59 protein-coding genes and 1 pseudogene (1 of these 60 only partly in view) are annotated in these 54,765 nt (G+C 63.9%); 14 read left to right on the top strand and 46 right to left on the bottom strand.

The genetic code is table 11. The annotated features are described in order from the left end of the window. Positions 1-21 precede the first annotated feature (21 nt). Both SCA01S_RS17300 and SCA01S_RS17305 read right to left on the bottom strand, forming a co-directional pair. Positions 22-705, bottom strand: coding sequence for a Fic family protein (locus SCA01S_RS17300; RefSeq protein ID WP_245652742.1), 684 nt, complete (start codon positions 703-705; stop codon positions 22-24). Beyond that, on the bottom strand, positions 702-1,703 hold the full coding sequence (locus SCA01S_RS17305) for a site-specific integrase (RefSeq protein WP_062787833.1): 1,002 nt from the start codon (positions 1,701-1,703) through the stop codon (positions 702-704). Before SCA01S_RS17305 ends, SCA01S_RS17300 begins: the two co-directional genes overlap by 4 nt. A gap of 156 nt (positions 1,704-1,859) precedes the next feature. Here SCA01S_RS17305 and SCA01S_RS17310 point away from each other — a divergent pair, with 156 nt between their 5' ends. From SCA01S_RS17310 to SCA01S_RS21910, 4 genes and pseudogenes are all read left to right on the top strand, one after another. Continuing rightward, on the top strand, positions 1,860-2,105 hold the full coding sequence (locus SCA01S_RS17310) for an AbrB/MazE/SpoVT family DNA-binding domain-containing protein (RefSeq protein ID WP_062787835.1): 246 nt from the start codon (positions 1,860-1,862) through the stop codon (positions 2,103-2,105). Continuing rightward, positions 2,102-2,491: a type II toxin-antitoxin system VapC family toxin gene (locus tag SCA01S_RS17315; protein ID WP_062787837.1), complete on the top strand. Its 390-nt coding sequence runs from the start codon at positions 2,102-2,104 to the stop codon at positions 2,489-2,491. The genes SCA01S_RS17310 and SCA01S_RS17315 overlap by 4 nt, the downstream gene beginning before the upstream one ends. Then, positions 2,488-3,348, top strand: coding sequence for a restriction endonuclease (locus SCA01S_RS17320; RefSeq protein ID WP_245652744.1), 861 nt, complete (start codon positions 2,488-2,490; stop codon positions 3,346-3,348). Before SCA01S_RS17315 ends, SCA01S_RS17320 begins: the two co-directional genes overlap by 4 nt. 84 nt (positions 3,349-3,432) lie before the next feature. Then, positions 3,433-3,705, top strand: a pseudogene (locus SCA01S_RS21910) (HU family DNA-binding protein); the annotation flags it as partial. A 230-nt stretch (positions 3,706-3,935) separates the two neighbouring features. Here the strand turns inward: SCA01S_RS21910 and SCA01S_RS17325 are convergent. Beyond that, positions 3,936-4,469 carry a hypothetical protein gene (locus SCA01S_RS17325; protein WP_062787839.1) on the bottom strand — a complete coding sequence of 178 codons (534 nt, stop codon included), beginning with the start codon at positions 4,467-4,469 and terminating at the stop codon, positions 3,936-3,938. A gap of 116 nt (positions 4,470-4,585) precedes the next feature. Between SCA01S_RS17325 and SCA01S_RS17330 the strand changes: the two genes are divergently transcribed. After that, on the top strand, positions 4,586-5,683 hold the full coding sequence (locus tag SCA01S_RS17330) for a DUF4238 domain-containing protein (RefSeq protein ID WP_062787841.1): 1,098 nt from the start codon (positions 4,586-4,588) through the stop codon (positions 5,681-5,683). A gap of 46 nt (positions 5,684-5,729) precedes the next feature. Here the strand turns inward: SCA01S_RS17330 and SCA01S_RS17335 are convergent, their stop codons facing one another. Together SCA01S_RS17335 and SCA01S_RS17340 are read right to left on the bottom strand one after the other, a co-directional pair. After that, positions 5,730-7,133 (bottom strand): HEPN domain-containing protein, encoded by a 1,404-nt coding sequence (locus tag SCA01S_RS17335; protein ID WP_062787843.1) that lies wholly within the window; start codon positions 7,131-7,133, stop codon positions 5,730-5,732. Then, a complete protein-coding gene (locus SCA01S_RS17340; protein ID WP_062787845.1) occupies positions 7,130-7,666 on the bottom strand; it encodes a hypothetical protein in 537 nt (178 codons plus the stop codon). Before SCA01S_RS17340 ends, SCA01S_RS17335 begins: the two co-directional genes overlap by 4 nt. 127 nt (positions 7,667-7,793) lie before the next feature. Between SCA01S_RS17340 and SCA01S_RS17345 the strand changes: the two genes are divergently transcribed. Together SCA01S_RS17345 and SCA01S_RS17350 are read left to right on the top strand one after the other, a co-directional pair. Next, positions 7,794-8,708, top strand: coding sequence for a hypothetical protein (locus SCA01S_RS17345; protein ID WP_062787847.1), 915 nt, complete (start codon positions 7,794-7,796; stop codon positions 8,706-8,708). Between the two features lie 52 nt (positions 8,709-8,760). After that, positions 8,761-9,537, top strand: a complete 777-nt coding sequence (locus SCA01S_RS17350; protein ID WP_245652746.1) for a hypothetical protein — start codon at positions 8,761-8,763, stop codon at positions 9,535-9,537. 62 nt (positions 9,538-9,599) lie between these two features. Here SCA01S_RS17350 and SCA01S_RS17355 read toward each other — a convergent pair whose 3' ends face one another. The 8 genes from SCA01S_RS17355 to SCA01S_RS17390 form a co-directional block, all read right to left on the bottom strand. Next, the gene (locus SCA01S_RS17355) at positions 9,600-11,222 is read right to left on the bottom strand and encodes a hypothetical protein (RefSeq protein WP_062787851.1); all 1,623 of its coding nucleotides are present in this window, start codon (positions 11,220-11,222) and stop codon (positions 9,600-9,602) included. A 13-nt stretch (positions 11,223-11,235) separates the two neighbouring features. Next, on the bottom strand, positions 11,236-12,723 hold the full coding sequence (locus SCA01S_RS17360) for a hypothetical protein (protein WP_062787852.1): 1,488 nt from the start codon (positions 12,721-12,723) through the stop codon (positions 11,236-11,238). A 345-nt stretch (positions 12,724-13,068) separates the two neighbouring features. Further along, positions 13,069-13,749, bottom strand: a complete 681-nt coding sequence (locus SCA01S_RS17365; protein WP_157089031.1) for a sigma factor-like helix-turn-helix DNA-binding protein — start codon at positions 13,747-13,749, stop codon at positions 13,069-13,071. Positions 13,750-13,797: 48 nt separating this feature from the next. Beyond that, positions 13,798-14,436, bottom strand: coding sequence for a hypothetical protein (locus SCA01S_RS17370; RefSeq protein ID WP_062787856.1), 639 nt, complete (start codon positions 14,434-14,436; stop codon positions 13,798-13,800). Between the two features lie 45 nt (positions 14,437-14,481). Beyond that, positions 14,482-14,682, bottom strand: coding sequence for a hypothetical protein (locus SCA01S_RS17375; protein ID WP_062787857.1), 201 nt, complete (start codon positions 14,680-14,682; stop codon positions 14,482-14,484). 46 nt (positions 14,683-14,728) lie between these two features. Beyond that, a complete protein-coding gene (mobF, locus tag SCA01S_RS17380) occupies positions 14,729-17,788 on the bottom strand; it encodes a MobF family relaxase (RefSeq protein ID WP_062787859.1) in 3,060 nt (1,019 codons plus the stop codon). 3 nt (positions 17,789-17,791) lie between these two features. Continuing rightward, positions 17,792-20,068 (bottom strand): type IV secretion system DNA-binding domain-containing protein, encoded by a 2,277-nt coding sequence (locus SCA01S_RS17385; protein ID WP_062787861.1) that lies wholly within the window; start codon positions 20,066-20,068, stop codon positions 17,792-17,794. Beyond that, positions 20,058-20,348 carry a hypothetical protein gene (locus SCA01S_RS17390; protein WP_030090597.1) on the bottom strand — a complete coding sequence of 97 codons (291 nt, stop codon included), beginning with the start codon at positions 20,346-20,348 and terminating at the stop codon, positions 20,058-20,060. The genes SCA01S_RS17385 and SCA01S_RS17390 overlap by 11 nt, the downstream gene beginning before the upstream one ends. Positions 20,349-21,006: 658 nt before the next feature. Between SCA01S_RS17390 and SCA01S_RS17395 the strand changes: the two genes are divergently transcribed. Then, positions 21,007-21,225 (top strand): hypothetical protein, encoded by a 219-nt coding sequence (locus SCA01S_RS17395; protein ID WP_030090596.1) that lies wholly within the window; start codon positions 21,007-21,009, stop codon positions 21,223-21,225. A gap of 113 nt (positions 21,226-21,338) precedes the next feature. Here the strand turns inward: SCA01S_RS17395 and SCA01S_RS17400 are convergent, their stop codons facing one another. Next, entirely contained in the window at positions 21,339-21,566 is a 228-nt protein-coding gene (locus SCA01S_RS17400) for a hypothetical protein (RefSeq protein WP_062787863.1), read from the bottom strand. Between the two features lie 731 nt (positions 21,567-22,297). Here SCA01S_RS17400 and SCA01S_RS22345 point away from each other — a divergent pair. Next, positions 22,298-22,462 (top strand): hypothetical protein, encoded by a 165-nt coding sequence (locus SCA01S_RS22345; RefSeq protein WP_157077779.1) that lies wholly within the window; start codon positions 22,298-22,300, stop codon positions 22,460-22,462. A gap of 72 nt (positions 22,463-22,534) precedes the next feature. Here the strand turns inward: SCA01S_RS22345 and SCA01S_RS17405 are convergent, their stop codons facing one another. Both SCA01S_RS17405 and SCA01S_RS17410 read right to left on the bottom strand, forming a co-directional pair. Beyond that, complete coding sequence (locus tag SCA01S_RS17405; RefSeq protein ID WP_030090593.1) at positions 22,535-23,113, bottom strand: hypothetical protein; 579 nt, start codon at positions 23,111-23,113, stop codon at positions 22,535-22,537. Between the two features lie 211 nt (positions 23,114-23,324). Then, positions 23,325-24,299 carry a DUF2493 domain-containing protein gene (locus tag SCA01S_RS17410; RefSeq protein WP_062787865.1) on the bottom strand — a complete coding sequence of 325 codons (975 nt, stop codon included), beginning with the start codon at positions 24,297-24,299 and terminating at the stop codon, positions 23,325-23,327. 512 nt (positions 24,300-24,811) lie between these two features. Between SCA01S_RS17410 and SCA01S_RS17415 the strand changes: the two genes are divergently transcribed. Next, positions 24,812-25,168, top strand: coding sequence for a hypothetical protein (locus SCA01S_RS17415; protein WP_066703409.1), 357 nt, complete (start codon positions 24,812-24,814; stop codon positions 25,166-25,168). Positions 25,169-25,200: 32 nt separating this feature from the next. Here the strand turns inward: SCA01S_RS17415 and SCA01S_RS17420 are convergent, their stop codons facing one another. The 21 genes from SCA01S_RS17420 to SCA01S_RS17515 all read right to left on the bottom strand — a co-directional run bounded on the left by SCA01S_RS17420 (position 25,201) and on the right by SCA01S_RS17515 (position 39,813). After that, on the bottom strand, positions 25,201-25,521 hold the full coding sequence (locus SCA01S_RS17420; RefSeq protein WP_062787869.1) for a single-stranded DNA-binding protein: 321 nt from the start codon (positions 25,519-25,521) through the stop codon (positions 25,201-25,203). A gap of 399 nt (positions 25,522-25,920) precedes the next feature. Beyond that, positions 25,921-26,112, bottom strand: coding sequence for a hypothetical protein (locus SCA01S_RS17425; protein ID WP_062787870.1), 192 nt, complete (start codon positions 26,110-26,112; stop codon positions 25,921-25,923). A gap of 65 nt (positions 26,113-26,177) precedes the next feature. Next, on the bottom strand, positions 26,178-26,615 hold the full coding sequence (locus SCA01S_RS17430; protein ID WP_030090590.1) for a hypothetical protein: 438 nt from the start codon (positions 26,613-26,615) through the stop codon (positions 26,178-26,180). 3 nt (positions 26,616-26,618) lie between these two features. Beyond that, entirely contained in the window at positions 26,619-26,879 is a 261-nt protein-coding gene (locus SCA01S_RS17435; RefSeq protein ID WP_037505398.1) for a type II toxin-antitoxin system Phd/YefM family antitoxin, read from the bottom strand. 190 nt (positions 26,880-27,069) lie between these two features. Continuing rightward, entirely contained in the window at positions 27,070-27,582 is a 513-nt protein-coding gene (locus tag SCA01S_RS17440; RefSeq protein ID WP_062787872.1) for a DUF736 domain-containing protein, read from the bottom strand. Positions 27,583-27,745: 163 nt separating this feature from the next. Next, entirely contained in the window at positions 27,746-28,066 is a 321-nt protein-coding gene (locus SCA01S_RS17445) for a DUF7673 family protein (protein ID WP_030090587.1), read from the bottom strand. A gap of 73 nt (positions 28,067-28,139) precedes the next feature. Next, complete coding sequence (locus SCA01S_RS17450; RefSeq protein ID WP_062787874.1) at positions 28,140-28,469, bottom strand: hypothetical protein; 330 nt, start codon at positions 28,467-28,469, stop codon at positions 28,140-28,142. Further along, the gene (locus SCA01S_RS21915; RefSeq protein WP_083216155.1) at positions 28,466-28,660 is read right to left on the bottom strand and encodes a hypothetical protein; all 195 of its coding nucleotides are present in this window, start codon (positions 28,658-28,660) and stop codon (positions 28,466-28,468) included. Before SCA01S_RS21915 ends, SCA01S_RS17450 begins: the two co-directional genes overlap by 4 nt. A gap of 45 nt (positions 28,661-28,705) precedes the next feature. Then, the gene (locus tag SCA01S_RS17455) at positions 28,706-29,056 is read right to left on the bottom strand and encodes a DUF3768 domain-containing protein (protein WP_030090586.1); all 351 of its coding nucleotides are present in this window, start codon (positions 29,054-29,056) and stop codon (positions 28,706-28,708) included. Continuing rightward, positions 29,053-30,003, bottom strand: coding sequence for an adenine nucleotide alpha hydrolase family protein (locus tag SCA01S_RS17460; protein WP_062787876.1), 951 nt, complete (start codon positions 30,001-30,003; stop codon positions 29,053-29,055). Before SCA01S_RS17460 ends, SCA01S_RS17455 begins: the two co-directional genes overlap by 4 nt. Positions 30,004-30,059: 56 nt before the next feature. After that, positions 30,060-30,896 carry a Mom family adenine methylcarbamoylation protein gene (locus SCA01S_RS17465; protein WP_030090573.1) on the bottom strand — a complete coding sequence of 279 codons (837 nt, stop codon included), beginning with the start codon at positions 30,894-30,896 and terminating at the stop codon, positions 30,060-30,062. Positions 30,897-30,914: 18 nt separating this feature from the next. Beyond that, positions 30,915-32,198 (bottom strand): hypothetical protein, encoded by a 1,284-nt coding sequence (locus SCA01S_RS17470; RefSeq protein ID WP_030090572.1) that lies wholly within the window; start codon positions 32,196-32,198, stop codon positions 30,915-30,917. 20 nt (positions 32,199-32,218) lie between these two features. Further along, on the bottom strand, positions 32,219-32,863 hold the full coding sequence (locus SCA01S_RS17475; RefSeq protein ID WP_030090571.1) for a hypothetical protein: 645 nt from the start codon (positions 32,861-32,863) through the stop codon (positions 32,219-32,221). Between the two features lie 93 nt (positions 32,864-32,956). Further along, positions 32,957-33,715: a PRTRC system ThiF family protein gene (locus tag SCA01S_RS17480; protein WP_030090570.1), complete on the bottom strand. Its 759-nt coding sequence runs from the start codon at positions 33,713-33,715 to the stop codon at positions 32,957-32,959. Further along, entirely contained in the window at positions 33,712-34,365 is a 654-nt protein-coding gene (locus SCA01S_RS17485) for a PRTRC system protein A (RefSeq protein ID WP_062787877.1), read from the bottom strand. Before SCA01S_RS17485 ends, SCA01S_RS17480 begins: the two co-directional genes overlap by 4 nt. Beyond that, the gene (locus SCA01S_RS17490; RefSeq protein ID WP_030090568.1) at positions 34,362-35,192 is read right to left on the bottom strand and encodes a PRTRC system protein B; all 831 of its coding nucleotides are present in this window, start codon (positions 35,190-35,192) and stop codon (positions 34,362-34,364) included. The genes SCA01S_RS17485 and SCA01S_RS17490 overlap by 4 nt, the downstream gene beginning before the upstream one ends. Before the next feature lie 10 nt (positions 35,193-35,202). Continuing rightward, positions 35,203-36,198 carry a hypothetical protein gene (locus SCA01S_RS17495; RefSeq protein WP_228227686.1) on the bottom strand — a complete coding sequence of 332 codons (996 nt, stop codon included), beginning with the start codon at positions 36,196-36,198 and terminating at the stop codon, positions 35,203-35,205. 167 nt (positions 36,199-36,365) lie between these two features. After that, complete coding sequence (locus SCA01S_RS17500) at positions 36,366-36,572, bottom strand: PRTRC system protein C (RefSeq protein ID WP_030090566.1); 207 nt, start codon at positions 36,570-36,572, stop codon at positions 36,366-36,368. Positions 36,573-36,617: 45 nt separating this feature from the next. Beyond that, on the bottom strand, positions 36,618-37,049 hold the full coding sequence (locus SCA01S_RS17505) for a PRTRC system protein E (RefSeq protein ID WP_062787879.1): 432 nt from the start codon (positions 37,047-37,049) through the stop codon (positions 36,618-36,620). A gap of 33 nt (positions 37,050-37,082) precedes the next feature. Next, a complete protein-coding gene (locus SCA01S_RS17510) occupies positions 37,083-38,702 on the bottom strand; it encodes a PRTRC system ParB family protein (RefSeq protein WP_371421310.1) in 1,620 nt (539 codons plus the stop codon). 97 nt (positions 38,703-38,799) lie between these two features. Next, entirely contained in the window at positions 38,800-39,813 is a 1,014-nt protein-coding gene (locus tag SCA01S_RS17515) for a deazapurine DNA modification protein DpdA family protein (RefSeq protein ID WP_062787883.1), read from the bottom strand. An 87-nt stretch (positions 39,814-39,900) separates the two neighbouring features. Here SCA01S_RS17515 and SCA01S_RS17520 point away from each other — a divergent pair, with 87 nt between their 5' ends. Next, positions 39,901-40,389: a hypothetical protein gene (locus SCA01S_RS17520; protein ID WP_030090562.1), complete on the top strand. Its 489-nt coding sequence runs from the start codon at positions 39,901-39,903 to the stop codon at positions 40,387-40,389. A gap of 3 nt (positions 40,390-40,392) precedes the next feature. Here the strand turns inward: SCA01S_RS17520 and SCA01S_RS17525 are convergent, their stop codons facing one another. The 8 genes from SCA01S_RS17525 to SCA01S_RS17560 form a co-directional block, all read right to left on the bottom strand. Then, complete coding sequence (locus SCA01S_RS17525) at positions 40,393-40,893, bottom strand: thermonuclease family protein (RefSeq protein WP_369805560.1); 501 nt, start codon at positions 40,891-40,893, stop codon at positions 40,393-40,395. Then, positions 40,893-41,093, bottom strand: coding sequence for a hypothetical protein (locus tag SCA01S_RS17530; RefSeq protein WP_030090560.1), 201 nt, complete (start codon positions 41,091-41,093; stop codon positions 40,893-40,895). Before SCA01S_RS17530 ends, SCA01S_RS17525 begins: the two co-directional genes overlap by 1 nt. Before the next feature lie 42 nt (positions 41,094-41,135). Continuing rightward, positions 41,136-41,744 carry a DUF6927 domain-containing protein gene (locus SCA01S_RS17535; protein ID WP_062787886.1) on the bottom strand — a complete coding sequence of 203 codons (609 nt, stop codon included), beginning with the start codon at positions 41,742-41,744 and terminating at the stop codon, positions 41,136-41,138. Positions 41,745-41,787: 43 nt separating this feature from the next. Further along, on the bottom strand, positions 41,788-42,729 hold the full coding sequence (locus tag SCA01S_RS17540) for an ArdC family protein (protein WP_030090556.1): 942 nt from the start codon (positions 42,727-42,729) through the stop codon (positions 41,788-41,790). Positions 42,730-42,830: 101 nt separating this feature from the next. Next, entirely contained in the window at positions 42,831-44,936 is a 2,106-nt protein-coding gene (locus SCA01S_RS17545; RefSeq protein WP_062787903.1) for a ParB/RepB/Spo0J family partition protein, read from the bottom strand. A gap of 105 nt (positions 44,937-45,041) precedes the next feature. Next, a complete protein-coding gene (locus SCA01S_RS17550) occupies positions 45,042-49,265 on the bottom strand; it encodes a strawberry notch family protein (RefSeq protein WP_062787888.1) in 4,224 nt (1,407 codons plus the stop codon). A gap of 75 nt (positions 49,266-49,340) precedes the next feature. Beyond that, entirely contained in the window at positions 49,341-50,186 is an 846-nt protein-coding gene (locus tag SCA01S_RS17555) for a DUF7146 domain-containing protein (protein WP_062787889.1), read from the bottom strand. Between the two features lie 164 nt (positions 50,187-50,350). Next, on the bottom strand, positions 50,351-51,655 hold the full coding sequence (locus SCA01S_RS17560; protein ID WP_062787891.1) for a replication protein RepA: 1,305 nt from the start codon (positions 51,653-51,655) through the stop codon (positions 50,351-50,353). On the opposite strand from SCA01S_RS17560, the gene SCA01S_RS22620 reads away from it, so the two are divergent. The 3 genes from SCA01S_RS22620 to SCA01S_RS17570 all read left to right on the top strand — a co-directional run bounded on the left by SCA01S_RS22620 (position 51,638) and on the right by SCA01S_RS17570 (position 54,581). Then, positions 51,638-51,862 carry a hypothetical protein gene (locus SCA01S_RS22620; RefSeq protein ID WP_126000574.1) on the top strand — a complete coding sequence of 75 codons (225 nt, stop codon included), beginning with the start codon at positions 51,638-51,640 and terminating at the stop codon, positions 51,860-51,862. The genes SCA01S_RS17560 and SCA01S_RS22620 overlap by 18 nt on opposite strands. Before the next feature lie 273 nt (positions 51,863-52,135). After that, a complete protein-coding gene (locus SCA01S_RS17565) occupies positions 52,136-53,338 on the top strand; it encodes an AAA family ATPase (RefSeq protein ID WP_062787893.1) in 1,203 nt (400 codons plus the stop codon). 259 nt (positions 53,339-53,597) lie between these two features. Further along, positions 53,598-54,581 (top strand): ParB/RepB/Spo0J family partition protein, encoded by a 984-nt coding sequence (locus tag SCA01S_RS17570; protein ID WP_030092784.1) that lies wholly within the window; start codon positions 53,598-53,600, stop codon positions 54,579-54,581. A gap of 46 nt (positions 54,582-54,627) precedes the next feature. Here the strand turns inward: SCA01S_RS17570 and SCA01S_RS17575 are convergent, their stop codons facing one another. Then, positions 54,628-54,765, bottom strand: the 3' portion of a protein-coding gene (locus SCA01S_RS17575) for a hypothetical protein (RefSeq protein WP_051743944.1). It continues 813 nt past the right edge of the window; the window shows 138 of its 951 coding nt (coding positions 814-951); the start codon falls outside the window, past its right edge — the gene reads right to left on this strand; the stop codon is at positions 54,628-54,630.

Consider the following 54,765-nt stretch of genomic DNA (forward strand, 5'->3'; position numbering starts at 1 on the left):
CTTCGAAGCTGCCCGGGCCGCTTACGGCGCGATGCCGCTCGCAGGCCGGTCAAATGGTCCAGCCAACCAGGAGCTCAGATATTCGGCGACCATCGCGAGAAAATGCTCGCGCTGATCAGGCTTGGCGATCGTGAACCTCTCCAGCGGCCAAGCCAGAAGCCGGTCGAACGGGCGCGGATGGATAGCGAATCGCGAGGCGAGCGGAACTTCCAGCTCGGCCGCCGCCGCGGCGAAGAGGGCGCGCTGGATGTGGCCGTTGCCGTCGAGAAAGGGGTGGATCTTCCCAAACCAGCAGAAGAGGTGGGTCAAGGTCAGGAGCTGGACAAAAGGTGTGGCGGACCGAGCCGGGACCAGCTCGCGCCGAACCTCGGAAAGCATGAAATCGAGCGCGGCAGTGACCTTCTGAGGTTCCTCGAATGCGAAGCTCTTCTTGAGATCGAAAATTTGCGGGGCGCCCATGCGCCGTCCCTCGAGCGAGGTGCCGACCGTGCCCCGATAGGTGCCAGCATATTCGGGGTAACCGGACGGCGTGAACTCGGCAAACAAGGCTCGATGCAGGTCACGCGGGTCGGTCAGAATGGACATCCGATAGGTAGGGTCGGCGAGGATACGCTGCTGAAGCTCGGCGCAGGCCCGCGTCATTGCCGCATCATAGTCCGGCATGGCGTAGGCCTGCCATTCTGGCGCCACGCCGCTCGGCGTCATAAGAACTCCTCGCCGGCATGATCGTCGAAGATCGCCGCATCGCGGACATAGCCCGCGACTGTGTCGAGCGACTTGTGCCGCGAATGGTCCTTCATCTTGAACAGGTTCGCACGCTTGGCGGCCGCCTCGGTCAGGAACCCCGCGCGCAGCGAATGTCCGGAAAACAGGCCCGGGTCGAGCCCAGCCGCCGATGCGCAGGCTTTGACCAGCCTGGCCACGGTCTTGTCGGTGATCGGATCGACTGTGAGCGCGTCACCCCGTGTCAGCCGACGGAACACGGGGCCAGTCCGCGGCTTACTGGTCGAGGGATCCAGACCCTGCAGATCGGCAGCCTGAAGCCAGTCGGTGAGAAGTGCCACGGGCCGGATGTGGCGGCCCTCGGGGATCGCAATCTGCTGGCCTTCGGCCACCTGATCGCCTTTCGAACGCGGGATCCTGATCCGCACGCCGGAGGCCTTGAAGGCGAGATCGGGCAGGAGCATCGCGGCGATCTCCGAACGGCGAAACGCGCCCGCCATGCCGATCGCGAGGATCGCGCGGTCGCGCCTCGCGCGCAGGCCGGTGCCGGCGATCGTCGCGAGCATGGCGCTGAGCACGTCGGCGGCCGCCGGCGCCTTCTGGTCCTTCTTGCGCGCATATTTGCGGCGTACGCCCGCCATCATCTGGGCGATGACGCCGGCGGCGTCGCGCGCGCTCGGCGAGGCGAGACCTGCTTCCTTGTGATGGTGATTGATCGCAGCGACGCGGCGGCCGATCGTGACTGGCGCGATGCCGGCTTCGGCCTCGACATGCGCGAACAGCGCGACGATGTCGGGGTGTGCCGGCAGCGCTTCGACGTTGCGCGCGTCACAAAAATCGCAGAACCGCTCCCAGTCCGAGGCATAGGCCCTCTGGGTCGAACCCGCCTTCGAGGCGGCGAGCGTGTCGCGCGCGCCGTCAATCTCGGCGAGCAGGTCGGCGGGCAGGTTGGTCGAGATCGGAAGCAGGTCGCGCGCCATCGGGAGGAGCCTAGCCGAGCCCCCTCCCGATGCCAATTCTTATGTCCGAGAATCGCATTTATCGGACATAAAAGTCCGATGGAGTGTCTCGTGACATAAAGGTGGCATTATGGCATAGAATGGCTTCTGGTATTCAGCTTTTCTAGTGAAGCTCGGATGACGATACAGGTCAATATCACGCCGAATGGTCGGATGAGTCTGCCAGCCGACCTGCGCAAGCGCTTGGGCCTGTCCGAGGGTGGCGCGGTGTTTCTCGAGGAGACCGAGGATGGCATCGTCTTGAGAACCGCAGCGCAGGCGGTCGCGCACGCGCAAGCGATCGCCCGTCGCTTCACTGAAGGAAATGCGGACGCCACGGTTGATGCTTTCCTGGCCAATCGGGTGGCAGAAAGCGGCGAATGAGCGAGGTCATTCTGGATGCCTCCGCGCTCGTTGCGATGCTGAAGGAAGAGCCGGGCGGCACGAAGGTCGCCGGGTCGATCGCATCTGCGCGGATGAGTATGGTCAACTACGCCGAAGTCGTCAGTCATTTCGTCCATCTCGGCATGCCGGAGCGCGATGTGGATGCCATGCTCGACCCGCTGCCGCTCGAACTGGTCAGCCTTGACAAGGGAACCGCCCAGATCGCCGGGCGTCTGCGCGCGATTACAGCCGATGCCGGCCTGTCCCTTGGTGATCGCTGCTGTCTCGCGCTCGCGGTACGCGACGGCCTACCCGCCTGGACCGCCGACAAGGCTTGGCGGACGATCGCCGATCGAGCCAGCGTCAAGGTCGTGGTGATCCGATGACGAGCGGCGTGCGCCCCATCGACATGATCTTGCTCGACGAGCTCTTCGAGATGGGCGGCGGCTATGTCCTGGACTTCTCCGACCGGACGATGCGTGAATTCTTCGCGCAGGAACTGAACGTCGACATCGACGATCCCTGTTATGCGCGCAACGGAACCTCGAAGGCGAAGCGCCTGCGCACTTTCCTCACCATCGTCGATTCCCCAACGGTTGTCCGAACGCTGCGTGCTCTTTGGGATTACCGTCAGGCCATCAATGCCCGCCGGCGCGCGACCGACAGCGTCGCCAATGGCGAAGGCCGGTTGCTCGAGCTGATCGGCCGTCTCGAGGGCAAGCCAGCGGCACCCGAGACCGCCCCGACACCCGCTTTCAAAGGACCACAGATCGCCGAAGCCCGTAAAGCTCTTCTCGCGATTTGGGATCTTGCGCCCCAGCAGCGCGGCTTTGCCTTTGAACGTTTCCTGCGCGATACGTTCCGGCTCTTCGGCCTCAAGCCCCGGGACAGTTTTCGCCTGCGTGGAGAGCAGATCGACGGCAGCTTCGATCTCGCCGGCCACACCTATCTGCTTGAAGCAAAATGGGAGGCCAAGCCGACACCAGCGGCCGATCTCCACGTTTTCGAGGGCAAGCTCGGCGAGAAGGCTGCTTGGTCCCGCGGCCTGTTTGTGAGCTACATTGGCTTCAGCGAAGACGGGCTGCACGCCTTCGGGCGCGGCAAGCGGATCATCTGCATGAGCGGCGAGGATTTCGATGCCATGTTCGAAAAGCTGTTGCCAATTGATGAGGTGCTGAGTCGCAAGGCGCGCCGCTTCGCGGAGACGGGCAATCCTTATGTCCGGGTCCGCGATCTTTTCTAAGGCTGGCAAAAATACGAGCGCGATGGCGCGCGATGAGCGCCGAGGCTATGAAGCTGATCGGTAAACTAGGAAAGGCTCCCCGAGAATAACAGCGATCTTGCCGACTATCTCGCTGAAAAGGCAGGCACCAGCAAAGCAGACGCTCGCAAACTAGTCGATGGCCTGTTCACGGCGATCGCGGACGCCGCCGCCAAGGGCGAGGAAATCGCGCTCAATGGCTTCGGCAAATTCAAGGTGAAGGCCAGTCCGGCGCGCGAGGGCCGTAACCCCGCCACGGGGCAGACCATCACCATCGCCGCGTCGAAGAAACTCACCTTTACGCCGGCGAAAGCGATCAAGGACCGACTCAACGGCTGATCCTTGTGCCGGTCAGCGTCAGGGCCACCCGTTCTGTCGGTAGGAACCGCTGGCCGGCCAGTCCTCATAACCCTATCAAAAAGCTCGACCTAGATTGCGTTGCTTGACGGTGGATCGATGAGGTCGCCTGAGCCAATGCGATCAAGACAGCGACCGGAAAACTATTGCAGATGCCGGATCGAATGGCGCGAGCAACAGCAACCGAACCTGATGGCTCGACGATCGGAGGATCACCGGCGACGTAGCGCCGCCAAGGCATCCGGCATGATCGTATAAACCGCCTCCCGCTGGGCGCCACGGTTCTGATGATTGACTCTATAGCCCTGATAGTGTCGTCGCAGGAGGCCGCCGCGGCATAGATCGGACACCGCACGGCTGACATTGCAACGACCCGACCGGCGAACGCGCTCGCGCACCTTTTCCTCGACCAGACGCTCTGCCTGGGCCGGATCGGTCGGGAGTTCATCAGCCTTTTCGAGTGCAACTCGCACCGTTTCGATCGTAGAACGACGCCATGGTGAGCGCTGCGCGATGGGAACCAGTGCGTCGCATAGCCAGTCACGCACCGGTACGGCGTCACCGTTTACAACGACACTCGGCCCGGCGCTGCCCTTCTCGTCAGCAACCTCCGCGAGAAGCTGGAGGAGCATGTAAGAGAATTTCGGACGCTGTGAGGCGGCAGCGATAGCGGCCATCAGCGATGGCGTGTCCATCGCTCGTGCAGGGTTAGCGGTTGTCTCGAACAGATCGGCCTGATGGAACATAGCATGAATCTACGCTGCCTTTGCACGGATGTGAATCCCACAATGACGACCGACAGCATTTTTCTCACGGAAAGCAGATAGAAGGCCAATCCAACATGCAGCAGACAGCCAAGTAGATGGCCGACAACAAGAATCAGCACTTCGTCCCTCGGATCCATCTTCGACCGTTCACGGTCAACGGCGATGGATTGGCGATCAATCTGTTCAATCTCGACCGCATGAAGGCCATTCCCAACGCGCCCGTCAGGAATCAATGTTCAGGCGACTATTTTTACGGGCAAAATAAGCTTCTCGAAAACGCGATCAATTTCATCGAGGACCCATACGGACCGATCGTCCGCCACCTGTCCGAGGGCGGCACGGTCGGATCCGCGGTCAAGATCGTCATGAAGCGCTTCATCTATCTCCAATATCTGCGGACGGAAGCCGCCTCGCTGAAAGCGAGCGAAATGGCGCTGGCACTGCAAGACGTTCCTGGGTCCGACCTTCCCGTCCCCACGATCAAAGAGGCATCGAAGGAAGCCGTCCAGGCGGCCATGCTGAGCTACAAGGACACGATGCGGATCGTCGACGATCTGACGCTTTGCATCGTGCGGAACCGGACAGGCCTCCCCTTCTTCACCTCCGACGATCCCGCCGTTCTGACCAACCGCCTGCATATCCAGCGGCCGCGCAAGGGCCGACCGAGCTTCGGGGTAAAGACTGCTGGTGCCATCTTTTTCCTGCCGCTCTCACCGTCGCTCTGCGCAATCCTGTACGACGGTGCCGTCTATAGCTCTGGTCATAGCGCGCATTGGATCGAAATCGATCGGCAGGGGGACATTGAGGCGCTCAACGCCCATCAGATTCTTGGCTGCTGTGCCAACGTGTATTTCCGGGAGTGGGATGATCGCGACAAAATCGCGACGCAAGTGGAAGCTGCGAAGACCGGGAGACCTGCCACGCGCCAAACGGTCACCCAAGCCGTCCTCGAAACGACAAGCGATTGGGGCGAATATTACGCCGTCAGGAAGCCTACTGACATCAGGAGCGGCGAGAAGGTGCTCGTCCGTGTCGCGACCAACCACCCGGCCCCTTCGACCTGGCCCGCGTTTCTGCGCTTCCGATCGAACGCGCACGCCTACTCAAATGACACCGGCGCTGGCTTGACCCGACGGTGGTGTCTTGAGCAAGGATTCGTGCAAGGAAGCTGCTATCGAAAGATCTCGGTCTAGCATGACGATGCGCCGATCGATGTGACGAGTGGCATCACCGGCGATCTCACGCGACATCGCCCAGCAGATCGCCCATGACGTTGTTCGCGGCCGGTGTCCAAGTCGTCAGCCGTTCGGCAATCGCACAAAAGCAGCGCGTGAAGGCGACCTGACCGCGATGAATGTCAATCGCGTGGTCAGGTTCGCCAGTATGGACGATGGAACTGCGGGCGTAATAGATGGCTAAGACGCTGGCCTGATAGCTCGCCAGCCCTGGCACACCCTTCATGCAGATCCCGATCCGGCGTCGCAGGCGCTCGGCAATCGCGGGGGCATATTGGTCGGTGAGCAGCGTCTCGAACGCGACCGCTAGCGCGACGATCGCCTCCGCCTCGTTCGCGCGGGCACTAAACGACTGTCGGAACCAGTCCAGGGCGGTGAGCAGGCGGCGATAGAGGCGGTTCTCCGGCTTCGAGTGCGTCGCGAGATTGACGTGGCGGAAGTACCCCCGCTCCACCGTGTTCAACGCCTGAGTCACCTTCGGCGCAAGCCGCCTCATGCGGGACGTCGCCAGTGCACTGGTGGAGAGCGTCGCAGCTACATCCGATAGTTTCGCCAATTCGAGCTGGGAGACATTCATGGGCACACGGCGGGTGGACATCGGGCGGCCGCGGATCGCCTCACCGATCAGATAATGGGCGATGTCGAGCGTCTCGAAATTGTTGATGAAGGACGAGTTGTGGTGCCGATCGAGCGGTCCGACTGCCTCCTGCGACAGGCAATGCAACATCAGCAGGTTTGCCGCCGCCACCCTGATCTTGAGCGAATAGATGAACTGGTTCTCGTACATGTCGCCAGTGAAGGACGTGACGCGGACCAGCATCAGCGGGTTCTTCCCGAACCATTTCGCCGTGTAGGCAAAGTGCCGGAAATCCGATTTGTCGATGCGCTGCTTCACGCCGAGACCCCTTGCCATCCGCTCGGTGCTGGCGACCGCCGCATCGAACGAATTGCTCTGGGTGCTGACCGCAAAGCCCGCCTTCTTGAAGACTGCTTCGGAGCGGAGCTTACTGTCTTTCGCGAAAATCCCCGGCATTTCCATGCCGAAGCCGGTCAGGGGATAGAGGACGAAGCCCGGCCTGTCGGCGCCAGCGGCGGCGAGTCCGGCGATGACGCATGCGGGTACATCACCGCTCCCATTCTTGGCGATATGGAGGATATAATCGTCGAGCAGCGAGCGCCCGATGTAGAACTCATTGGACCACAATGTGCGCGCGATCGCCGCGCGGAGCTGCAGGATATGATGCTCGATCGCCTGGCGATCCTTGGCCGACAGCTTCTTCTCGTCCGTGACGAGATCGTCGATGCTGTCGAACTGGCTGAGCAGGTTGTGCTTGGCCTTCAGGAAATCGTCGGACTGTTTGAGCTTCTTGCCGAGCGTGACAGTCAGGCCGCCGAGCGTCGCGGTCATTCGCCGCCCTCGCTCTTGCGGGACGCCTGCCATTGCTGTGCTGCCACCTCGATGTCGAAATTCTCGATCGACAGACCCACGATCGTGTTGATGAAGGTCTTCGCCTCGGCAATCACGGCCTCCGCCTCTTCGGGATTGCTGAAGGCACCTTGATGTACCACCGCATTGCGCACCGCGTTGATCTTCTCGGCCGATGCCTTGAGCACCTTGCCGATCGGGCTCTCGTCCGGGGTCGCGAAATAGACCGGCACGAAGAGCCGGGTTACCTTGAGCGGCAGGCCGTTCGCCCAGCGCAGGAACATGTCGACGATCGTGTCATCAAATTCGGTCTTGCGAGCCCATTCCGTCCGAATGGCGTAGTTGGCCGCGATCTCCGCTGCCGTCGCGCAACGGACAATCGCCGCAGATGGCTCTTCTCGAAGGTGTAGTCCGGATAACTTGGTCCACTGTGACTGCAATTTTTCGAGATCGGTGCGCTCATTGTAGGGCTTCGACGATTTCTTGCGATGCGCGTTACCGTTTGCCTTGGTCATCTGCCCCCCCAATTTTGCCGCACTCTGAACCGGACAATCTCTTCAATATCTTTTCTACAGCGAAGGTATAGCGTGCGATGCTCGGGCAGGTTGATCGGAAAAGCCCGGCGCCAAACAGGGGGATTGAATGACCGCAGTCGCGGCGACGAACGTCTATTACATCAAGCTCGGCCGGGGCGGCGATTGGGAGGCCGAGAGCATCCGCGACGGCGTGCTGCGCTTTGGCTATCGCGAGGCGCCGCACGATCTTTGCGTAGCGGGCGACTGGTCGGGCGTCTGGGAAGCGATGAAGGAGCGCCGGGGGGACGCTGGCGCGGCGACCCGCGATGTGAAGCAGATTCGGGCATTCTACGAGAGCGCCGAGGATACCATCTTCATCACCTTTGTCGGCGGCCTGCTCTACTGGTGCCGGCCGGCTGGCGACATTGAGATCCTGTCGGACAATAGCCACCGCCGCGCGACGCTCGATGGCTGGCACAGCACATCGATCGGCGGGAGCCTGCTGACGACCGATCGGCTCTCCGGGCGATTGCTCAAGGTCCAGATGTTTCGCGGGACGATCTGCGACGTGGGCGCGGCCGACTATCTGCTGCGCCGACTGAGCGATGAATTATCTCCAGAGGTGGCGGCAGCCGAAGAGGCGGAACGCGCCCTCACCGCGGCGATCATTCCCCTGATGCGATTGTTGACCTGGCAGGATTTTGAATTGCTGGTCGATCTCGTCTTTTCGAGCAGCGGGTGGCGCCGGCTCAGCCAGGTTGGCCGAACCCAGAAGACGATCGATCTCGAACTGGTGCTTCCGAGCACCGCCGAACGGGCCTTCGTGCAGGTGAAATCCCAGGCCACGCGGGCGTCGCTCGACGATTATGTCGGTCGGCTCGCCGAAGCTGACGCGTATGACCGGATGTTTTTCGTCTGGCATACCGGCAACATCCCGGAGAACGGGGGGCCGGAAGGCGTGATCCTGCTCGGGCCGCAGCGACTCGCGCGGATGATCCTCGATGCAGGATTGTCGTCGTGGCTCCGGGAGAAGGTCTCGTGAGGCTCCACATATCTGCACTGTCGCTAGCGCGGCCTGCGCGAAAGGACTGAGCGTGGACTACGAACCTTATCCCGATGAGATGGAGGACGAGCCTCGCTATCGTCCAGTAGCGGACATCGGCCACGCCGAGCTCTACGAGGCCCTGATGACACTCGCCGGGTTTGGCGAGAACCCATTTCTGGCCATGCAGGCGAGCCAGCTGTGCCTGGTCGACAACATGCTCAACCGCGTTGAGCAGGAGATTCTGGAACGCCAGCTCGATGATGAACCGCCGCGCGGCCGGATGGCGCAGCTCTCCGCGCTGACGCCAATGTGGATCTATGCCGCCTATGAACTGCTGCGCACATGGCGCCAGCGGTGCGAAGAGGTGATCAAGCTCGCGGAAAATGGAGGGATCAGCCTGAAGGCGACGAACCTCGCACGGGAACTCGGCTACCGGCACTACGACCGGGAACTTCGGGCCCAGCAGCTTCGCGACGCGCAGGAGCGACCAGAGCTCGTCGATCAGATGCGGATCGACCTCCGCCGAACGGAAATGGGCTTCACCAGGCTCGAGTTCCTGCGCGTCGCGCTCGCCAAGCATGAGGTGAGCAAGAAGGGGAACAAGAAGCCCATCGCCTTCGCGCCCGGGCGGGCCACAGTCGACCGCCACTGCGGCGCGATGCAGTATGAGCTGAGCAACGGTGGCGCCATCATCGACTATGTTTCGCGCAGGGAGGTCGCAGAGACCATCCGATATATCCCGGAGTTGGAGAACCCGAGCGACGAGGATCTTGAGGGCTTTAGGGCCTACATGAATCCACCGGATGTCGAACCGCCGACTCTTTAAGATCACGAGTGCGCCTGCGATGTCGATGAGATGAACGGCCCACGGCAGAAGACGCTCGCGAGCTAGTCCGGGACCAGGATTTCCATCGCTGCGAGCTGAGCTACCAGCTCCGCCCTGGTGATTGGTACATTGAACCGCCATTCAAGCAGCCGCACACCGTGACGGGCCAGGAGCCCCCGCTTTTTCTCATCGCGCAATTGGGTGAGCTTGAGCCCTTCCTCGCCGCCAAAGAGCGCCACGGGCGCGTAGTGCTGCTGTCCCTGATACTCGACTGCAAGGCCCAGCTCCGGCACATGGATATCGACGGACTGCATGCCGAGGAAGGCCGGCCGCCATTGGTGAACCGCCGAGGGCCATAGGGTGCGAACGAGGTCCAGGAGGGCGACTTCGGAAACCCAGCCCAGTCCGATCTCAGGAATCGACCGCTCACGGCGGAACGCCTCTTCGGCCGCGACCATAGCGGTCGCAAAAAACGCCGATGCCCCCGTGTCGGCGGCGCCGATGTTGATCGAGAAGATCCGGCCACGCCGGGCACCATGGTTCGTGAACTGCGCCATATGACGCCGATAGGCCGCCCAGTCGGAAGCGGGCGGCATGGGCCGTATCATAGTCGACCCGAAATCCGGTCGAAGCCTGATCATCTCCTCCAGGACTGGCGGCTCCAGCGTGAATTGCGCATCGAGATGAGCGAGGAACGCCTCGAACTCCTCCAGCAGCCGCCCGACGATGAGCGAGGATTCCGCATGTCTGCGCGCCAGTATACGGATGTCCTGCGCGCGCAGGGGCGATCCAGTCAGGAACCTGAGATAGATGACCTCGTCGAAAAGCGGCTCACGATCGCGGCCTGGCACCGCATCGACCAGCGCCAGTGCCTCCTCGAGCCGGTCAGCTTCGGTGAGTTCCAGAACGCGCTGCCAATGCGGATCAGGGTCCCAGGGTCTGCCGTAGAGATCGGGGAGATCGTCCGGGAGACCGGTGCCGTCAGCGCCGCGCCATTTCTCGCCGAGCAGGCGCGCCTGCAAACCGTAGCCCCGGGCGCGCTGGTTATCCTCCCAGACACGAGCAATCGGCAGGGCCGGATCGAGAGGATTGGGCTCCCAGGATTGGCCTTGGGCGATCCCTTCCGGACGCATCACATAGCCGATGTCGAAGCCCGCGGCCGCGTAATCAGCCATGGCAAGATCGCCGATTGCTTCGACGATGCGCTCAAACAGGCAGACCTGATCTTGCCGAACTCCGATCGAAAGCAGGACGCGCCCGCGCGCCGACGTCTGTCGGGACAGGCCCGGAGCGTGGGCCGAAAGCTCGATGGCGCGCTGCCGCCGAATTCCCGGCCCTTCGAGGAAGTGAATCCGGTGGGTGATCTCGTCAGGGAAGTCGGGATAGGTCAGGGGGACCGGCGTCACCGCCTTGGGCACGCGCTTCTTGGGCGGCGCCTCTGGACCATATTCCGTCAGCAGCTCACCGCAGAGCGCCGATAGCCGCGCGAAATGGACGGCCGTCGGCGAGCCTGCGTCGCGTTTGCCAGCGAGCGTCGTGTAGAGCTTCTGCCACTTTGCCAGATCCTTGCGGTAGAATTCGCGGGACATCCGGCTGCGCAACGTGTCCTCGTGGAGCTTCGCCGCCTCACGGAACGCCTGAAGACCGGCATCTCCCTCTTCCGGTGACGGGGGCTTCAGCACCACGCCTCTCGCCTCGTCAGCCGAATGACGGCGAGCCGTCGGCCCAGCCGGACGCCTGCCACAGGATGTTGAACTGCTCCTGCAATTGCGGCTGCATCGGCGCGGCGAGATCGGCGACCTGAAGCTCAGGCAGGAAGAGCTCCGGCTTGCGGATCCTGCGGCCGCCGCCGCGGGCGCGCGTCAACTCGACATCCTCCACCCCGCGGAATGCGATGCCGGCGACGGCCGGACCGGTTAGCCCTACGTCCGCGAGCACGCTGGCAAGCCGCTCGAGATGCATAGCAATCGATGCTTCCAGCTCGCGGCCATCCACGAGGATTTGGGGATCATCATCGATCCGGGCCCCGATCATCGCCTCGAATTCGATCAACCCGGGGCGGACCAGGCGGGTACGCCACCGGGTCTCCGGGTTATTTTCGGTCTGGATGAGCGGCAGCCCATAGCTCCACCACTGACGCTCATCCGAATCCGACTGTACCCGGGCCTGGCTGTCAGGGGGAAAGCGCAGCGCCGCTGCAAGGGCGGTCTTGGGATCGAGGGTCGGCCGGTCCATCGCGGCCAGCGGCACGATGCGCAGCGTCATGCTGGGCATGGCGACGATCTCGGGAAGCCCGCCGCGCATGCGATCCATCTCCAATTCCGAAATCGCGGTACGCGCCGCTTCCCAGCGGTGATCGACCTGCGGCGCCGCAGGGGCCGGCGGCGCCACACGAATCCGGGAGCGCCCCACCTTCTCGAACGCATCGATCGCGCCGATCAGGGTTCCGGCGCGTGTATTGAGTTCCCGGATCGCGTCCAAAGTACTCTGCTGCATGCCGTGCCGCACATCATAGTCGGTCTTCGGCCAGGCCATGTTGGGGTTGCGGCCCATCACATGAATGCGCTCATAGACCAGCTCCATGAGGGACGTGTTCGCCGCGCGCAGCGCCATCGCAGCCTCCTGCAGGGCCGCGTCCTCGAAATCGAAGGCTGCACCAGTCCAGGTGGCTGCCATATCGTCTAGCGGGTCCAGCGCCTTGCGCGGATAGGGCGTTCCGAAATTGTGCTCGCGCAGGAACTGGCGCAGCAGCTCCGGGATCTGCAGGCGGTAACGCTGCAACAGTTCGACGTCGTGGGGATGCGGCTCGGCCGGCGGCGCAGTCGCCCGAAGGACCTCGTCGTCCAGGATCAGGCGAAGGGTGCTTTCCAGATCCTTTTGAAGCCCAGCCCGGGCCGCCTGACGCTCCTCGTCGGTCGCATCGGCCGGGCAGTGAAAGAGGATCGGCCGTTTGAAGTGGGTAAGGTCGAACGGAAGGGGATGCTCGTCAGGATGGCCCATGGCCGTGTTCATGACGCCGATCATCCTGCCCCACCCGCGCGATTTCAGCGCCCAGCCATGTTCGAGCAGGACGTTGGGGTTGGGCGAGAGCTGGCCCTTGGCGCGCGTGGCAACGTGCGTGAGGTCGGACAGGAAGGCGACTGCTCTGTCGATCTTGCCGAAGATGGTGTCCGCGAGCGGTGGCATCCCCGGCACATCCACGGTGTCACGATCGGCGCGAAGCTCACGATCGGCAGGGTCGACGTCCGCGTCTGCATTGACGGCTCGTATGGCGCGGTCGAGCGCCCACTGGATAAATCCGCGACCGACCCGGTTCTCCGTGTCGCTTTGCTAGGAATAGAAGATATGGTGCGGCATTCAGGTGGCGATTCTCGTCGTTATTGCGGACGTCCTCGCTAACATGCCTGCCTGGTCCAGGCATTAGCGACGCACTTCCCTCGTGGAATGATTGTCATCAATGACACTTTACCTGTTAGTGCTTGGTAGAGTGTCATTGGCGACATCTATCGGCAAATCACCGTCCAGTCCCGTTCAGGTCGGCGGCGGCGCCCGAAGACGCTCGATCAATGCATCCACTTCGTCCATTTCCGTCTCGAGACCGACCAGCGCCGCCCGCAATCGCATCAGGACGAAATCGTGCGGCAAGAAATGCCGGGCAAGCCAGCCACGCCGGTCAATATGAGAGATGCGACCGGTCAGCGATTCGATCGCACTGGCGCACCGGTCACGAGCGGCGAGGGCAGTATCGATCTTGCGCTGCCACGCCCTCGTCCGCGCCTTGGCACGGCGTATGTCATCGCGCTCAGCCTTCGCGGCAATGCGTTGCGCTCTCGCCGCCGCCGCATTCTCGACCTGCTCGCACCTAGCGCGCTGCGCGGCCGCCCGCTCCTCGCGCTTCTCGAGCGCGTAGCGCCGGACCGCCGGGCTGCCCACCGGCCCGACCATGCGAACGAACCAGCTCAATCTGCGCCGCGCCTTGTGTTCGATCTGCGAAACACGCTGGCCGGAAAGACCCATGACATCGCCGATCTCGCGGAGCGTTCGGAGCCGGCCCCTTCCAAGCCCATGACGATGGCGAATGACGTCTTCCTCCTGCGATGTCAGAAGCGACAGTATCGTGTCGATCGCTGAGCCGTGTCCGGCCCGGTTCGCCGCCTCGAGCGCTTCGATCGCCTGCTGTCCCATTTCGGCGGCGCTCCCGAGAATGTCCATTCGCTGCTCCTCCTTCCGCCAGCAGGCGGCCACCGTCCAGCCGAGCGATCAAAGCGGTGCCAGCCGTGACACCATCGGCTGCGTCTTCAGATTTCCGCCCGGCCGACGGTGCAGATCGATGATACGGCCTGCCGCCGGCGTGAACTCTATCAGACTGGCCACCGTCTCGTAGGATGTGTTCGGCCCGAAATAGCGCTTCGCGCCGTGCCACTTCCGCCCCTCGATCAGGCGGACCCGGTACGTACCCGCAGGCACCGGCAGGGACACCCGGTCATTGGCGGCAACATAGATCGACAGTGCATGGGCGTTCGTATCCGGGTCCACCAATTGCACCACCGTGTTGGAATCGGCTGCCTCGATCGTGAGATTGCTGCGTTTGATCAGACCGATAACATTGGCCCCAACCGTAACCGACCCGCTCTCCGGAAACGGCTGCGCCGGCTCGAGATCAGGAATCCAGCCATGACGCTGCGCGTCCCCATAGAATGGGATCAGGATCAGCAGCAGGCTCAGCACCGGCAGGGCGAAACGGACAGCGATCGCCGCCGCAGACGGTTGTCGGCGATATCGCTGGTGGCGCGGATCAAGCCAGGCCGCCTCGATCCGCCCCCTACCCTCGTTCCATCTCGTCCGGTTGGCGCGCTGTCTGTGGCGCGCTCGCATATAGTCGCGATCATCGATGCCCATTGGACAGCCGCCTCCTGCCGAATGTCCGGGCCGCCGACGTCCGGATCAAAACCAACGGCCCTTGCGGCCTTCGCCCGCGTCACGAAGGTTTCGGCCGTCGATGGCGGAGCGGCGGATCTCCAGCTCGACCTCATCACCCTTGCGCCGGGTGCGGAAGTCCGCATTGCTGAGGCCGTTGCGCCGGGCATAGTCCTCGGCGGCCTTCTCGCTGCCGAACTTGCCGCCTTCGTCAAAATCCCATGCCATCGTCACTCTCCTTGCTTTCAGCCGGCACCGCGCCGACCGTTCGTCATCAAAGATCAAGGCCCAGGCTGCGCTCGGGCAGCGGCGGCAGCAGGTCTGCCTTTTCGGGCTTGAGATCCGGGGGCGCCTTGAGGCCGTCGCCCTTGATCGGTGCTGCGGGCTCAAGCGGCCCGTCCGGAATGGGGGGAAGATCGGCGAAGATGTCCGGCTGATCCGCGAGGTTGATCCCGTCGATCGGGCCGGGATCGAACTTCACCGGCTTGGCGCCGCCCTTCTTGCCGTCGATATCGAGGCGGCCGACCGTCTCTAGGGCCGAGGTCTTGTTGCCGGCATTGTGGTCGAGCTGGCGTTCGAGCTTTTCCTTATCGTCCACGATCATGGTGAGTTCGTCGCGCACCCGCGTCACGCCCACATTGAACAGGCGCTGGTTCGACAGGTTGCGCTCATGGCTGTCCATGACCGTGATCGCCTTGTCGGTGGTGATGCCCTGCGCCATGTGCATGTTGAGCGCGTAGGCGAGGTCCAAACGCGAGAGCATCGGATCGCCCGGCGCCAATGTCAGGGTCTGATTGCCCGCCGTCTCGACGGTGATGCCCGAGGCATCGGCCGAGATGATCCGGGCGAGCGCCGCGTTGTGCAGGTCGCGCGGCTTGTCGTTCGCGGTCCAGCGGATGCGATCCCCCTCGCGGACATGCAGATCCTTCTTCTCGGTGAGTTCGAGCCGGTCCCGCTTTTCGGTGGGCGAGAGGCGCTGCGGGTCGAAGCGAATCTTGCGGCGCCCATCGACCAGTTCGACCTTGCCCGAGGGCAGCACCCTGGAGACGTCATAGCGTCCCTGCGCGAGCCCGACGTCCTGCGCGCCGCCGCGGCCGACATCGAGGGTGAGGCCGGGCCGATAGCTGGCGGCGTAGCGAAGCTCCTCGCGGGTCAGGTTCACGCGGTCATAGACGATGAGATGGATGCCCTCGCCCCGCACGGTGCCCTCGGCGGCAAGGCCGTCCTGGATGCGCTGGTTGATGATGGCGCGGGACTCCCGGCCAGACGCAAACACCTGGGTCGCGGCACGGTCGTCCGCCCCCAGCGCGAGCCACCTGTCGGCGGCCTCTTCGGGCGGGTTCGCGCTTTCGTGGACGTTATCGCCCAGCACCTTCATCGCCTCGCCCGCCTTACCGACATTGGCGAGCGCGGCGACGGTGCGCAGCGTGTCGGTCCGCTGACGGATATTCTCGTCCATTCGGGCCATCGTGCCGCCGGCGGCCTGGATCATCGCGAAGGACTTGCCGGCGTCGATCGAGGAGAGCTGCTGGCGATCGCCAACCAGCACGAGCTTGTCGATGCCGAGCGCCTCGACGATGCTGTGAAGCTTAAGCATGTCGGCGCTGGAGACCATCGAGGTCTCGTCCACGACCAGCATCGCGCCGCCGAGCCGCTCGCGCGCCTCCTCGTAGCGCGGCGTATCGCGCTCGGTCAGGTAGCGCTCGTTGGCGAGCACGAACGAGGCGATCGTCTGGCTCTTGATCCCGGCCCCTTCGGCGAGGTCGGCGACCATCTTGTTCTGGAAGGCCAGGCCCAGCACATCCTTGCCTTCGCCTTCCGCGATCCGGGCAACCGCCTGCAGCATGGTCGACTTCCCGGCGCCGGCGACGCCCTGGACAGTCACGGTCCGATCTTCGGAGGAGAGGATCAGGGTCGCGGCTGCGAGCTGCCCCGCATTGAGCGGGCGATCGGCGACCTCCTGCAGGCGGGCGGGCCCATCCTGCGCGGGGAGTATCGGCACCGCCTTGCCCACGCCCGCATCGACCGCCTTGAGAACGGCTTCCTCGGTGCGCAGCGCCTCCTGGGTGGTCACCATCCGGACGCCCTTGTCGCCGGCGCGGGCGACACCGGGGATTAGCTGGCGGTTGTCGTAGAGCTGCTCGATCCGGTGCTCGACCGTCTCGATGGTGACGCCCTTCAGGCCGAGGTCCAGCGCGGTCTTGGAGAGCTTGTTGACGTCGAACGCCGCCTCGCGTTCGGCGAGGATGCGGACGGCCGAGGCTACCGCCAATTGCGTCCGGGCGACGGCCGGCGATTTGGTGGCGCGGGCAAGGCCGCTGTCGATCAGCGGATCGGGCGAGCGAAGGAAGCCGCCGATGAGATCGCGCGCGCCGGCGATCGCGTCGGTGACCGCCCGGAAGCCCCGCTCCAGCTTGTTGTCGGCGGCGCCCTGCCCTGCCCGGGCCAGCGCCGAGGCGAGCAGTCCTTTGCCGTCGAACCCGAGCTCCGCCGCCTTGTCGATCCATCCTTTGAGGAGCCCGTCGCGGTCCTCGACATTGAGCTTGGGATCGCGGGTGGTGGTGGTCACGCCGTCGCGCCCCTTGGCCGAGACGATGCCGAGCTCGGCCGCCTTCTCGAGGATCGCCTCGCGCCGTTGGCTGAAGGCATCGATGATCGCCTTGGGCACGCCCATGATCTCGAACGTGCCGTGCTTGCCCTTGAGCTCGACCTGGTAGCCGAGCTTCTCCAGCCCGGCGCGCAGGTAGGCGTGGTAGATCGCCCCGACGACCGCGTTATTCGACCAGATCTTGTCGGCGTGCAGCGCCTGCCATTTGCCGTCGGGCATCTGGGTCAGATTGGCGATGACGGAGTGGACATGGGCCTGCGGATCGAGCGCGCGACTGGTGTCGTGCTGGAACAGCGCATAGACGAGCTTGCCGGTCGGCACCGGCACCTTGCGACCCTCGACGTCCTTGCGCCCTTCGGCGAGATTCTTCTCGACCCAGGCCATGGTTTTCTGGACCGCGACCATGTTGGCGGCGAGCACCCGCTTGTCGCCGGCGACATAGGCCATGACCGACACGGACTTGGGCGCGGAGAAGGTGAGGTCGACACCGTTGCGCCGGTTTTCGACCTGGGCGACGCCCTCTCCGCTCGGCAGGACGCCGCTCAGAATCTGCTCGAAGCTTTCGCGGCTGACTTCGCCTTCAAGCGCGAGGGCTTCGGCCCCTGCCCCGCCCCAGGCACTGACCTCGGAGGAGCCATCGGCCGTGTAGTAATTGTCCTTGAAGTCGTCCTTCGCGAAATAGTTCGCGGCGCCTGATGCGGAACGGACGGCGGCGACCGAGAGCATGGATCAGATCCCCATGTCGAGATCGTCCTGGTCACGGCCCGCGGCGAAGCCCTGACGCAGTTCGATGAGGGTCTGATCCTCGACTTGCGGCGCCTGCGGTGACGGTCCGCGCCGGTCGTCGGCGGGCCGCTGGCCGGTCTCCTGCTGGGCGTCCCTGCCGCGCGCGCCGTCCTCCTTGCCGCCGCCCGCTCCCTTCGCCTGCGGGGGCACCGGCCGGTCATCGCTACGCGGGGCGGCCTGGTCCTCGCTCGGCGACTGCAGGATCCGCGCCGCCATTTCCTTCGCAAGATTGGTTGGCTCGACCACCTCATCCACGATCTGGACGGCGCCGTCCCTGCCGCCGGCCTCACCGCCCTCCTCGTCGAAAATCTCCTCCCCGCGCTTGGACCGGACGGGCTGCATCACGGGACGCTTCAGGAAGCCCGGCGCCACGATGGGGTAGTTCTTCCATTCGAGAAGGATGCGCGCGGCCGGGAAACCGTCGGGGAATTTCACGAACCCGTGCATCGAGGGCAGGTTGGTGATGTCGTCGGGGATCACGAGGGGCTCGACCTGCTTGCGCGGAGTCAGGGTCGAGGCGTCGCGATTGTTGTTGTAGCCGTAGCTATAGGCCTCATCCATCTGCCGCACTTCGCGGTTGCCGATGTACTGCGAGCACTCCTCGGCGGTCTTGAACTCGCTGGTCGCGAGGATGAGCTTGGAGCGGGCGAGCGAGGCGAGATTTCGCGCGCCTTCCTCGCCATAGACCTCGACCAGCTTCTGGAAGCTGTGGAGCCCCAGGATCATTGCGCCGCCGAAGTTCCGCGCGGTCTGCAGGCCCTTCTCGATCGCAGGCAGGCGGTGCAGCGCGCCGACCTCATCGAACATGAACCAGGTCCGCAAGCTGCGCGTGCGCGGCAGCGTCATGAGGCTGGTGATGGCGATGTTCATCCAGAGCGTCAGCAGCGGCCGGTTCATCTCCAGATCGTCGTAGTCGGAGGTGACGAACAGGATCGATCCGGGCGCGCGCTCGGTGGTCATCCAGTGCCGGATCGAGAACGGCTCTCCTTCGTCGGGCAGGAAACGCAGGACCTGCGCATTGGTGTTGAAGACGGCGCGGATCGATTCCGCCATGCGGGCCGCTTCCGGGGCGGTCAGCGGGTCGGCGATGGTGTTCGCGAGGAAGCGATGCACCCGCTTCAAATCGGCGGTCATCAGGTTCTCGGCGAGCGCCAGGTTGGTGGTCTGGCCGCGCTCCTGAAGCCGGACGCACATCTCGATGAACAGGGTGCGGGCCGCGAGCGCCCAGAAGGGCTCGGACGAGCCGCCATCGGAGGGAATGAGCGCCGCGGCGGCCGACGTGAAATGGCTGTAGGTCGAGCAGTCGTTGAAGATCGACCAGGCCGGGCATCGCTGGTCCATCGGGTTCAGGATCGTGTCGCGCATGGGATCGTAGAAGGCTTCGACATAGGCGCCGGTGAGATCGAAGATCACGGCGCTGTCCTGGCGCTGGCGCATCTGGCTGACCAGACTCCTGAGCTCGGTGGTCTTGCCCGCGCCGGTGGTGCCGATCAGCATGGAATGGGACTGCTCGAGGCGGTGCGGATAGGGGATGCCGGCGAGCGTATAGGGATGGTGGATGCCGCCCGCCTTCCGTGTCGCGAACGGCAATTTGAGCACGGCGGCGGACGAGCGGCCGGGGAAGAACTCGCGCGCGTCCTCCGCGAATTTTTCCGCATTGTGCTGCGCGATTTCGGAGACCAGCACGGCGCGATCGACCAGCATGGCGCCGCGCTCATGGCGTTCCTGAAGGATCGAACGCCCACGCCTGCGCGAGATGTCGACGAACCAGATGGTGAGTGGCGCGACCACGAAAACCGAGACGAGGATCGAGCCGATCAGCGCCCGGATGGTGGTCTCCCAGGCCTGCTGCACGGCCGGGATATAGGGCACCACGGGCATGACCGTTTTGTAGATCTCGCCATTGGGCAGGGTGACGTTGACGCGCTTGTTGGGATTGAGGTCGACCCAGTTCCAGAGCGCCGAATAGATCTTCATGCAGACGAGCTGGAATCCGTGCTCGTCGAGGCGGATCGAGAGGATGACGAACCAGGCCGCGAGGAAGGCGAAGAACCAGACCATGATGGGCAGCCGCGCGCCCGAAAACCACATCAGCATCTCGTGGGTGAGAAGCTGTGAGCCGCGGGTGAAATTGCCCGAGTTTCGCTGCACGCGGCCGCGCGCAGAGTGGTGGGTCAGCGGGATGTTTTTCCCGTTCGAGCGGATGTCCTCACGCGCCATGATATTGCACCAGGCGCTTGTCGGTTTCGGCAACGAGGCGGTCGCGAAGCTCAGGATATTGCTCGCGCAGAATGACGTCGAGCACGAGCTGCTGGAACTCGCTGATCCGGGCCAGGCGGCGCTGGCTCGCGGTCAGCACGTCGGAGGATGAAAGGAAGACATTGAGGGCCGACCGGATGACGTCGGCGACGCTCAATTTCTGTTCGGCGGCGATCACGCTGAGGCGGTCCCATTGGGCGCGCTCCAGGCGGACGTTGTAATGCCGGTAACTGGTAGCCAAGACCAACCTCCTAGCAGGGAGGCTGGTGGGGACTGAAGAATGGCTCTATTTATAGCCGAGCGGCCCGGTTCCGGCAAGTTGACCGTCATGGACCAGCAGGCCGTAGTCTCACAGACTACGCGCGAATGGCTGATTTCCGCCGTTTTTGCCCGCCCACCAGCTCGTACTACAACGTAGTCTCCTTTCCTTCCGCGCTAACCCGTTGTGAAACAACGGAACTCATGCACCTTCAGGTGCGTAGGGTGTGCTAATCCCAAGAGCCCGATCCCCTGTCCCTGGGCCTGTTACGATGTCGTCGGAGAGGAGCCGGTTGCCGGGACCGGCGAGGTACGCGCCGCCGTGAGGCGGAACGCGCGAGGCCGGTGTCACCGATCCGATCAGGGCGCGAAAAGCCCCGATGCGCAGCATCAACGTCGGCCAAAGGGCCGCGTTGGAAAGGCGAGGATCGTGACCCGAAGGGCGGAGACAAGGCGCATGCCTTGGCTCCGTGAGGTTGGGCTCTCGTTGCCTGAAGGGCATCGGGAGCCCTAGCGAATAGAGCCGTCGTCGGGCGCAGGCCCGATGCGCCCAGCCCCATGAATCTTCTTCTTCCTGCCCTCACCAACCAGCGCTATGTTCAGCCAGTTCATAGCCCGATTAGCCTTCACAAGAGGCACCTATGGCAAAGACACTGGAACAGGAGAGACAGGCTCTCGAAGAGGATCAGCGCCGGCTGGAAGAGCGGCGCAGGAAGCTCGAAGAGAAAGAGCGCGAGCAGGCGATCGCGACGATCGAGAAATCCGGACTGCTGAAGCTTGAACCTAAGCGGCTCGCCGATCTGACGGCCCGCATCAAGACACTGGGTTTCGAGGAAGTCGAAAAGCGGCTCAAGGCCTGAATCATCCCCCGCCGCGGCAACGCCGCGGCACGGTCATGGGGGGCTCGATGCCCCCCGTGACCGTTCCTCTCCCAGCAAAAAAAGGGGAGAGGCCGCAGCCCCTCCCCTATCGTTCAGAATTCGTCGATGATGCCGCCCGGCGCGGTGTAGACGATCCGGTCGATCATCGCCTGTCCGAGCGCGCCGTAGTCGCCCTCGTCAATGGCGAGGAACCCCAGCTCATCGTCCTCGACCACATGCTGGTCGAAGTAGCTGTGCATCGCGCGGCGCTCGGCATTGGCGACGGCGGCGAAGTAGGCGGCGTGCTGATCGGCGGCGGCGATGTTCGTGATCGTCTGCATGTTCGTCTCCTGTCGTCTTGAATGACAGGGGAATGGCGTCGGGCGGGCGGGACCGTGTCAGGCCTCGCCGGCTTGCCGGCGACCGCAAAGCGGCGGTGGGGGTCACGATTTTCTTCGGCGGCCACCGTCGTTCGAGATTGATGCGCAGCGCCCGATCCGCCGAAGAAAATGGTGGGGCCCCGCCGGGCTTGAGACGGTCTCGTCCGCCCGACAGAATGGGAAGACTGTGAGAGATTTTTCCTCTCGGGGAAGCGCCTCCGGCAAGGCGTAGCGGCGCGCGGACCGACGGGTCCGTGCGGCACGCGAGCGAGCCGGTGTCGTCACGATGAAACGCCGCCCCATCATGGCTTTTGCGAATTATGAGAACGGCGTGCACGGACCCTTCACCGATCTCGGCCAGCGGGCGGAGCGGATGGACAATCCACTGATCCGGGAGGGTGCTGGACAGGGCCGAAACGACTTCGCCTTGGTGTCACAGGAGGTCTGTGTTAGGCGCCGGATTGCGCTGCGAAGGCTGCGGCGCCGGGACTGGTAATCCCGTCGAGAAAGGCAGCTCGGTGTGATCTCACGCCGGGGTGCCTGCGCACATGTCCAGGTGCCTTGGCACTAAAAGCGTAGGCGCATGTCTCGACGTGTTACCAGCCCCGGCTCCCGCGCACGGCGCGGGAGCTCTCCGGGGAGGAGCGACGGCCCGGAAGCTCGCGAGGATGGACCGCGCTCGAGGTAGCGATATGGACCTCTCGGAGACGGACCCGACGGTGACACGGGCGCTTGCGCTGGCATTGATGCGGCAGGCCAAAGAGTATCTGGCGGCGACAAACGATGTCGATGCCGCCGACCAATTGCAGCGCGCGATCGATACCCTGCTGACACCGCGAACGCCGGTCGCGGCATAGGCTCGCAGCGGCATTGCGGGGCGCGCCGCGCGCGGCGACGCGCCCCTTCGCGACGTCTGGTCCGGGCGGAGGCTATGCCCATTCCAGGCGGGAACTGTCGTCAAGATCTCCGGTCGCGATCAGGCGGTCGAGCCGGGACAGGTATGGGGCTGCACCCTGCGCTTCGACGCTGCGCCGGATCGCGGGATCAGCGAGGCGGGCACGGACATTGTCGACCGGGATTTCGCCGACGCTCTCCGGTCGCAGTCCAAGCCCTTCGAGCAGCGCGAACGCATTCTGATAGGCCAGATCGAGTTCGAGGCCGAGATCGGAGGTCAGCCCGACCGACAGGGTGATCGGGCCAGTGTCGCCCTCGCGATAGACGCTGACCCGGCGGCCGCGAAACTGGGCCTCATCCAGCACCGTGATGACATCGGTCTGATAGTCGAAGATGCGTGCGATGCTGGCGAGCGCCAGCGGGCAGACACGCGCCTCGAACCGATAGGAGAGATAGTCGTCCTCCGCGAAATCCGGATCCAGCAGGGTCATGTCGAGACGCTCGCCTTGGCCGCGCAGAAATTCCCGGAAGGCGGCGAGCTGGCGGGCGTTGATGACGGCGGTCTGGCGTTCCTGATGGTCGGCCGATGTGGTGATGCGAAACACAATGGACATCTCGTCCTCCCTTGCTGAACGCAGCACCCGTCCCTTCTCCCCTCTGGCCGCCTGGCGGGGCGAAGTCGGTGCGAATGGTGGCCATTGCGCGAGCGCGCCAGCGCTCAGTCCCCCGCGGCGCGAAGGGGCTCGATGCCCCTGAGCGCCGCATGTCCACGCAGAAAAAGATGGAGAGGCCCCGGCCGAAGCCGGAGCCCCTCCAAGCGAGCACTCACGCGCTGCGCTGGGTGCGCTGGTGCGCGAGGCGGACGATGTGCAGCGGCACCCCCGCCTGCCGCAGCTTCTGGGCGAGGTTCTGCTGGATGCCCGAGCCTTCGCAGATGACGGCTTCCACCGGCTTGAGACCGAGAATGCGGTCATTGCGGACGAAGGCGGCGCGGTTGCCCTGACTGCGATCGAGGCGGAACTGGATGACCTTGACGCCGCGCGATGCCGCCCATGCGTGCGCCACGGCATCGCAGCCCTTCGCTTGCGCGGTGGTCGCGAGGATCATCTCCGGGATGCGTGCCTTGATGCTGTCGAGACCGTTCCAGAGCAGGTCCACGTCCTCCCACACCTGACCACCGGAGAACGCCACGACCGGGCCTTCGGGGGCGAACTGCTCGCGGCGCTCCCGGGCTTTCGAGGCAAGATAGTCGCGGGCCTCGATCATCGATGCGGTAAGCGCGCTGGAAACCCGGCTTCCCCGCACCGGCGAGAAGGGCTTGCCGGTTTCGACCCGATAGACCGCGGCGGCATGGTCGCGCATGCATTCCATCGCCTCGCGGCAACCCTGGAGGGTCTGGCAGAGGAGCTGGGTGTCTTCGAGTTCGGTCGCGTAGATCTCGGACGGATCATAGCTGCGTGCGAGATCGCCGAGCTTCTTGGCGGCGTCATCCTCGCGGCCCTCGATACGCTTCGCCACGACATGGAAGCTGTTGGCGAAACCCCACGCCAGATCGGCCGCAAACGGCTCCATGCGGGTGTCGCGCAGCACGTCGAACATGGTCTGCATCATCATCTCGGTGGCGGCCCGCACCTGCTCGGGATCGGGCATGTCAAGTGCTTCGGGCGCTTCGACGATGCTGAGCTTGGCCATCTCGCTATGTTCGATGAACGCGCCCTCGTAGGTCTGGGTCAGTCCGTCATTTTCACGCGACGCGGCGACGAAGCTGGCAAGGTCGGCGAAATTGTTGAAAGAAGTCATAAAAGCCTCCGAACAAGTCGATCTCTCATCCGGGATTGGATGAAAGATGAAATCTCATCGGATGGGCCGACGGGGCTTTGTCAGGGACGCGGGGACAAGTCCCCGCGCCGCCTCGGCGGGGCGTGGGGGAACCGATTTTCTTGGGGCCAGAGCGCAGCGACGGTCCCGGGAAAATTGGGGGGACCGCGCATCCTTGAGAAAGCCCCCCAAGGCACATCACACTACGGCGATGAAGCTTGTCTGATACCGAGATGTTAGAGAGAGAATTGGATTTGCCCCGGCCGCGCGGCGGCCGGGTTAACAGCAAATCGCTCCATACTGTCCCAGGAGAAACCCCCTCCCCATCACCCCCGCAAGGTGATCGTAACCCGGCAGGGCGGAGACGCGGCAAGGCCGTGGCTCCGGGAGCCGCAGGCGAGTAGAGCGCCGGTCCCGGCCTGAGCCTGTCGAAGGGCCGGGATGCGCCAAATGATCGAGCACCGACGCCGCAGGCAATGTTGAAGGAATGAAGAGTGAAGGCCCAGATTCAGGCGAACTATGAGGAGCGTCTATCGCGATATGCTGCACTGTTGCATGGCAATGAGCCACCGGGGCTGGTGGCGAAACTCGCCGTCTATCAGCAGCTCCTGCGGCAACGTGATATTCATGGCGACCGCCTGTGGCAGATCGAGCCGATCCTCTATCCGCTGGCGGAGCAGGACGTGATCGCGCTGGTGAACAGCGTGATCAAGGTCGTCACCGATCAGGAGTGGAAGCTCCGGGATGGGGCGAGCTTCCATGTCGGCGAGTTCTACGCGATCGGCGTCGAGAACATGGTCCACAACCTCGAGACGGGGCGACGCGCGAACTTCCCGGGCCAGTTGAGCTGAAGGGCGGCGCCCGCAGGCGCCGCTCTACCGGGTCAGAAGAAGTCGATCTTGTCGGCGATGATCTCGCAGCCGTACCGGGTGACTCCGTCGCGATCCTCCCAACTCGAATAGTGCAGCCGGCCGGTGATGGCGACGACATCGCCCTTCTTGCGCGAGGCGCCGGCCTTGCCGAGGCCGTTGAAGCAGGTGACCTTGTGGAACTCTGTCTCTTTGGCGGTGTAGCCGGTGGCGTCGTCGACATAGGTCTTGCCGTCCCTGAGCTTCACGCGATCGGTCGCGACAATGAGGGTGGTGACGGCGCCGCGGGTCTCGGGGTCCTTGGCGACGCGGCCGGCGAGATTGACGTTGTTCATGGTAGTGCTCCTCGTTGGGTCCAGCGGCCTTCCCGCCGGTGACACCGAAGAGCGGCGTGCGGAGAGGGTCCGCACCGTAGCGTCAGCGGAGGGGAACCCCTGGAGGGAGTTGGCGCGGGCAGCCGCGAAGCGGCAACACGGGCGACCGGATGGGGTTGCGGGACGTCTTCGTCTCGCCGCAGGTGTCAGGAACAGGCGAAGGAAGGCTGCTGGCCGCGGCGGGGCTCTACCCGATGGACGATCGCGCGGCGCGCTGCTCTTGACCCCGGCGCCGGCGGCGGAGCGCCCTCAGGAGTTCGTGCTCAGCAATCGGTCACGGGCAAGCCCGTTCGGCGAGGCCCGCTAGACGCAGCGATCGGGATTGAGGGCAGAGCCTCGTATTGCTCGGCCTCGGCGGCCTCAGGCGCGAAATGGCAGACGGAGTTTCGCGCGGCGGGACCTTTCGCGCGCGGTATCATGCTCATCAGCCCATCGGTCGGCGGCGATCTCTTCGTCCGTAGGTCGCGCGCCCGCGAGATCGGCCCGCTGCTTGTCGCTCAAGGTCTCGGCCGTGCTCACCGCCCGATTGCCGTGCCGCTGGTTCGTTCCCATGTGTTCTCACTCCGAAGTCGCGATGATCCGCGCCGCGTGGCAAATGCGGGCGCGGCCGATACTGGTCAGGAGGTACGCTTGACCTGCGTGACCTTGCCGGCGTCGTAGGCGGCGAGCCAGCGGGTGCGGATGGTTTCGTAGAAGGCGGTTGGAAGCTGACCGTATGCAACCTCGCCCAATGGATCGCCGGGCACCGTCCGAAGATCGGGCCCGGGCCATTGAAAATAGTTGAGCTCCGTGAGGACGACCCACGAGCGATCATCATCGAGCCCGAGACGAACCTTCGTCGCGTGCGGAATTTCAACGGCAAGGCTCGTGTCGGACGGCGGCGTATGGGTCACTGGCAGGATGGTGACCATCTTGGCGCCTGCCTTATTTGTCGTCGCGAGCAGCACGGCGCAGGGACGGTCTTTGCTGCCTTCTTCGTGACCTGCCTTTGCTTCATGGCTCCAGAGATACGAGTAGCGAATTACGAGGCCGGGAACTGGATCGGGAATTTGCACTCGTCAGGACTCGACCTCGTGATCGAAGGCAGCGGCTTCTGCCGGCGCTCGCGCCGCTCGAACCCCCTCCACGATTTCCTCCGGCACGTCAGTCAACGTGAAGACCTCGCGATCGCGCCGCTTGAGCCGCTGATATTCGGCGGCCGACATCAACACGAGGCTATCGTGGCCATGATGCGTGATGGTAAGGGGCGCAACCAGCGCCTGGCGGCTGATGCGGCCGAAGGCCTTTGACGCCTCAACGGAACTGACAGTCTGGGGCATGGTGATTCTCCTGTCCGGAAAGTACGGAGTTTCCGGATAAATTTCAAGTCCTCTCTGTCGCGCGCGCGAGGACGATAGCTGAGGACACGGTCACAGGGAAACGAAGGCAGGGCCCGCTTGCCGTGAGGCAAACGAGCCCTGCGGGGTTGCCGCGCGCCGGAGGGACGCGCGCGGCAGGGAGAGAGGATCGTCAGTCGGCCATCTCGGGCGTGCGGCGACGGCGGCCATTGCCCTGCGCGGGCTCGCCGCCGAACGCGCCCTCGGCCGAGGATTCACCCAGGCCATCCGTACCGGCGAGGCCGTTCGGCTTGGCCGGCTCGTCCGCACCGGGCAGCGGCGGCAGGCTGTCGTCGGCCGGGGCGGTGTCGGTCGGCGCATCGCGGCGGCGGTTGGGACGCGACCAGACGATGTTGTACGAGCCGTCGTCCTGACGGAACGCCGAGATGTAGAGCGGCTTGTCGAGGCTGGGATCCTCGATCTTGCCGTTGAGGAACATTTCGCCGGTCGCATTGGACGCCAGCTCGAACAGTGAGCCGACCTGGACCCACTGGCGTGCCGCCGAGAGCGCGAGGATCTCGAACTTGGGCGCACGCGGATTGGCGGAATGGACGGTGCGAAGGGCGATGACGATCGCGACCGTGAGCGTCGAGATTTTGCCGGTGTAGGTGCCGCTGGCGTTCTGGGTGATGGTGCCGATGTTCATGGGAAGTCTCCTGAGAAAGTGCGCTCGAACCCCTTGTCCGAACACCTTCTCTCACCCGCTCCTCTCCTCGGCCGTTCGGCCGAGTAAGGCGCGCCAGCGCCGCTCCGACGCGCCACTTCGGCGCCGTCGGGTACTTCAGGGCCTCGCAATCACGCGATGCGTGTCAAGTCTGGGGAGCGCTTGCCGATGGCCGCCACAGGGCAATGACATCCTGCATCTCTTCGGCGAAACCGAGACCGTCGATATAGACGGCGCCGCGGTCGTTCTGGCCGAGAAAGCCGATCACGCTCGTGATGTCGTTTGCCACGTCGATGTCGAGGCCGAACATGTCGGCGATCTCGAAATGACCAAGCTCCGGGCCATTCCACCAGGCCATCAGAAAGTTCGCGACGCGGCGCGCCTGCCCGGTGTCGCCCATGGCGAGCGGGATAAGCCGTGTCAGCGCCGCACGGGCGGAATCATAATCTGTCGGTACGGACGTCATCGGTTTTCTCCGCGCGCAGAGGGTATCGAGGCGACACCCGGGCGCAAGCGTTTCTGCCTCGAACGGCCCGATCCTAATGAATCGAGCCGAACAGCCGCCGCTTGACCTCGGCCTGGTGCCGGCCATCCTTCTCGCCGATCGTCGCGGTCATGTCGGCGAGGAGCTGTTCGGCAAGCCTCGGCGGGATTTCCGCATAGGGCGTGATAACGGCGATCGCGGCCTCGGGCGTGGGAAGCTCGCCCGGTTCCGTGCCCCGCCAGATCAGCGCTTCCCCTTCATCGGGCTCATCATCGGTGCGAAAGCACACCTGAGCATAATAGGTCTGGAGCGGTCGGTCCCAGCCTACCGCCGCGCAGATGACGTCGGGATGGCCGGCCTTGGGCGGGAGAATGTGCCTGCTCATGCGTGTGTCCTCCGCATTCTGTGCGCGACGTGCCGCGCGGCACCTTCGGCGCTGTTGATGGCCTGACCTGCTGCCGATGCCGCGCGGCGCGCGCCCGCCCTGCGCAGCAGGTTACGGGCTTCGCGCAGGCGTTCAACGGCAATCGCAATGGCTTGTCCGTCCTCGGACGTCGCGGGTGTGATGCGGCGCAAGATTACCTCCATTTTGGTTGGAAATTGGCGAGGCGACTGATCGGCTCAATCGTCGCAGGGGAGCATGATCGTCAGGACACGGACGGTCACCGCGGCGTCGGCAGGATCTTCCGAGCCCCATTCGAGCGAGGGATCGTAATAATCGATGCGAAAGCAGACGATGTGACCCTCGAGCTCGAACTGCCCGTAGTTGCGTTCCGGGCCGTCATCAGGCTTGAATTCGTAGCGCCGGACGGCCGCGAGTACCGCGGCCTGGGCGACGGCTTCGCTGACGATGCGGTCGCCGCCTGCCAATGTGGCGAGACAGGTCGCCGTCATCACGATCCGCGCGTTTCGATCGAGGCCGAGCCGCACGCGGTCATTGAGCTCGGCGATCCGGGATATGGTGCTGGTCATGCTGCCTCCATCAAGCCGGCGTTGAAACTCGCGATCCATTCTTCCATCGTCGGCCGCTCGGCGATCGGCACGATGCTGGCGGCGTCCTGGAAACGGATGAGATCGGTCGGCGCATCGCGACGGATCGCGTCGATCTCGGCCTCGGGGAGCAGCCGCTCGGCGCGGATGAAATCGGTGATCCTGCCGGGCCGGGTCCTGGTCGATCGGCGCCACAATCCCTCGACGGTGCGCAGGCGCGGTTCGGCGCGGGCCTCAATCAGGACAATCAAGCGAAGGCACCACGCCGGCAGGGCGCGTACTTCATCGGGCCGGATGGCGCCGCAGAAGAAGCAGCTCGACTTGGGCGGCACCGGGAGACCGGCGGCCTCGATCCGGGCGATGCAGCGATCGCGCGTCCAGTTCCATTCGCGCAGCGGATAGCGGCACTGGAACAGCGGATCGTCCAGCCCGGCAGCATGGGCATGACGCCGGGAATCGGAGGGCGACGTGTCGTAGCCGATCAGCCGCTCGACCTTCTGCCCATTCGCCCATGCGGCGCGAGCCGGTGCCCATTGCTTCAGGAAAGCGTCTTGCGGCGCCACCTTCCATTTGAGGCTGCAACTATGCCGTCCCAGGCTGATGCTCGGCAAAGTCGCATTGGTCAGGACATTGGCGAGGATCGAATAATAGGGCGGCCAGTGCTTGAAGCGCCTGGGCACGTAGCGGACGATCTCATAGGGAATCCCGCGCGCGTGCATCCACGCGGCGATCATCCGCTGATATTCGTAGGTCTCGGGCTTCTCCGCGCCCGGATCGGCGCTCAGCACCAGGTCTGGCGCCTCGCCGCGCGCCTCGAGTTCGATCAGCAGCGCCGTGGAATCGACACCGATCCCATAGGCCAGGACCACGGGCGGCGGGGCGGCGACCAGAATGGTATCGACCGCTCGTCTGTTGCTTGGGATGTGCATGGAGTTCTCGGCCTCGATCGCGGCCCATCGCCGCAACCCTCAAGATCCCCCTCCCCTCATTCTCGGCCGGCTGTGCGGTTCTCGGCCTCGATGCGAAGATCGAACTGAAAGGTGGGGTGCGCCAACGGCAGGGCCTTTGGATAGGGAAGTCGCGGCAGTGCGCGGCCGTGCCGGCGGGCTTCGCGGGTGAGCTCGAAGCAATAGGCGTAGAGACCCGGCTGCTGATGGCGCACGAGATGGCGTTCGCGTTGCAGCCGCCAAAGCCATGTCGCAGGCATCTCCCCGAACTCCGGCCTGGGCAGGCCAAGCGAAACGAGCTGATCGATGGCGCCGGCATGGCCTCGCTCGCCAAGGCGGATCTTCGAGAGCGTGCGCCCCGCGATCGTTGTGTCGCCGGCGCGCAGGACGGTTCGCGGCCTCGTAATGGCGCGGTGCGCCGCCGAGAGCGCGCAATAGACGCGGCCTATATGTCCGGCGCTTGGGTCGCTGTACGAAACCACGGCCTCGATTCCGGGCTTCTCGCGGCGCAGATGGCGAAAGGCTCGCGCGACGAAGAAGCTCTCCCCGTTCTGGGGCACGGCGTCTGTCAGGATCAGGCGGGCGAGCACGCAGCCGCGTAGCGGATCGGCAAAGCCGGTGTGCCGCGTGATTACGGCTCCGGTGGCCGGAACGGCGAAGACGGCGACGCCTTCCAGGACTGCCCCGGCGCCATAGAGCCCGACCGCGAGCTGCGCCGCAGGATAGGTCGGCAGATAATGATGGCGGGCAATGAAAGCGCGCGCGGCATCGTGTCCGATGATCTCGACGGAATAGGATTTGGGATCGATGACCGTGAGATCGCGGGCCCAGAGCGCCCGGCGCTCGCGCCAGCGCTGGCTGCGGCTCGTTTCCATGTTTTGGATCCTCGAATGTTAGCGGGCGGCAAATCTCGTCGCCCCGCCGAACAGGCGGAGCGCGCGTGCCATCTCGTCGCGCAACCGGGCCTTGCTGCCGACGATGAGCGTCGGCGCGAGGGGTTTCCCGCCGGGGTCGATGAAGCCGTGCGCGAGGGTGCCGTCCTGTTCGATCGAGACGAGATGCCCCTTGCCGGGCGCCGGCCCCTGATAGCGCGCCGTCAGCTCGCCTAGCTTCGCAGTCAGGCCCTTGGTCGCCTTGGACCAACGGATGTGGCCAGCGCCGACATTGCTCCCGGCCTCGCGGCCTCGATCCATCCAGAGTTTCGCGTGCGCCTTGACCTGCAGCGGCGTGTTGCGCGTGCGTTCGCGATTCCGACAGGTTGGCAATGCGGCCGAATGGGTATCGAGAACCCGCAGATATTCGCCGTGCAGCGCGACAAGGATATCCTCGATGTCGATGCCGGCGAGGAGCGCGCGAAGCCGGTCCTCCTGCTCGGGACTGGCAATGAGCTCGTCGGCCCGCTCCGCCGTCAGTTCCTCGGCCTCGGGCTGCGCGGTCACACCGGATATGAAGCCCTTGGTGGCGGTGAGAATGATGGCGTGACCGCCGCAGCGGCCGCCTGTCTTACGATAGCGCTCCAAAATATCGCCTCGGCCGAGCGCCGCCGCCGGATGATCGCCCAGGATGATAACCCGCCGCGACCATGGTGTCGGTCGGGGCCGGTCGCTGGGTTTCGGCCAGTCCGAGGGTAGCGATCGCACCGCACCCCGCGACTGCATCGAGATGGGCGCTCGTTCGGCAGCGCGATTGGCCCGGCGCGCCGCGTCGAAGAGATCGTCAACGTCGCCGCCGCCGTCGGCGAACCCGCAGTCATAGGCCGGGCGTTCTGCGGCCTTGGACGGCGAACAATGGTTCCAACCTACATGGGCCGCGTACCAGCCATCGGCATAGCGGATCGCGAGATTCCAGTCATAACCATAACGATCGCGTCCACGCAGGATCGCCGCATCGCGCTCATCACCGCGTCCTGAGACGGCGCGCTCCTCGGTGAAGCTGAAATTGCGCGCCTGGCGCTCGGCCTCGCTATGCGCGGCAATCGCGTCGTTGACGGGCTTCATCGCCTGGACGCGCGCGCGGGTGCGCGCCATGCGATCTTCAGGTGAAGCCGTCGGCGCCAGGTCCGGAAAGTCGCGCCAGGCTTTCGCGATCGCTTCGGCATGTTCCGGTGCGCGGCCCCGGGCCAGCCAGGTGGCAGTCGAACAGGGGTCGAACTGCGGGATTTTTTCGACATGGATCATGTGGTCGGCCTCGGTCGAGATCAGGCGAAGAGGCGCATCGGCTGTTCGACCGGCGGCGTGAGACGAAGGTCGCGCCGCAGACGGTCGGCGAAACGGTCGGGCGCCATGAGATCATTGACCGATGCCCAGTGATTGCGCGCGCCGCAGTGATCATCGCGGCCACGAACCCGGCGATAGAGGACTTCCCGGCCCGGGCCCGAACAGCCAAGCGAGAGCTGCACCCATGCTTCCTCGCCATGGAGCGTGATTTCGCCGGAAACCGCAGGGCCGCCCTTGCTGGAGCGGATGTCATAGGTTCCGTCGCATAGGCCCAGCGCGTCGGCGAGGCGCCGCATTGCGGTGCGGCCCTCCGAATGGAAGAGCCGCTTGGCGGCCTCGTCATGGCTCACGCCCCGATAGGCGAGGTTGCGCAGGACCGGCGTTCGGCGGATTTCGGCGATCTGGTCCATGCAGGTGCGCCGAAGCTCGAGATTGGACGGACGATCTTCGCACACTGCGCTGAGGTGGCGAACGAGCAGGATCACGGCGGGATCGGTTTCGGCGTCTTTGCCGGCGTTGCGGCAATCCTTGATCGCGGCTCCGATCGCGTGGAGGGTGGTGCCGACGGTGATCAGCGCGCTGGGGTCGAGCGCCTGCTGGTGGCGCATGGCGACGTCGTAAGTCATGGGATGGCCCTCCGGTCTTGAGCGAAAATCCGCTCAAACGGCCCTCTCCCCCTCCCCTTTCTCCCGTGGCCGGCCTCGGGCTCGACCGAAGATTCAAGCAGCGATCGGTAGCGGGATCGGCACGGCCTGCCCGGTGGCGATATTGATGAACGCGCCCGCGTGGCCGATCGATCCGCGGCCAACGAGATCGAAGAGAAGGGCCAGCGCGTGGCTCGCCACCACCCGGTTCACGAAAAGCGACTGGCGCTCGAGGGCTTCGGCCATCGAGCACGACGGCGCGTCGTCGTCAGGCAGGCTCTCGTTCGCGACCTCGGGGAAATATTCGAGGACTGTCGGGAGGATCTGGTGCCCGGCCTCGGGCTCAGCGTTCGGGCAACCGATGATATATTGCCCGTCGCCAGCGCGGTTGCCGAGATCCAGCCAATAGGCCGGCGCATTCCTGGCCGAGGCGATGGCCGCACCGACGCTCCGGCGCGCCGATGCGGTATCGACACAAGTGATGACGATGTCGGTGCCGTCGAGCTTCGCGGCCTCGGGTGCCCGGCCATGCACCGCCGTCCAGGCCAGACCGTGGGCGAGATTGATCCGCTCGGTTAACGTCCGGGCCTTCGAGTTGCCGATGTCGCACCTGAAGAAGGGCTGCCGGCCAAGATTGGCCTCGCTGACGATATCGTCGTCGACGACGGTTACATCGAGCGAACGCGACGAAATCGCCCGCAGCGCCGTATCCAGCGAGGCGAGCCCCATCAGCATCTGCGCGCCGTTGCCGCCGCATCCCACAAGCACGATTTTGATCGCGCGGTTGCCGAGCGCCGCAGGCAGATAGTGGCGAAGGGGCGTCTCAGAGGTCATGATCGTCTCCTGAAAAAAGGGCTTCGCGGCAGCGGGAGGAACATCCCTGCGGCGCACAGTCGCGAGGCAAATGCGGGGCCGTCCGTATGACCCAGACGTCCGACAACCAGGGCGATCTTGGTCGCGTGCGCGTCGTCCGCGTCGTCGGTTGCGCTGAAGAAGGCCGCGCCGTGCCCATGGCTGTGAATGTCGCAGATGAGGTGATGGTGCGGCGGCAGCGCAGGCGGACGATAAGTGAGGTGTGACGGCGTCGCGCGGTCGATCTGGGGGAAGTCGACCCAGAATCGCCGATTAGCCTCATCCCAGAGGATGAAGGCGGCGGCCTCGTTGGGCAGCGCGGCGCGAAAGTGCTCGAGGACTTGCCGCAGCAGCTCCGCCGGTATCAAGCCGCAACGCAGGTCCGCGCGGCGAACTCCAATGCTCCCGTAGGGCAGGTAGGCCGGGATCGGCAGTGTCACGGGCAGATCCAGAGCCAGCCAGGCCCGGCGCAAGATCAGGCAGACACCATCGCGGCCGATTGCGAGGCAGCTGCCTGCTCGGGCTTCGCGAACGGCCTCGATCGCGGGTGATCGCCCATCCGGCGGCACGGGATAGCAAGGCGCCTCCGCCAGTACCGCGGCGGCGGTCGGGTCGTCGGCGAGGGCAGTCATCGGCCGGACCTTCCGTAGATGAGGTCGCCGAGCGTCACTGGGTCGGCCTTGGCGGCGCCTCGCGGGGCGGTCTGGCGACGATCTCCGAGGAACGGCCTCAAGCGTTTGACCGGGAAGCGGGTCGCGCGGGTCGCTGCGAGGGTGTCCCAGAGACGCACGAGACCGCCCTTCCCCGTGATCGTCAGCTCCTGACCCGGATTCGGATGGGTCGACCAGGAGTCGAAAAGCGCGCGCTCGAACTCGGGAATGGCGGACACATCCAGCGATGTCGGCTTCGGAATGTTACCCCAGCAGAGGGAACCGTTGAGGAAGACGTTGAGGATCGGCGAATGAAGCAAGGCGGTTTCGGCCGCGGGCCGCTCGTTCCGCTCAAGCGCAAAGACTCCAAGCCGGCGCCGTGTGGCGACAAGGACGTGTGCCGGATAGGCAACCGGGACGATCGCGCGGCCGCCAAGCGCACGCAGTCCAGCCAGTTTCGCCGAGAGGTCGAAATAGGCCGTCCTCACCTGTGCGGGCACCCACCAGACCAGCAGGTCGGGATGGGCGACAAGCACCGTTTCGGGGAGAATTTGCGGCGGGGCGACGCGGCCGAGCGCCTGCGACCAATGCCGCAGATGCGCCCGGGTCAAAGGCGTTCCAGCGGCGATGGTCGGCGCGCCGATAGCGTCGTGCTCGATCTGATGGATGCTGGCGAATGCCTCGGCATCTTCGCCAGGGGTAAGATGCGAGCCGAGGCCGCGAGCCCCGTCGCTTCTGTAGAGCAGGATGGCGTTGGTCAGCATCATGCCGCCTGCGGTTCGCTCGAACTGCACGCAATGGTCAGTCATGTCGGCCTCGTTATTCGGGAGGATAGAGTTCGATGAGATGTTTGGCGGCCCGCAGCAGCCGCGCGCCGGCGGCGAGTGACGCATGCCAGACATCGATCGCGGTGGAGTGCGTCATTGGGCAAAGGCCCGTCACGTCCATGAAACCATATTCCATGCCGTGACGCCCGACGTCGTCGACCTCGACCGCGAACTGTTCGACGGGAACGAGTGTCAGCGGCGGAAGCGGCGAACATTCCTCGATACCGGGGACATATTCGTAGAGAACATCCATCTCGAGGCGCCAGGCGTGATGTTCGTCAGGCAAATTGGTGAGCGCCGCGTGGGCATCCCGCAATTCGCGCAGAGCCCGACGAAGGGCAGTCGGTAACTTCGACGTGGGCGCTGCCCTCGCGGCGAGCATCCATTCTGGCCGCCTGGCGTTCATTTCGGACGGCATGGTCTGGGCCGCGATCTCGCTGTCGTCAGCCCCATGGAGCGCAACGAGGGCCTCGCGCGCAGCGGCGTCCTCGGTCTCGCCGTCCCAATAGTACATCGAGATGTTGTCGAAGAGGTCATCGTAGCAGAAGATCGGGAGAGCACTTCCGAGCGTGCGCTCGAGCACCCGATACGCAGCCGCGCGCCACGGGATCGGCCGCTTGCTGTCCTCGATCCATCCGAGATCGAGCTGCCCGACACTGTCGCAGACGATCGCGACCGCCGGCGCCCCGCAGGATTCGCCGTTGAGCACGACGACGCGCAGGTCCGCGATCGTGCAGCTCCGCAAGCTTTCGAGGACCTCGGTCTGGAAGACCCGTTCGATATGTCGGCGCGCCTCAGGGCGCGTGCGGTGCACTGTCTCCTGCTCTTTCGAGGCGACCCAACTGCCGACGAGCTTATGGTGGGCCGCCAAAGGTCGATCGAACATCACCGGAATATCAGGGGAGATATGGACGGTCCGTCCTGCCAGATCAGCCGAGCGGAGGAAGGGAGAGTCCTGTGGGTGGCGGGATAGGATCGGCAGGACCATCCTCGCGCGTGCCCGCGTCGAGGATGATCTTCGCATGGAGGGCCTGGGCTTGTTTGCTGCAGGCAGGCCGGGAGAGTTCGGAAGTGTTGCCATGGTCGTTCTCGATCCAATGGAGCAGCGTGCAGCGCGGTGCGGCGGGGATGGCCGCCATTTGAACGCGCGCCATGTCAGCCCTTGGTGCCGACAGCTCGGCGATATTCGGTGACGTGGACACCGCCAGTAACCCCGGCATCGACCAGGTCGGCATTGAGGATCGCCGGGTAGAGGGTGGCGTGGTAGGCGCGCAGCCCCTGCGGGTCATTGGCAAGGTGCGGCGGCTGCGGGAGGTCGATACCGTCATAGCGGTAGACGCGGGCAAGATGGTCGATCTGCATCGGAATGTCCTTGTTGGAATTGCAAAGGGTGTCGGTTGCTTCCGATCACCAGAGGCTGGCGGGCTCCTCCGATTTTGCATCGGCCGGCAGGGCGCCCGCCGCTGGCGCGGCCGGCGTGCTCGCTGCGACTACCGGCTTGGCGGGTGCCGATGCCGCCTTTGCCTTCGCCGCCTCCGCAGACGCCGCGCGCGCGGCCTCGGCCGCGTCCCGCTGGGTCGCGATCTGATCGGCAAGCGCCATGCGTGTGGCAATCAGCCCACCGAGCGCCCCCTCGGCGCCCTTCGCAAGCTCTGCATCGATCTCGGCGGCCGTCGCTGTGATCGAGATCGGACGCAGCTCGCCGGCCTCGGCCTTGTGCGTTTTGCCTTCGGCGACGCGGGGTATGATGATGAGGGTAACGACACCGTCATCGCCGGCGACAAGATCGAAGGCGAGCGAATAGTTGCCCAGCATGGGCAGAAGATTGGTGATCAGCATTGTGGGATTCCTTGATTGGAAAGTTGGGCGAGGTCAGGCGGCCAGTTCGGTGACAACCTCGTCGGCCTTGGCGGGCGGAAGCGAATTGGGCGGCGCATAGCGGCCATCGAGGGCCATCGCGCTTGGCACCCGGCCAGCCCAATCGAACCCGACAGCATTCAACATGCCGGAGATCAGGTCGCCCTTCTTGGCGCCGAGCAACTTTGCGAATGCCTTCTCGCCCATGTGCGCGACCAGGCCGCTCTCGGCGGCAATGAACTTGAGCTCGTCCTTCGTGTATCGTTCGAGAAAAGCGCGATCGACCTGCCAGACTGTCCGGATGTCGATGCCGAAGGCGCCGGCGAGATCGGCGACGTGCGCGAACGACTGGACGTCCCGGGCATATGCTGCCCCGATCGCAGCCAGCACCGTGGTGGCCTGAACCTCCGATAGCTCGCGGATCTCTGCGATCTTTTCCTTGAAACCGCGATCGGGGAACGCGGCGTCGACCAGCAGTGCAGCGCGCGAGGTCAAAGTGCCTGACTTGATGTGCGAAAGCGTGCCGGTCAGCGCTGCCACGAGGATCGCCGCCTGGGCGTTCAAAGGATCGTCGGCCAGCCCGCGGGCGAGCGCCGTGCGCCATGTCGCCTCCCGCAGGTCGGTCGTGCGGCCTGCGATGGACTTTGCGGTAACACTGGGCCCGGTGCTGGTGGAAACCTTGCGCACGACGGTTCCGCGACCGACCAGAGGTGCTGAAGGCGCTGCGTCATCGGTCAGACCGCCGATCTCACCGCCGTCCTCGTTTTCGTCGCCATCGTCGGCGAGAGCGTCATCATCGCCGTCATCGTGTTCGATCGCTGCGGCGGCGTCCTCGGCCTCGGCGGCCGCCTCCGCATCACGGCGTGCAGCTTCGACCGCCTCGGTCTTTAGCTGGAAGCAGGTAGCGTTGGTGCAGTGGCCATCGTCGACATGGGTGTCGAACAGGGCGCGCTGCGTCCCTGAATTGAACGGACAGGTGGTGCATTCCGTTTTGTCGAACAGGGCATCGGCGAGGCGCTGCGTGACCTTCATGAGAAGATCGCGGGTCTTTGCGATGTCAAGGCCGGCCGCGATGATCGTCTCGAGCGCCTTGTCCTGCTTGTCGGCGGGAACGGCGGCGAGCAATTCGGCGTGTCCGACCTTGATCCGGCGCTCGTCGAGCGCGGTTTTGACGGTCTCGGAAAGGTCGGCGAGCGCGAGCCGGCGGTCCAGCTTTGCGCGGGACCAGCCAAGCCGCCGTGCAGCTTCAGCCCGGTCGCCTTGGCACGCCGCGAGATAGCGAACGGCCGCGTCCGCCTGCTCGGTCTCGGAAGGATCATCGCGATCGTCGTTTTCGGCAATCGCCGCGTCGAGCGCCTCCTGGTCGGTCATCTCCCGGATCAGGACCGGCACCTCGGCGTTTTCGCCGAAGGCTTCCATTGCGGCCCGGTAGCGGCGACCGCCCGCGACGATCGTGAAATGCTCCGGCAGGTCGGCAGCGGGCCGAACCAGCATCGGCTGCAGCATGCCTCGCAAACGCAGGGAGGCGACGAGTTCGTCATGCTTCTTCCGGTCGAAATAGCGGCGCGGATTATAGCCCACGGCAATCCGGGCGAGCGGGACCATGGCGGTCCCGACAGGGTGCGATGCGGTCAAGGCGGTTCTCCTAGTGAGAATGGCGGTGCACGCGCTTGCTCGCGACGCGCACCCTTTCGGTGAGCCTGATGCTCACCCTTCCACTCCCCCTCCCCTTTCACCGCTCCGCCGTCTGGTCATGGAAGATGTCGGCCGCCCATTGCTCGAGCCACGGCTCGAACATCTCATCATGATCAAGATCGCCGGACTCGATGAGATCGCGGATTTCGGTACGGGCCTGCGCGATTGCGGCCTCCCAGGGATCGATCGGCGGAGGATCTGCGTCAGCAGGCCGTTGCTGCGGAAGGCGGCGCGGCCGCTCGGTTAGTCGGTGGTACTGACCGGCGAGCCATTGCTCCATGTAATCGGCCACGACGCGATCGGTCTTGGAGATCCCCGCCTTCAGGGCTGCCCGACGCGCACCGACGCCATAGGCCTGGCTGTCGATCGACGCGACCCGGTGTGCGAAAGGCAGAAGGAAGGGCAGTGCCGTGCCCTTGACGCCGAATGCGTGGAGCAGAACACCGGCCGGAAGAATCTGATCGAGATGGTCGATGACCGCGATCAGGCCTTCCGGTCCGTGAATATCGCGCCGGCACATGCTTCCGACACCGATCAATGCGCCGGGGCGGAGCGAACCCCAGAGCGCATCGACACAGCGCTCATAGTCGGATGGTCGCCGGCCCTGGATCACAGGCATCAGTCTGTCGGCTATTCCGGCATCCTCGCCCAGGATGCGGCAGTCGCGATTGGCGCGGATGGTGCGCGACAGGCGGTCGAAGACTTCGTCGCGATCTCGCGCGATCTCAGCCTCGACGCAGTAATCGGCACTTGCCCACCATTGGAATGGATAGGCCGCCGCGAGCGATACATAGTCCGACAGGGACCACGGGAAGCCACCATAGCGCGCAGTCGCGACGAAGCCTGCGGAGTCCAGGCAGAGGCCGGACAAACCCCGTGCATTCTGGAGTTGCCCCAGGCGCCATCCGGTCCATTCCCGCCAGCCGCGCTTTTCGGACCAACGTGAAAGCGCGTTCGCCGAGATGAGCGCGGTCCGGCCAAGCGCGCGTGCCCGCTGAAGGATCGGCCCATCGTTCAGGTGCGGAAGGCCGACGATGACGTTGATGGGCATGATGCGCGCTCCGCTCGCAACGGAAGCACGCGGACAATTGACGGTCGCGCATGTTCACGTTACGTTCTAATGAGTAGGAGATTTGCCATGACGACGCCCAGCATCCGACACCTGTTCGATCTCGACATAACGCTGCGGGATGCGGCGCTGGATATGGAGAACCGGCCGACCCGTCGGATGATCGCCAATGCGGCGATCGGCATTCATGTCGAGGACGCCTACTATTCGGTGCGGGAGCTGCGCGAGGCGGTAAGCTGGGTGCATGAAGGGGTTTCGGCGGGCAAGCTGAAGCTGGCGGAGATCCTGGGCAATGATGGTGCCGACGATTTTCAGCGCTGCATCTATTTCTGCCTCGCCGGCCGCGGCGTGGTGTCGATGCTCGACGATCTTGAATGGCTGGAGGATCTGCTGGAGCGGCGCGGGCGCATCGCAGGCGAACAGAAGCGCCTGAAGGAGACGGTGATGCCGCTCGTGAACCCCTATGTGGCCGACGCGCCCGATGGGCCGTTGGTCAGGATGGACGGAAATTTCGAGCAGGGACCATCTTGGTGGGCCGACCCGACTTTGTCGGCCTGACCATCAGCGCTCGCAGCTCAGGCGGTTCCCGTGCCGCCAGCGCGACGGTTCGATCCAGTCTCCGGCAAAGGCCCCTGCCCTTTGCCTCCTGGCCGAAGCGAAGGCCGCATTATATGCGCGCAGGCGAGCGGGATCGTCTCTGAGATAACTCGCCTGCGGGGTCGCGAGACCCGCGCGGATAAGACGCTCTCCCAAATCCGCGCCGTCGACTGTAACGACCGCAACGGGGCGGCCATAAGAAGACGAAGACACGAGCCGGATCGTCGCGGCCTTGGAGCGCAGGGCGTTCGCGGCGAAATCCTGTGCGGCCTTCCCACACTGCCAACATCCCGAGGCGCGCCGACAGAGCTGCCCGCGCTCGAATGCGTCGACCCCAAGCAACCGGAAATCGACGGCCACGGTATCGCCATCGAGCGCCCGCGCCTTCGCGTCGAAACTCTGAGACCATGAGGGCGATGTGAGAGCGGCTCCGCCCGCGAGGATGATGGCCGCCGCGATCCGGATCAAAATGTCATCTCCACCTCGACATGATCATCGGCCGCCGGCGTCGTGCAGACCCGGAATGGTTGCAGCGGATCGCCAGTGCGGACGATCGACAGCCTACCCGGCCGCTCGTCGAATAGGCGACCTGCGACGCGATTGGCGTTCTCGCGGCTGCAAAGCTGCAGACGCTTGGGCGACAATTCAAGACACGCGGCAAACATGATGGCTTCTCCCTGCTGCGGGAATGATACTGGCTGACGCACTCATGCAAAGATCGTCTTGTGAACCTTAGTGACCGGCAGGATCGTCCAGTCGCGCTCCATGAACCGGCTGATCGCATAGCCGCAGCGAGTCGCGGGATCGCGGAAACTCAGGCGGCGGCCGCGCTTCACGACGATAAATTCGTCACCCACATGACCATCGGAGAAGGTCAGCGCCTGGGCCAGTTTGATCCGGTCGCCGTCCTCGATCTTGCGCGATCGGCGGGCCAGGTTGGCACGGCACCGCGCGCGCCAGTCGAGGGCGTGCTCCCGGTCGGTCGGGGTCAGAAGGTCGAGAATGTGGCGGGGACAGCTATCCTCATAGGGGCCGACAGATTCGTCCATATCCTTGTAGCCGAAATGCTCGCCGGACTTGCTTTTGGGATTCCACATCACCTTGCAGACGATCGCGAAAACCTCCTTGCCGACGCCGTCGATCATCACCTGAGCCGCAGCATAATAGGTGCGATTCTGGGGGCAGGATGAGGCGAGCACCTTCAGTCCCTTGATCGTCCCGTCCGCCTCGCGGCTATAGGTGAATTGCGCGTCCAGATAATCCTTGGCGGTCTTGTGTCCGCCCATGTGGAAACGGGACATGGTGAGCCAGCCCATCGGTATCTCCTGTGATGTCGGGGAAAATTCGGATTAGCGGCGGTCAGGCCGCCTCGAGGATCTGCCTGACCCCCTCGGCCGATGACGCCGTGTCGTCGCTGTCGCCAAACGCCAGAAGGTAGTTGAAGGCCTGCTCAGCTTTCGAGGCGGCGTGAATGATTGCGGTCTTGTCCGCGCGCAAAATGCCGAGCCAGTGGGCGACGTAGCTCGCATGATTGTCGTGCAGTTCGTTCGGCAGATCCAAATGCGCGCAAATCAGGCCGCTTCCGATCTCAGCCACAAGCTCCTCGAAACTATAAGCTTTGTCGCCGAACCGCTTGCCGAAGGTCCGGGCAAGGCGCGAGCTGCCGCCTGACCAATGAACGGTCTCGTGTGCCCTCACCGAGGCGTAATGATCCATCGTTGTGAATGACCGCCGGTGCGGCATCTGGATGAAATCAAATGTCGGGTGGAAGAAGGCGCGATCGCCGCCATGTCGAACATCTGCCGGCACATGATCGAAGAACTCGTCGATGGCAGCTTGCCGCGCAGATGGATCGATCGGCGCAGGGGTCGCGTCGTCCGGATAGAAATAGGCGGGCAGCCCATCGATCTGATCGGCGTTGAACACGAGATAATGGCGAAGGAAACGAATGCTGCGTTCGCTCTCGGCACCGGTCACCCGGTCCGACTCGGTCTTTTTGAAGCTCGAATAATAGACCGAGAGCGAGCCGTGCTCCCCCCGGCGAACATGGCCGCCGAGCGCTTCGGCCTGGCGATACGTCATCCAGTAGCGCGAGCGATAGCCGTTCGCGTCTGCGATCGCCCAAAGATAGACCGTGTTGATCCCGGTATAGGGCGTGCCGCAGTGTCGGAGCGGACGGCCACCGGCGCCGGCAACCCGCCAGGGCCGAGTCCAGGGCGGGACGCCTTCTTCCAGCTTTCTGATGATGAGGTTGGTGATTTCGGCCGCGACGTCGCGGCTCGGACGGGCTTTCGCAGGCATGGCTGATGCTCCAGCGGGATGACGATGGGGTTCGGGAGAGGCAAGCGTGCGGGAGGGGACGATCGCGCAAGTGGCGCCGACCGCCCCCCTGTCCTGCTGGGTCAGGCTTCGACCGGCTCGATCACCGTATCGTCCGCGACCGAAGCGCCTTCCGCCATGTGATCATCCGACAACGCAGAGCGATCCGGCTCGCCACCGAGACGATCGGTCGGGCACGGGGCCGCAGCACCAAAGCGCATCGCGTCCGGCACCCATGCGAGCACAGCGTCCTTCGTCTCGGGCTCGACAATGGCCGCCCCGGCGAAGAGTTTTTCACAGCTCTGCGAGATCTCCGCCTTCTTCAGGGTGGCGTGCCGAGCCGTCAGCGCGCCGCCGCCGACGTCATGAAGCAGGCTCAAAATGCTGCCCTTGTTGACCCGATCGAAGAAGTTTTCCGCGGTCGGACGCCACCAGCTCGCAACGTCGATCTCGAGGATCGAGGCCAATCGATTGTGGATCGCGACCTGGCCGCTGGCCCCGCGCGGCTTGGCCTCGATCGACATGGCAACGATATAGGCCAGCCACTGCGCCTTGCTGTCGTCATCGAGCGCGCGAAACCCTTCGAACCGATCGATTTCGTGATCGTGGTCGCACCATCCGGCATCAAGGCCATCATGCGCTTCGGCCAGGTAGGACCGGGCGCGTGAGCCGAGCAAATCCGCCGTGACGGGATCCTGCGGGGCATCAGCGCAGATGGTGGTGCCATATTGAACGATCTCGTCGGCAGAACCGCCGCCGGCGAAAACCCGGGCGTCGATCATGACGAACAGCGCGTAATCGAGCGCGAGCGCCGGCTGAGCGAGCAGACAGGATGCGAGAATATCGCGGCGTTGTATGGCAAGCTCGTCGTAGAGCCGATTGCTGAGCGGCTTGCCGCCAGGTGCCACAGCTTCGGGTCGGCGAGCTGGCTCGGGCGAATCCTTCACGCCGACGCGAAACCTGCCCGCCCCGCCCTCGTCGGGTTCGCCGGGATTTCCGCCGCCCGCATCATCGATCGCGTCGGGTTCTTCGACGATGAGCTCCTGCTCGCTATAAAATTGGGTGTCGAGACGCATCTCGCCCTGCGGCGTCAGAAGCAGAAACGCGCCGACATGCGGCCGCAGCTCATCTGGCAGCACGGGCGCGCGATGCTCGATCGCCTCGGCCTCGGCGATCAGTCGGTCATCCTCCTGGTCCAGGGCCTTGTAGGCATCGGGCGAGATGGATTCGTCCTGCATTTCGGCCTCGAGCTCGGCGCGGCGCGCCTCGATCTCGCCAAGGCGGGCGGATTGCTCCTCGGTGAGCGCGGGCGGCTGCAGGATGGCACGGTAGAGGCCGTGGGCGGCGTTGTGGGCGTAGTTGCTGGCGATCGGCCTGATCCAGGCAAGGCCCGTCTCCTCACCGATGCGTCTCGCTTCGGCCTCCATGATGTCGCCGGCGAGACGGTGCGCGATCTCGGGATTGTTCCAGCGGTCGTTGCCGTCGGTGAAGAGGTCGCCATCGACCTTGCCGCCTGCCGCGCGATACCGCTCCTCGCCGACCAGAATCGCGATCGGATCGCTGGCCTTGAGCGTCTCATTGGCGATGACGCGGCGGATGGTGTCGGCCGTTACGTGGCCATTCTGGTAGCTGTTCCAGACCAGAAGCTGCTTGTCGTGGCTTTCGGTCGACGCATAGGCTTTGGCGATGTCGAGCGTGATCTCGCTTTTGCTCAAGGCGTCGAAGATCGGCGCTGCCAGCGAGGCGAGGCGCAGGCGCCCCTCGACGAAGCGACGTGTCACGCCGAAACGCTTTGCGACAGCATCGAGATCGCCGGTCGAGCCGATGAAGTGCTGAAAGGCGCGGCATTCCTCGGCGGGGGTCATCTTGAGCTGATGGAAGTTGATCGCCGTGGACGTTTCGGACAATTCGGCATCGTCGCCGGTAAGGATCATGACGGGGACATCGAAATCGGCTTCCGAGATCGTACCGCGCTCGGCGAGCAGGCGAAGCGCGCGCCAACGGCGTCCGCCATCGAAGACCTCGAAGGTGCCGCGCGGCTTTTTGGCGGGCGTGACGAGCAGATTCTGAAGGACGCCCTTGGCCTCGATACTGGCGGCCATGGGTTCAATCTGAAGCTGTTCGTCCGGTGCGGTACGGACGTTGATCGGCGAGAGCCGCAGCTTGGCGAGTTTGATGGTCTGGATCACCGGGGTCACTCCTCTTGGCGTCCGGCAATTCCCGGACACCACCCCGTTCCCCCTTCCCTCTTTCCCAAGAGCGGCCTCGGTCGTTTGACCAAGGGCGACCCGCGCTCACCCAGGATCGGCGAGAATGCGCCCAAGGATGTCGGCGGCGATGCTCACCGGAAGGAACACCCGTGTCCGGTACTGAATGATCTCGGTGAAGCAGCCCAAGGATTTCAGCCAGGCGAGCTGATCCGACGGCGCCCCGACTATCTCGATGCGATGATTTCGGTTCACCATCGCGCGGCGGATCGTCATGGGGAATGGGCGGGCAACATCAACGCTTCGACCGGAATGGGCCGATTTGATGATGGCTGAGGGCGGCAGGTTCTCGGCGCGATCGATGCCGAGCTTGGTGAAAAGCTGGACAACGTGCTCGTCGAAAACGAGGCGGCCGAGCCAGCTATTTCCCGCTTTGTCAGCGATGCGGTTGACCACCAGATGATCGCTGGGCAGCGCCGACCAGATCGGCAGAAGCAAGCCGGTCGCGAGGCGGATCGTCTCGGTGTCGACCTTGTTCGCCGCTTCATCGGCTTCGGCCTGCCATTTCGCGCAGAAGGCGTCCCGATCGACTATTTTCCAGGCGCTCTCGAAGAGCTCATGCTCGCGGATATATTCCCGCCGGGTCGGCCTCGTCAGCTCGAAGCGCGGGATCGGCGTTCCGTCCTTCTCCTCCATGAGCGCTCGGGCGCGGGTCTGCAGCGCGACCATCCCCGACTTGGCGTTGAGCAGAAATACGGCGGTGCTATCGCTGTCGGCGATACGCAGCACGCGCTCCAAGGTGACAGGGGTCCGCCGCCGCGCGATCTCGATGGTCAGCAAGTGCGACGTCGCCCCGCTGACCGGGTCGGTCCGGAGCAGTGTGTCGTCGATCAAGGTGGCGGAATCGACGAGGATCGTCTCGACACCGACATCGAGCCGGCCAGCCTCCCTCGCCGCCGATACCCGTGTCTCGACCAGGGACAGAAACTCATCGAAGATGCTGTTCTGCAGGCCGATGGGAAGCGCGAGGATGCGATTTAGCCATCGCTGGATGGGCGGCAGTTCCTCTTTCAGGACGCCGTCCTTGTCGCAGAGCTCGAGACCGGTCCGATCCTCGAATTCCGAATGCGAGATGCTCTTGAGCTTGCCATCGACCAGCAAGTGGAACCACGTCACCAGCGCAGCGCAAGCATATTCGCTCTCCAGATTATCAGCCGGGTCGAAGAGATTCTGACCGCCGGTCTGGCGCTGACCCCGTGTGAGTGCGCCGAGGCTGTCGAGCCGCCTCGCAATCGTGCTGGTGAAGCGGAGTTCGCCTTTGCAGTCGGTCGTGACGGGCCGGAACAGTGGCGTGCTCGCCTGATGGGTCCGATGGGTTCGGCCAAGGCCCTGAATGGCGCGGTCCGCGCGCCAGCCCGGCTCGAGCAACAGATGGACGCGTTGCTCCTGGTTCGGCACGTCCATTGATGCGTGATAGGATCGCCCCGTCCCGCCGGCGTCCGAGAAAATGAGGACGCGCTTCAGCCCCTGCATGAAGGCCGCGGCCTCGGCCTGACTGGTACGGGTCGAACGGGTTTCCAGCTTCTGCCGGCCGTCGCCCGTCGAGATTAGGCGTTTTGTCCGCCCAGTGACTTCCGCGACACGATCATGCCCGAAATGCTCCAGGATGCCGTCGAGCGCCGACATGATCGGCGGCAATGCGCAAAGATGCTCGATCATCAGCGCGCGGGCAGCTTCGGCTTCGGGATTGTAGACGGGATTACCCGTCTCGTCCGTCATCGGCTCGGAGCGCTGCGTGCCTGTGTCGTCGGTGAAGACGCGCATTTGGCGAGTAGGGAAAGCGCGCTCGAGATAATCGATGACATATTCACGAGGGCTGAGGTCGATTTCGAGGTCGACGCGCTCATCCGGGCTGAGCATGCCCAATCGCCGGTCGAGGATGGACTCGGCCGTCGTCACCAGTTGAAGCACCACCGACTGGCCCGCCATAAGATGCTCGCCGACCGCGGCGATGACCGTTGGCAGCTTCATCGAAAGCAGCACCTGGCCGAAGAAACGCTGCTTGGTGGACTCGAAGCGCGAGCGGGCCGATGCCTTCGCCCCGCTATTCAAAGTGGTGTTCTCGAGACCATCGACGACGCCGGTGAGTTCCAGGGCTTTTTCCATGTTCCGGTGGATGATGGACCAGGCATTGGCGTAAGTGTCGTAGATCTCGATCTGCGCGGGCGTCAGTTCGTGCCGCAGGATCTCATATTCGACACCGGCGAAGCTCAGCGCTCGCGCCATGTAGAGCCCAGTCGCCTTGAGATCGCGTGCGACCAATTCCATGGCGGCGATCCCGCCCTGGCGAATGCTGGAGATGAATTGCTCGCGATTGGCGAACGCCGTCTCCGGTCCCCAGAGCCCGAGCCGCACGGCATAGGCAAGGTTGTTGACCTCGGACGCCCCCGTCGCAGAGGCGTAGAGGATCCGCGCGGCGGGCAGATGGTTCTGGAGCCGAACGCCGCTGATGCCCTGTTGCGATCCCTCCTTGGCTCCGAGTGCGCCCTCGCCTCCTGCGACACCGCCCATCTCGTGCGCTTCGTCGAAGGCGATGACGCCGTCGAAATCGGCGCCGGCCCAGTCGATGATCTGCTTCAGCCGGCTATGTTCCCCGCGCATCGATCGAAGGGTCGGATAGGTGACCAGAAGGACGCCCTGGTCAAGCCTGATGGGTTCGTCGATCTTCCAGTTCGATATGGGCTGAATGTCACCGGCGAGCCCGCCGAGGGCCGTCCAATCACGGCGAGCATCTTCGAGGAGGGGCGCGTTCTTGGTGACCCAGATATTGCGACGCCGCCCCTGAAGCCAGTTGTCAAGAATGGCGGCCGCGATTTGGCGACCCTTGCCTGCCCCGGTTCCGTCCCCGAGGAAGAAACCCTTTCGGTAGCCGCGGCCCTCCTCCGAGATAACGAGGCCGACACCATTCTTGTCCGGTGCGAAGCGCCCAGGGATCGTCTGAGCCCAGGCATGGCCGGCGTAAACGACGGTTTCGAGCTGGGAGGCCGAGAGCAAACGCTCTGTGACAGTCCGCTCCGGCAGCGAAGGGACGTAATCGGGGATCGGCGCTGGGATTGATCCCATGGCAACGGATTCGACGAGCGCAGTCGGGTGTTCGCCGGCTTTGTCGAAAACCAGGCGGCTTGGCCGATAGGGCAGATAGACGCCGGTCTGTTCGAGCAGCGGCGCCGGGGTTTCGAGCCTGGTGTAAGCAACCGGCAAGACATGGTTGCGCACGGCAGCGTGAAAGGCCCGGGGCATGGGCTTGGCGCTTTTGACCGCTCTGAAGAGCGAGATGCCTCCGCCCCGCTTCGGCGCGGGTGCCGGCTGATCTGCGACAAGGGACAGGCGAGGTGTCACGGTGAGAACGTCGAGCAGTTCCGCGATTGATCCACCCTGGATGACTTCTGGTGCGAGCCTGCCGGCGACCTTGTCGATGACGAAGATTCGCACGTCGATAGACGTGCCGTGTTTGAGATAGCAGCCTTCAAGTCGAACAGAGGCTTGCACTGTCGATCCGCGAAGGACGGTCTCGTAGTGGTCGCGCATTCGGGTGGTCGGTCCGAACCAGTCGGGCATGATGGCAACGAGGCGGCCCCCAGTCTGCAATCGGCGAAGTGCAGCCTGAAGATGCCGAACGGCCGCAAGATCATCGACGCCGCGGCCGAGCGACCGCGAAAACGGCGGATTCATGAGGATCAGGGAAGGACGCGGTGCGTCGCCAAGAGCAGCATCAAGAATCGCCCCATCATGGCCGGTGATCGTTGCGCCGGGGAAAACGCCGTGCAGGCGATCGCGGCGGATCGGATCGAGCTCGTTGAGATGCAGCGATCGATGAGCCCCAAGCTGTGCAACGAGCAAACCGTTGCCGGCGCTGGGCTCGAGAATGACGTCATCCTGCCGGACATCTGCGAGCAGAATCGCGACGGCCGCAATGTCGACAGGAGTCGAGAATTGCTGCCATTCGATCTGGTCTTCGCTCCGCACGGTCTGAGTGGGGAGGCGCTGCGCGAGGTCAATCCGCGCGGCGACATCGGCGAGGCTGGCCAGAGGCGCCAATGATCCACGGAGATGAAGGGCGAGTGCGTGCTCTAGCACCTCGAAGCTTGAGCGCTGCGTCCAGCGTCCTTCGGCATCGGTTCCGCCGAACGCCTGCACCATCGCCCGATTGAGATGTTGACGGGTGACCGGCTCGCCTGACGCCAGTTGGGATAGAAGGATGTGCGCAGCGGCACGGTCGCCGCGCTCGGCGGTCTGAAAAAGGTCGGTCATTTGGGAATCTCCTGCGCGGCTGCATCTGTCGCAGCGACACACCCTCGATCCCCCTCCCCTCTCTCCGCCCCGGGATCAGGTCCGGCAGTGCGCGTCGAGGAACTTTGCCCAATCCTTGAAAGCCGGCGGCGGCGGGTCGCGGCGGATGATGAGCCCGGGACGGGCATATTTCGCTTCGGCGGACGCCGCGGCGCGACGCCCTTCTGGATCATTGTCCTCTGCGATCAGCAGGGTCGTAATGCCGGGTGGAATGACCAGTTGATCGAGCCGCCTGGCGCCAAGTGAGGCCCAGCAGGGGATGTCCTTGATGCGGGTGTAGGCGCCGGCAGTCTCGAAACCTTCGGCGATCGCCAGCGTCTCGCCCCCTGCCCGGCCCCGCCATGCGCCTGTCCCAGGCACGCCGAGCATGACTTTTCGGAGGCACTTCGCTGTCGCAGGGTCGAGAAAGTTGCGCTGGATCGCGACGAGCTGCCGGATCTCGCGAACAGCAATCAGCAAAGCCGGTCGATAAACGGTTTTCGGCTTCGGGAGGTATGGGCAGCGCGAATGGAAGCGCACGTCGGCAGGCGCTGGCAACAAGTTGCGTCGCTCAAGATAGCGCTCGGCCAGCGTCCCTTTGACGCCAACGGCCTGCTCCCAGATGCGCGAGACATTGGCGCTGCCTTGCGGTCGATCCTGTTCCGGTATTGCATAATGTTGGCCGGTTCGAACCCGACGCAATTCCCGCAGAACATCATCGCGTGCGCAACCCGCGAAGCACGTCATCAGAATGCCGCGGTCACCTTGGCGGATCGAAAGACTTGGATCGTTGTCGCCATGTGCCGGGCAACGGGCCATAGCCCTGTAGCCGGTCCAGGTGCCGCCAAGAGCGCCTACGAGGTCAACAAGTTCCTGGGTCGGTCGTTTGGCCGTGAGTGGCATAGGACTACCTCCTGCTCGGTAGCCACATCCCCCCTTCCCTCTTTCAGCGCATGGCGCTGTGACCCGGACCTATCAACGATGAGGGTCGGCGCGCTCACGTTGATCGCTTCATCGGGCACGACTCGGGCTCGTTCGCAGGCGACGAACGGCTCGGACATCATCGGTCAATCGTCAGGCCGGTTCTTCCGCCGATCCGCATATTTGATCACGAAGGCCTCCCAGAGCCGCATCCATTCGGTGTCGGTCCGGGGCCTCTTGATATCGGCGAATCCCTTGCGGAATGCGTTGGCCATATCGTCGACTGACCAAGGATGGCCCTTAGTGAGACCGACACTCCGAAACGCCTGTTCGCGGTCGCCATAGGAAAGCGTTCCCGGCGGGAATGCGTGAAGCGGTTCGTCTGATTTCGCTGCGGGTTTCGTTGCCTGCGGAACGGTGCGAACCGATGATCTCGGTGCCGTTTCGACGCCTGGCGCCCCAACAAGTCGCAAATGGGGTCCGACCAATTTACGCTCCATCGGCGCTGGAGACGGATGAAGGACCACCTTCCTGCCGGAGAGATCGACGTTCGCGTTGGGATAAACCGCCGAGACGAGCTGCATCGTCTCCCGCACCGTTTGACGAAAGCGCTTGCTGTCAGCCTCGTTGCCGAGGTGCTTTGCCAGTTGATCCCAAGAAATGATCTGCCCCTTGTCGGAGCCGATCCGTGGGAGGCGATAGGCAAGATAGGTATAGAGATCGAGCGCCGTTGGCGTCCCTTTAAGCTCCCGGATCGCTACTTCGTTTAATGGGACAGCGTGCTCGATAAGGTGACTGTAGAAGACCTCCGACATACGGATTTCCCGCGCGAAGGTGCCGTTCTTGTCGAGTGAACCAGCATATTCATTTGAGATCTTCACATCGCGGACCGCAAAGGCGTTGTCGTCCGTTTCGGTGCCATCCCAGCGAATCTGCCACTCGCACGCCAGCAAGCGGTCGACCTGTTCGCGCATCAGATTTGCGGTGCCACGGGGGCCATAGGACACCGTTTGATAGCCAAGCCGCCGCATCCATTCCGTGAAGTTGCGGCCGAGATAGACGTCGCGCGAACGCTTCATTACCGCCTGTGAAAGCAGATAGATGAGCGCAACCCTGGGATAGGCCCCATATGGAACACCCAGGCTTCTCATGACCGACTTGCCATCGATATTTTGAAGAACCGGCCGAGGGTTGATTGCCAGCGCGTACTTGCCGTCTTCCCGGATAATCGGGAGCGTGTCGTCCTTCGGGCGCTTGGTCGGGAGCGACATGGCGCAAAGCGCGGAATGGAGAAATGCCGGGACAGGCTCTTCGTCGTGGACTCGCAGGAAGGCGTCGAGCGTCAATTGGGTTCCGGCAGTGGAGGCAAGCTTCCGGACATTCTCTGCACCGCCATCGATCATGGCGAGTGCATATTGGTGCCCAATCGGCCTATGCTGATCTCCGTTCATTGTTCCGCCCTTCCCCGAATCTCCGGGGTCTGTGATGGCGCTGTCTCAACAGGTTTGGGTTTCGAAATCAACCCTGTTGGCAGTTTTGGCGGGAAATCAGGGGTGAGAGTTGCAATTCGACCGATGATCTCGGTGCCGCTTTTGCCGAATCGCCCCTTCCCACTTTCAAAAATCGAAATTTTGAAGCCGATTCGCGAATCGGATTGATTCAGGGATTCATGTAATAGGTATGCGCTCCGAGATCATCGGTCTGTTGGCACCGAGATCATTGGTAGGACGCACCGAGATCATCGGAAGGTACTGAGATCATCGGTATTTATCCACAGGGCATCGCTCGGTGCAGCCGGACGCAGCAAGTTTTCGGAAAGCTTGCACCGACTCGGAGATCATCGGTAAAGTTGTAAGTTCGATGGCCAAATCGTTGCTCGAAACTGCCAACGTCGCTATTGTGGGCCATCAAACCCACAAAAGCGGAATCTCATGGCCACTGATCCCACAAATGTCCCCGCCGATGACCTTCTGGAAGGTGGCCTGGATGTGCTTCACCGTAAAGCGCTCACGATCCTCAAGCGGATCCGCGACAGCGCGGTCGATCCAGAGACAGGGCAGAAGCGAGCCCCCACCTTCCCTATCTCCAAGGCTGCATCACTTGTCGGACGCACCGCGTCGGCGATCCGAGAAGCTGAACGCGACGGGCGTTTGCCGGAGCGTGGGCGGACGGCTTCCGGTCATCGCGTCCAATATACGCTCGAAGAACTCGATCATATGCGTGAGGTGTTCGGAACGCGTCCGTGGCGCAGCCCGGAAGATCCACCCGCCATTCTCTCGGTCTGCAATTTCAAGGGCGGTGTCGGCAAGTCCACGATCGCGCTGCACCTGGCTCAGCACTTCGCGATCAACGGCTATCGTGTGCTGTTTATCGACTGCGACAGCCAAGCTTCATCGACAATGATGTTCGGCTACCGACCAGACGTCGATCTGGAGGAGGACGACACGCTCTATGGGCATTTCCATAACCCGGAATTGCTGGGTGTGCGAAAGATCATTCGGAAGACCCACTTCCATGGGCTCGATCTGATCCCTGCGAATTTGCGGCTCTACAATCTCGAATACGAGATCGCCGGCTACCTCGCGCGCAATCAGAACCTGAACATCATCGACCTGATCGCCGAGGCCATCGACTCGGTGGTAGAAGATTACGATGTGGTGATCATGGATCCGCCTCCAGCACTCGGCATGGTCTCCATGGCGGTCCTTCAAGCAGCCAATGCGATGGTGATCCCCGTGCCGCCAAGCCTGGTCGACTTCGCATCGACGGTGTCGTTTATCGACATGGCGAAGACCACGATGAAGCAGCTCGAGCAGCTCGCGGGGAGGGGGCGCCCGGCTTACAATTTCATCCGTCTCGTCGGCAGCCGGGTCGACGACAGCAAGTCGATGCATCGTGAGATACTTTCGATGATGCGGAGCGTTTTCGGAGGCTCAATGTCTTCTTCGGTGATGGTCACCAGTGCGGAGATCGACAATGCCAGCTCGCGGATGAAGACGGTCTTTGAACTGGAAAAGCCCGTCACTTCGCACGAGGTTTACAACCGGTGCATGAGGCATCTGAATGAGGTTTGCCGAGACATCGAAGAAGACGTTTTGCGGACCTGGCCGAGCCGGGCAGGGGGGCAGCTTTGAGCAGCAGTTGCCACGTGGCAACTGCGGGCAATTGTTCGCCGTCTATGGGGCTGAAATCTGCTAAGAATGATGCGTTGTTGCCACGTGGCAACCGAGCAAGGAAAGCGTTTATAAACAGTATCATGAGCCAAATTCCAGGATCAGTTTTCCCTCAGAAAAGGGGAGCCGAAGGCGAGGCGAATTTCGGTTTGTTGCCACGTGGCAACAGACCAACAAATCGGGTCTCCAAGATGCCGGAAATTCGAGTAGGAGCGAGCCGATGACAAAAGGAAATAAGGGCTTCGGCTCGATGTTCACCGAAGGCCTGGATAATGAGGCCGAGCTTGACAATGCGAGCCCCTCGGAAGGGATCATGGCGAGCCGAAGCCAGACCCTGGCGCGGATAGCGAGCGGCAAGACGGTTACCGATCGAACGGAGTGGGTGGACCCGGCTCGTTGCCGTCCCTGGCGGATGCACAATCGCGACCTGGACCATTTGTCCGAAGAGAGCTGTCGCGATCTGATCGACTCCTTTCTCGCGGCGAAGCGGCAGCGCATCCCGGCGATCGTGCGTCGTCTGAAAGACGATCCTGACTACGATTATGAGATCATCGCTGGCGTTCGCCGGTGGTGGACCGTCCAGTGGCTCCGCGAACATCATCATCCAGAATTTGATTATCTCGTCACGATCCAGACCGTCACGGATGAAGAGGCATTCCGGGTTTCGGACGTTGAAAATCGGTCGCGAAAGGACATTTCAGACTGGGAGCGTGCAAAGGAATATGCGCGAGCGCTGTCGGAGTTTTACGAGAACTCCCAGTCCCAGATGGCGGAGCATCTCAACCTCTCGCGGTCATGGCTGAGCCGCCTGCTGGATGTTGCGAGGCTTCCTGAGGAGATCGTGGCGGCATTTTCGGACACCCACGACATTACCGTTCGAGTGGCGCGCGATATCAAACCGCTGACCAGCGAACCGAAAACTCTGAAGCGAATGCGAGACGAGGCCGAGCGCATCGAGGCCGAGCGTAGGAATGGTGGTTCCAGTCTGACCGGACCCGAGGTGGCGAAGCGACTTGTTCGTGCGACCGTTGAGGCAAAGAAGAAGGAGACTGGCGAGCGAGAGATCACGGGCAAAGGCGGAAAGACGATTCTGCGCTATGCCAGTGCCAGAGGTGGGGGGATCACGATCAAGATCGTGCCCCGGACCGGCGCCACGAAGGCCGAGCTCATGAAAGCGATCGAAGAACTGTTGCCGGCGAGCTGAGCAAAACAAGCGAGACGGCGTTTCAGTACGGAGGGCGTCCCGGTCGCTATTCGGCCCGCAGCCGGCGCTGCGCGGCAGGCGTGGTGGGCAGCGCCGCGAGGAGCTTTCGGGCACCCTGAGGTGTCACAGACAGCAGCTTCGAAACGGAGGATGCCTGGAGCCCTGGATAGGCGATCAATAGGCG

It is taken from the genome of Novosphingobium capsulatum NBRC 12533, assembly GCF_001598375.1.
GTDB classification, from domain to species: domain Bacteria; phylum Pseudomonadota; class Alphaproteobacteria; order Sphingomonadales; family Sphingomonadaceae; genus Novosphingobium; species Novosphingobium capsulatum.

What these genes read in the sequence shown, in the direction of transcription:
- SCA01S_RS17455 (WP_030090586.1), bottom strand. Translation starts at nt 29,056, where the DNA reads ATGACCAGCACCATATCCCGGATCGCCGAGCTCAATGACCGCGTGCGG.
- SCA01S_RS17425 (WP_062787870.1), bottom strand. Translation starts at nt 26,112, where the DNA reads ATGGGAACGAACCAGCGGCACGGCAATCGGGCGGTGAGCACGGCCGAG.
- SCA01S_RS17520 (WP_030090562.1), top strand. Translation starts at nt 39,901, where the DNA reads ATGACGACGCCCAGCATCCGACACCTGTTCGATCTCGACATAACGCTG.
- SCA01S_RS17435 (WP_037505398.1), bottom strand. Translation starts at nt 26,879, where the DNA reads ATGCCCCAGACTGTCAGTTCCGTTGAGGCGTCAAAGGCCTTCGGCCGC.
- SCA01S_RS22345 (WP_157077779.1), top strand. Translation starts at nt 22,298, where the DNA reads ATGGACCTCTCGGAGACGGACCCGACGGTGACACGGGCGCTTGCGCTG.
- SCA01S_RS17560 (WP_062787891.1), bottom strand. Translation starts at nt 51,655, where the DNA reads ATGAACGGAGATCAGCATAGGCCGATTGGGCACCAATATGCACTCGCC.
- SCA01S_RS17570 (WP_030092784.1), top strand. Translation starts at nt 53,598, where the DNA reads ATGACAAAAGGAAATAAGGGCTTCGGCTCGATGTTCACCGAAGGCCTG.
- SCA01S_RS17540 (WP_030090556.1), bottom strand. Translation starts at nt 42,729, where the DNA reads ATGCCTGCGAAAGCCCGTCCGAGCCGCGACGTCGCGGCCGAAATCACC.
- SCA01S_RS17305 (WP_062787833.1), bottom strand. Translation starts at nt 1,703, where the DNA reads ATGGCGCGCGACCTGCTTCCGATCTCGACCAACCTGCCCGCCGACCTG.
- SCA01S_RS17315 (WP_062787837.1), top strand. Translation starts at nt 2,102, where the DNA reads ATGAGCGAGGTCATTCTGGATGCCTCCGCGCTCGTTGCGATGCTGAAG.
- SCA01S_RS17345 (WP_062787847.1), top strand. Translation starts at nt 7,794, where the DNA reads ATGACCGCAGTCGCGGCGACGAACGTCTATTACATCAAGCTCGGCCGG.
- SCA01S_RS17470 (WP_030090572.1), bottom strand. Translation starts at nt 32,198, where the DNA reads ATGATCCATGTCGAAAAAATCCCGCAGTTCGACCCCTGTTCGACTGCC.
- SCA01S_RS17505 (WP_062787879.1), bottom strand. Translation starts at nt 37,049, where the DNA reads ATGCTGATCACCAATCTTCTGCCCATGCTGGGCAACTATTCGCTCGCC.
- SCA01S_RS17340 (WP_062787845.1), bottom strand. Translation starts at nt 7,666, where the DNA reads ATGACCAAGGCAAACGGTAACGCGCATCGCAAGAAATCGTCGAAGCCC.
- SCA01S_RS17330 (WP_062787841.1), top strand. Translation starts at nt 4,586, where the DNA reads ATGGCCGACAACAAGAATCAGCACTTCGTCCCTCGGATCCATCTTCGA.
- SCA01S_RS17480 (WP_030090570.1), bottom strand. Translation starts at nt 33,715, where the DNA reads ATGACCTCTGAGACGCCCCTTCGCCACTATCTGCCTGCGGCGCTCGGC.
- SCA01S_RS17385 (WP_062787861.1), bottom strand. Translation starts at nt 20,068, where the DNA reads ATGGCGCGTGAGGACATCCGCTCGAACGGGAAAAACATCCCGCTGACC.
- mobF (WP_062787859.1), bottom strand. Translation starts at nt 17,788, where the DNA reads ATGCTCTCGGTCGCCGCCGTCCGTTCCGCATCAGGCGCCGCGAACTAT.
- SCA01S_RS17420 (WP_062787869.1), bottom strand. Translation starts at nt 25,521, where the DNA reads ATGAACAACGTCAATCTCGCCGGCCGCGTCGCCAAGGACCCCGAGACC.
- SCA01S_RS17320 (WP_245652744.1), top strand. Translation starts at nt 2,488, where the DNA reads ATGACGAGCGGCGTGCGCCCCATCGACATGATCTTGCTCGACGAGCTC.
- SCA01S_RS17400 (WP_062787863.1), bottom strand. Translation starts at nt 21,566, where the DNA reads ATGCAGACGATCACGAACATCGCCGCCGCCGATCAGCACGCCGCCTAC.
- SCA01S_RS17410 (WP_062787865.1), bottom strand. Translation starts at nt 24,299, where the DNA reads ATGACTTCTTTCAACAATTTCGCCGACCTTGCCAGCTTCGTCGCCGCG.
- SCA01S_RS17325 (WP_062787839.1), bottom strand. Translation starts at nt 4,469, where the DNA reads ATGTTCCATCAGGCCGATCTGTTCGAGACAACCGCTAACCCTGCACGA.
- SCA01S_RS17370 (WP_062787856.1), bottom strand. Translation starts at nt 14,436, where the DNA reads ATGGGCATCGATGATCGCGACTATATGCGAGCGCGCCACAGACAGCGC.
- SCA01S_RS17445 (WP_030090587.1), bottom strand. Translation starts at nt 28,066, where the DNA reads ATGACGTCCGTACCGACAGATTATGATTCCGCCCGTGCGGCGCTGACA.
- SCA01S_RS17440 (WP_062787872.1), bottom strand. Translation starts at nt 27,582, where the DNA reads ATGAACATCGGCACCATCACCCAGAACGCCAGCGGCACCTACACCGGC.
- SCA01S_RS17565 (WP_062787893.1), top strand. Translation starts at nt 52,136, where the DNA reads ATGGCCACTGATCCCACAAATGTCCCCGCCGATGACCTTCTGGAAGGT.
- SCA01S_RS17530 (WP_030090560.1), bottom strand. Translation starts at nt 41,093, where the DNA reads ATGTTTGCCGCGTGTCTTGAATTGTCGCCCAAGCGTCTGCAGCTTTGC.
- SCA01S_RS17310 (WP_062787835.1), top strand. Translation starts at nt 1,860, where the DNA reads ATGACGATACAGGTCAATATCACGCCGAATGGTCGGATGAGTCTGCCA.
- SCA01S_RS17495 (WP_228227686.1), bottom strand. Translation starts at nt 36,198, where the DNA reads ATGGTCCTGCCGATCCTATCCCGCCACCCACAGGACTCTCCCTTCCTC.
- SCA01S_RS17360 (WP_062787852.1), bottom strand. Translation starts at nt 12,723, where the DNA reads ATGCCACCGCTCGCGGACACCATCTTCGGCAAGATCGACAGAGCAGTC.
- SCA01S_RS17365 (WP_157089031.1), bottom strand. Translation starts at nt 13,749, where the DNA reads ATGGACATTCTCGGGAGCGCCGCCGAAATGGGACAGCAGGCGATCGAA.
- SCA01S_RS17375 (WP_062787857.1), bottom strand. Translation starts at nt 14,682, where the DNA reads ATGGCATGGGATTTTGACGAAGGCGGCAAGTTCGGCAGCGAGAAGGCC.
- SCA01S_RS17475 (WP_030090571.1), bottom strand. Translation starts at nt 32,863, where the DNA reads ATGACTTACGACGTCGCCATGCGCCACCAGCAGGCGCTCGACCCCAGC.
- SCA01S_RS17485 (WP_062787877.1), bottom strand. Translation starts at nt 34,365, where the DNA reads ATGACTGCCCTCGCCGACGACCCGACCGCCGCCGCGGTACTGGCGGAG.
- SCA01S_RS17500 (WP_030090566.1), bottom strand. Translation starts at nt 36,572, where the DNA reads ATGCAGATCGACCATCTTGCCCGCGTCTACCGCTATGACGGTATCGAC.
- SCA01S_RS17490 (WP_030090568.1), bottom strand. Translation starts at nt 35,192, where the DNA reads ATGACTGACCATTGCGTGCAGTTCGAGCGAACCGCAGGCGGCATGATG.
- SCA01S_RS17300 (WP_245652742.1), bottom strand. Translation starts at nt 705, where the DNA reads ATGACGCCGAGCGGCGTGGCGCCAGAATGGCAGGCCTACGCCATGCCG.
- SCA01S_RS17555 (WP_062787889.1), bottom strand. Translation starts at nt 50,186, where the DNA reads ATGCCACTCACGGCCAAACGACCGACCCAGGAACTTGTTGACCTCGTA.
- SCA01S_RS17550 (WP_062787888.1), bottom strand. Translation starts at nt 49,265, where the DNA reads ATGACCGACCTTTTTCAGACCGCCGAGCGCGGCGACCGTGCCGCTGCG.
- SCA01S_RS17405 (WP_030090593.1), bottom strand. Translation starts at nt 23,113, where the DNA reads ATGTCCATTGTGTTTCGCATCACCACATCGGCCGACCATCAGGAACGC.
- SCA01S_RS17535 (WP_062787886.1), bottom strand. Translation starts at nt 41,744, where the DNA reads ATGGGCTGGCTCACCATGTCCCGTTTCCACATGGGCGGACACAAGACC.
- SCA01S_RS17465 (WP_030090573.1), bottom strand. Translation starts at nt 30,896, where the DNA reads ATGGAAACGAGCCGCAGCCAGCGCTGGCGCGAGCGCCGGGCGCTCTGG.
- SCA01S_RS17395 (WP_030090596.1), top strand. Translation starts at nt 21,007, where the DNA reads ATGGCAAAGACACTGGAACAGGAGAGACAGGCTCTCGAAGAGGATCAG.
- SCA01S_RS17515 (WP_062787883.1), bottom strand. Translation starts at nt 39,813, where the DNA reads ATGCCCATCAACGTCATCGTCGGCCTTCCGCACCTGAACGATGGGCCG.
- SCA01S_RS17335 (WP_062787843.1), bottom strand. Translation starts at nt 7,133, where the DNA reads ATGACCGCGACGCTCGGCGGCCTGACTGTCACGCTCGGCAAGAAGCTC.
- SCA01S_RS17450 (WP_062787874.1), bottom strand. Translation starts at nt 28,469, where the DNA reads ATGAGCAGGCACATTCTCCCGCCCAAGGCCGGCCATCCCGACGTCATC.
- SCA01S_RS22620 (WP_126000574.1), top strand. Translation starts at nt 51,638, where the DNA reads ATGCTGATCTCCGTTCATTGTTCCGCCCTTCCCCGAATCTCCGGGGTC.
- SCA01S_RS17460 (WP_062787876.1), bottom strand. Translation starts at nt 30,003, where the DNA reads ATGCACATCCCAAGCAACAGACGAGCGGTCGATACCATTCTGGTCGCC.